This window comes from Anoxybacteroides tepidamans, from assembly GCF_014201465.1.
In the GTDB taxonomy this organism is placed as follows: domain Bacteria; phylum Bacillota; class Bacilli; order Bacillales; family Anoxybacillaceae; genus Anoxybacteroides; species Anoxybacteroides tepidamans.
The window spans coordinates 1-57,484 of the sequence record NZ_JACHEP010000019.1; the positions used below are offsets into that span (position 1 = coordinate 1).

Consider the following 57,484-nt stretch of genomic DNA (forward strand, 5'->3'; position numbering starts at 1 on the left):
TTTCGCCATCTTCTTTTCCGATCCGAATGTTTTTAAATGTCGTCACAATCCCAACAATAAGCCCGATGATCGCAAAAAAATTATACGGCAAGCTCGCTACAAAAAGATGGTACGCGGATATATCGATTCCGTTCTGACGCAATGCCCCTTCCACAACGGACGTCATAAAGCCGACAAAAGCTGTTGCAATCGGTAACAATACAATAATTGGCTCCGTTGAAACATCAATAATATAAGCCATTTTTCGCTTATCAATGTGAAATTTTCCGATTAGCGATTTCATGACTGGACCAATCAGCATAATTCGGAACATTGGGGTAAAAAACGTAAATGGAATCGTAAACCATATAAACAAAAGCATGCGCCGTTTCGAATGAATTTTCCTGCTAATCCATTGGACAAATCCTTTCATTCCACCTGTAATTTGCATCATGCCAATGAGCGCGCCGAACAGATAAAGAAAAGCGATCACTTTCATATGTTCGATTTCCGTAGCTGTCTGCAATAACGCATCTACCGCTCGCTCGATCGAACGAAGCCAATGACCTTCTAAGCAAAATGCTCCGACAAGCAGTCCAACAACAAGCCCCGGTAGTATTTCCCGAAGCCAAATCGCAAGTGGAATGACAATAAGAAATGGCAATAATGAAACCCATGTTCCTTCCAATATGTCCAACTCCTTTCGTTAGAAGGATGGCCATAAACATGAAAAACTATTACTTAAGTTATTGATCATTTAGAACATAGTTTCAATAAAATTTAATAAACAATAAAAACCCGCACTTGCCTGTATGGCTAATGCGGGTTAATGCGTTCTGCGTGCAAAATCGACAAAGCGAAATTTATCAAGCCGATGCCTTGATTCAGTAAACTGGAATAAACTCGCATCTTCCAAGTATACAAAATTTTTCACAACAACGACATGCTCGTATCCGTTTAAATCCAAGTATTTTCGATCTTCATCTGTGACTTGATCGACAAACATTTCTTTTTTGGCAAAACTGATTTTTAATTTCAATTCCTTTTCGATATATTCGTAAATCGAGTCCTCACAAATATCGCGCGTTAACAAAGGAACAAATTTCCGATGAAAAAAATCTTTATCTAAAATAATTTTTTCACCTTCGATTTCCCGAGAACGAATTACTTTCCATACTTCGTCTTTGTTTGGCACACTTAAATGTTTTCGTATATATTCGTCCGGTTTTACGATTTCTAATTCGTGTACAATCGTTCGTGCCGGTTTTCTCATTTTTTGAGCTAATTCTTTAAAACTTACTAATCCAGATACAGGAAAATCATACTTCCCGACATCAAGAACGATCGAACCTTTTCCTTTGATTTTTTGAATATAGCCGTGCTCGGACAAAAGATTTAACGCTTTACGAATCGTTTCCCGCGATGTTTGATATTGCTGCGATAATTCATTTTCAGACGGCAGTTTATCATTCGGTTGAAACGTCCCTTTGCGAATTTGAAGCAAAAGATCATTATAAATCGCTAAAAATTTATTTTCTTTCATGCGCATCACCGACTTGTATTGTATCATTTTGTTAAGTGATACACAATCGATTCGTAAGGACGCAATACCATTTGTTGAAAATGTTCAGGTACGTCCTCGTAATTCGACAGCAAAACACGGCTCATATATCCGCTAATATCGGAATCATCAGGTAACATAAATATCGTTTCGTTGCTAAAAAAGTTGTTAACAACAAGAAGTTTCTCATTGTTCCCGTTTCGTACATATGCGAAAATCTGCGGGTGATCTTCTAGTAATAGTTGATAATCACCAGTTGTAATAATGTCATACTCTTTTCGCAATTGAATAAGGCGTTGGTAATGGTAAAAAATCGATGTCGAATCCTCTAGTGCTTTTTTTACATTAATTTCTTTAAAATTCGATGCGACGCGAATCCAAGGAGTGCCTGCCGTAAAGCCAGCATGTTCGCTGTCATCCCACTGCATCGGTGTGCGCGAATTGTCACGCGATTTACGCTTTAAAATTTCGAGTACTTCTTCCTCGGTTTTCCCCTGCTCCTGTAAAATTTTATACATATTTAACGTTTCAACATCGCGATAATCCTCAATCCGATCGAATTTCGGGTCCGTCATGCCAATTTCTTCACCTTGGTAAATATACGGCGTGCCTTGCATCATATGAATCACTGTCGCAAGCATTTTGGCTGATTCTTTACGATATTTTCCATCATCGCCATAGCGCGAAACGATTCGAGGCTGATCATGATTGCACCAGAACAAAGCGTTCCAGCCGCCGCCTTTGTTCATTTCTACTTGCCAAGTTGATAAAATTCTTTTTAATGCCAAGAAGTCAAAGTCGGCAACCGCCCACTTCTCTCCGTTTGGATAATCGACTTTTAAATGATGGAAATTAAACGTCATATTTAATTCTCTGCGTTCTGGATTTGTATATTGAACGCAATGGTCAATCGTTGTCGACGACATTTCGCCAACGGTCATCATGTCATATTTTGAAAACACTTCGCGATTCATTTCTTGCAAAAATTCGTGAATGCGCGGACCGTCTGTGTAAAATTTGCGGCCGTCCCCTGGTGGTACAGATCCGTCATCGTCTGGAAAACGTTGATCTTTCGAAATTAAATTAATGACATCTAAACGAAAACCATCGACCCCTTTTTTTAACCAAAAGTGCATCATATCATACAGTTTTCGCCGCAACTCCTCATTCTCCCAATTTAAATCCGCTTGTGTAACATCGAACAAATGCAAGTAATATTGGCCTGTATGCTCATCATATTCCCATGCCGAACCCCCAAATTTAGATTGCCAATTGTTAGGCTGTTTGCCATCGCGCCCGTCTTTCCAAATGTAGAAATGACGATATGGATGATCTTTGGACGATCTTGCTTTTTTAAACCATTCATGTTCAGTCGATGTATGATTGACGACAATATCCATCATGATTTTAATGTTACGTTTATGCGCTTCTTTTAGCAGCTGTTCAAAATCTTCCATCGTTCCGTATGGCTCATATATCGCAAAATAATCGCTAATATCATAACCGTTATCGCGCTGCGGCGATTGATAGATCGGAGTCAGCCAAATGACGTCAATACCTAATGTTTTTAAGTAGTCCAGTTTTTCAATAATTCCTTGCAAATCTCCGATCCCATCTCCATTCGTATCTTTAAAACTTTTCGGATAAATTTGATAGACAACTGCTTTTTTCCACCACGGTTGTTTGTCCACTTCAATACCACCTCTCACTTGCTGACAAAAACGATACCATTGGTGTCGCGATTCAAACACCAATGGTATCATCATCGTTATTTTGTTTCTTTCTTGAACTTGCCAAATACGTATGTTAATACGAACGGAATGACAATCGCGAGCGCCATTCCGATGAAAAACGGCATCCATTTTTGCGGAACGATGGATAAAAAGCCAGGAAGGCCTCCCACACCGATAGACGGCGCTAATACTTTATTGATCGTAATGAACATCCCCGCAATCGCGGCACCCGTCATCGCGAAAATAAACGGATAGCGGAAGCGTAAATTAACCCCGAACATCGCTGGTTCGGTAATCCCAAGATACGCGGATACGGAAGAGGTAAAGGCAAGACCTTTTAATTTCTCATCTTTCGCCAAAAACATCATCGCGAGCGCTGCTGAACCTTGGGCGATGTTCGACATGACCAGAATCGGCCATAAAAATGTACCGCCCGTGCTAGAAATGAGCTGCAAATCAACCGGTAAAAACGTATGATGCATTCCCGTAACAACTAACGGAGCGTATAAAGCACCATATAAAAATCCGCCAATCGCCGGAACGTTATCAAAAATCGTGACGAATACACCCGTAATCGCGTTACCGATCGCAAATGTAATAGGACCGATCGCAATAAACGCTGAAAATCCGGTAATCAATAACGAAAGCGGAGCAACGAGCAACAATTGAAACGCGTCTGGAATTCGTTTCCGTAGATATTGTTCAATTTTTGCCAAAACATATGATGCCACTAAAACCGGCAATACTTGACCTTGGTAACCTACCTTTTGCACATCGAGTCCAAATAAATGCCATACAGGGATGTCGCCTTTTTCTTTCGCTGCTCCCCATCCCCATGCGTTTAACAAATCAGGGTGTACGAGCATTAGTCCGAGGACAATTCCTAATAATGGGCTACCGCCAAACTTCGTGACCGCCGACCAACCAATCAATCCTGGCAAGAAGACGAACGCCGTATTGGCGATTAAGTTAATCATGCTGGCAAGGTCGGCCCATTCTTTATGCACTTCAACAAACGATTTCCCTTCATAAAAAATGCCTGGCCCTGTTAGTACATTGTTAATCCCCATCAACAAACCGGCAGTGACGATTGCAGGTAAAATCGGGATAAAAATATCGGCTAATGTTTTAATCGCCCGCTGGAGCGGATTCAACTTTGCTTCTGCTGCATCTTTAATCTCTTGTTTCGTGGCTCGGCCTAGCCCTGTCATTTCAATCATTTCGTTATATACTTTATCGACAAGCCCCTGTCCGATGACGACTTGAAACTGACCGTTTGCTGAAAATGAACCTTTTACAATATCGATTTGTTCGAGCGCTTCTTTATTGACTTTTCCTTCATCTTTCAAAGCAAACCGTAGCCGGGTCACACAATGGGTCGCTGCGATAATATTTTCTTTGCCTCCTACTGCTTGGACAATTTGTTCAACTGATTGTTTATTCATTTTCCAAACCTCCAATTACTTCATTCGAAACAAATAAGACTTTCTCATCGTCACTTGCAATAACGCACTTTGACCGGCAATGCATCTTTCATAAGTAATCGGTTCCATATTTTCTGTTATTTCACTATTCGTAATAATCACTGGGGTTACAATACTGGCTGCTTTCTTTTTAATGAAACCGAGATCAAAAGAAAGCAATAAATCCCCTTTTTTTACTCTTTCTCCTTTTTTTACATGAACCATAAACCCTTCGCCATTCAACAATACTGTTTCTAACCCGATGTGAATAAGAATCTCCAATCCTTTAGATGATAAAAGGCCGATCGCATGTTTCGATTGAAAAATGTTAATGACTCGGCCGTCCACTGGTGATACCACCTTCCCCTCACTTGGTACAATCGCCACCCCGTCACCTAACAGCTTATGAGAAAACGTAGGGCTTGGCACTTCTTCAATTGGGATCACATTTCCATTTAACGGTGCAAATATCGTTTCTTCCCCTTGCCAGACGATCATATATAAGCCCCCTCTGAAGCGCTTACACAAACATGTATATACATGTTTGTGTACGGTTTTTATTTTAACTTGTATATACAAGTTGGTCAACAAAAAATTTCTGTTCAAAATGTAAAAAGCAAGCAGTCGACATATTGACCGCTTGCTTTTTATTTAGAAGGGCGGTTTGGCTAGCTGTTATGAAGCACAGCATACCGCTTAATTTCACGAATTAATGTTTCTTCCTGCTGATAAGAAAGAAGCAGCTGCAACCCGTAATAATAATCGTTGGCTATTTTTCTTTGCCATACTAACGTGCCTAAAAAACTAAACTCCACATCATTTAACATAAATGTCACTTCAATATGAATTTCTCTTAGGTGAGGGGGAATATTGAGAGGTGTCTTCATTCTCATCCCTCGCGGACTAATATCATGAATTTCCGCCGCTCCTTTGTCGCTTTCAATCTCTTTATCATCAATGCGCACAATGCGGAACGTACAAGGGAGCGGTTGTCCGAATTGATAGCGGAATGCTTCTTGTCGTTTAAATCGCACAAAAATCCCCTCTTTCCCAAAATATGGCAACATATCCCCATCTCTTCATGCTTTAGTAAAAACTAACCCTTATTATATATTCATTTCCTTCAATTGTGAATATCCAGCCACATTTCTTTTATTTCTCCTGCTTCTTCGCTGTCTATGACAAATATCCCGTTGCTATACCGGTCGGAAAGTTTCAATTGCGATAAATCAACCGCTTCTATTTCCCCCTTTTCCGTTCGCAATATGATATTACCGTTGTCGCTTTCTATCATAAGTGAGGCGACGATTCGGTGCGGGTTTGTTTTTAATTCGCGAAGCATGACAAGCCCTCGTTTTGCTCGCGATGATTTTTCAAACTCGCTAAGTGGCATTTTTTTGACCGCTCCCCGCTGTGTCGCAATGACAATCATTGGAGAATCCGCCGCAACAATTGGATAAGCGGCGACGACAAAATCGTGTTCTTTCAATTGAATGCCTTTCACTCCAGCAGCGCGCACGCCGATGGCACTCACTTCTTCTTCGCTGAACCATAAACCGTAACCTTGGTTCGTCACAAGGAATAAATCACGGCTGCCATCTGTTATATAGACGTTAATTACTTCATCGTTTTCTTTTAAGTTAATCGCTACAAGTGGACGGCCGTAACGCTGCACTTTATATTGTTTCATTTCGGTCCGCTTCACCATTCCTTGTTTCGTGATAAACATAAGATCGAGCGGCTGTTCAAAGTCTTTGACCGAAACAGCCGAAACAAGGTCATCGTCCCTGTCTAACGGAACAAGATTGGAAATATGCTGCCCTAATTCTTTCCAACGAATATCAGGCAGTTCGTGAACAGGACAATAAATATAGTTGCCCCGCCGCGTAAACAGAAGCAATACGTCCGTTGTATTCATCTCTAATTGTGCTAATAAACGGTCGGATTCTTTCATGCCGAAATCTTGGCCGTTTGACGCTGTATAGGAACGGAGGCTCGTCCGTTTGACATACCCTTCTTTCGTTACCGTGACGATGACGTCTTCTGCCGGTACCATCACTTCAAGGTTGATTTTTATCTCTTCGATTTCCTCTTGAATGATCGTTCTTCGCTCGTCAGCGTATGTCTTTTTTAGTTTTTTCAGCTCCGATTTAATCACCGACAGCAATTTTTTTTCGCTTGCTAAAACGGCCGTCAATTCGCTAATTTTTTTCGAAAGTTCTTCCGCTTCCTGCTTTAAAGCCGTAATGTCCGTATTCGTTAAGCGATACAATTGAAGGGTCACGATCGCTTCGGCTTGTGCCTCGGTAAAGGCGTATTTTGCCATTAATTGATCTTTTGCATCTCTTTTATCTTTCGAAGCACGAATCATTGCGATTATTTCATCAAGAATGGACAAAGCTTTCATTAATCCTTCGACAATGTGCTGGCGGTCATAAGCTTTTTTCAGTTCATAGCGCGAACGGTTTGCGACGACTTCTTTTTGATGTTCAATATACGCATCGAGCAATTCAGGAAGGCTCAACAGTTTCGGACGCCGCTCGTGAATCGCCACCATGTTAAAATTATACGGCACTTGCAAATCGGTATTTTTATATAAATAGTTTAAAATCCCTTCAGCATCGGCTTCTTTCTTTAATTCAATGACGATGCGGAGGCCGGTTCGGTCCGTTTCATCACGGACGTCGGAAATGCCGTCGAGTTTCCGATCAAACCGCAGTTCGTCAATTTTTTTGACAAGATTGGCTTTGTTGATTTCATACGGAATTTCCGTAATGACAATTTGTTGTTTGCCGCCTTTCGCTGACTCAATCACCGCTTTTCCACGGATGATAATTTTTCCTTTTCCCGTTTCGTACGCCTTTTTAATTCCGTCTTTTCCTTGAATAATGCCGCCGGTTGGAAAATCTGGTCCGTGCAAAACGGTCATTAACTCATCGACGGTGCAGGTTGGCTTGTCAATCCGCATGATAACTGCATCAATGACTTCGCCTAAATGATGCGGCGGAATTTCTGTCGCATACCCTGCGGAAATGCCGGTCGAACCGTTCACTAACAAATTCGGAAACATGGCAGGGAGCACGACCGGCTCTTGGCTTGTGTCGTCAAAGTTTGGCACAAATTCGACCGTCTCTTTTTCAATATCCCGCAACAATTCCGCGGCAATTGCTGATAGGCGCGCCTCCGTATAACGCATCGCCGCTGGAGGATCGCCGTCGATGCTGCCGTTATTTCCGTGCATTTCGATTAAAATATTGCGCAACTTCCAGTCTTGGCTCATCCGCACCATCGCTTCGTACACGGATGAATCGCCGTGCGGATGGAAGTTTCCAATCACGTTTCCGACCGTTTTCGCCGCTTTGCGGAATCCTTTATCAGCCGTATTTCCGTCCACATACATCGCATATAAAATCCGGCGTTGAACAGGCTTCAGCCCGTCGCGCACGTCGGGAAGCGCCCGTTCTTGAATAATGTATTTACTGTAACGTCCAAAACGGTCGCCTAATACATCTTCCAATGGTAAGTCTAACAATCTTTCTGTCATACTGTTCCCTCCTCTGCGACCGATACGTGTTCATTGTCTAAAATATTCGGATCATCCGCTAAACCGAATTGGACATTTGCTTCAATCCATTTGCGCCGCGGTTCGACTTTATCTCCCATGAGCGTCGTCACACGCCGCTCCGCTCTTGCGGCATCATCAATCCGCACTCGAATGAGCGTGCGCGTTTCTGGATTCATCGTCGTTTCCCACAGCTGATCCGCGTTCATTTCGCCAAGACCTTTATACCGTTGAATCGTATAGCCTTTGCCTAGTTTTTTGATCGCTTCTTTTAGTTGCTCATCGGTCCATGCATATTCCACCATTTCTTTTTTTCCGGTGCCTTTGCTAATTTTGTAAAGCGGCGGAAGGGCAATGTATACTTTTCCTGCTTCAATTAAAGGGCGCATATATCGGTAGAAAAACGTTAAAAGCAGCACCTGAATATGAGCGCCGTCCGTATCGGCATCCGTCATAATAATCACTTTGTCATAGTTAATATCTTCTAACGAAAAATCAGCTCCGGCGCCGCCGCCGATGGCATGGATAATCGTGTTGATCTCTTCATTTTTAAAAATATCCGCAAGCTTTGCCTTTTCCGTATTGATGACTTTGCCGCGCAATGGAAGCACCGCCTGAAAACGCCGATCGCGCCCTTGTTTTGCTGAACCGCCTGCCGAGTCACCTTCTACTAAATAGAGCTCATTTTTCTTCGGATTGCGCGTTTGTGCAGGTGTCAATTTGCCGCTCAGCACCGTTTCTTTTCCTTTTTTCTTTTTCCCGCTTCTTGCTTCTTCGCGCGCTTTTCGCGCCGCTTCCCGCGCTTGGTAGGCTTTAATCGCTTTTTTGACGAGCATCGCGCCAATATCCGGATTTTCTTGGAGAAAGTACGTTAAATGTTCCGAAACAATCGAATCGACGACGGAGCGGGCTTCGCTTGTTCCAAGTTTTCCTTTTGTTTGCCCTTCAAACTGCAATAAATGTTCCGGAATTCTGACCGATACAATAGCTGATAATCCTTCGCGAATATCAGAACCTTCTAAGTTTTTATCTTTTTCTTTTAATAGGCCCGTTTTGCGCGCATATTCGTTAAAAACGCGGGTCATCGCTGTTTTGGCGCCCGCTTCATGCGTTCCGCCGTCTTTTGTGCGAACATTGTTCACGAATGAAAGTACATTTTCTGAGTAGCCGTCATTAAATTGAAAAGCAAATTCCACTTCAACTCCGTTTTGTTGCCCTTCAAAATAAACGACGGGATGGAGAACATCTTTTTCTTCATTCAAATAAGCGACAAACGCTTCAATCCCGTTTTCGTAATGAAACAATTCGCGCATTCCTGTCCGCTCATCGATCAATTCAATTTTAAGCCCTTTTAACAAAAACGCGGATTCCCTTAACCGCTCGCTCAACGTTTCATAGTTAAAAGTCGTCGTGCTGAAGATCGTTGGATCCGGTTTAAATTGAATGGTCGTCCCCGTTTTTTTCGTCGTTCCGATCTTTTCTAATGTCGTCACTGGAGTTCCGCCATGTTCAAACCGTTGTTGATAAATAAATCCGTCGCGATGAATCGTGACGACAAGCCATTCCGATAAAGCGTTGACGACCGACGCGCCCACTCCGTGCAAGCCGCCGCTCGTTTTATAGCCACCTTGCCCGAATTTTCCACCGGCATGAAGCACAGTTAAAATCACTTCCGGCGTCGGTTTTCCTAGCTTATGCATTCCCGTCGGCATGCCCCGTCCTTCATCTGACACGGTAATGCTGTTGTCTTTATGTATTTTGACGAGAATATAGTTTCCGTATCCCGCCAGCGCTTCATCGACGGAGTTGTCGACAATTTCATAGACGAGATGATGCAAGCCGCGGCTATCGGTGCTGCCGATATACATCCCCGGCCGCTTCCGTACCGCTTCAAGCCCCTCGAGCACTTGAATAGCATCATCGTTATATTCATATACTTGCTGTTTCGTCACGCACATACCCCTTTCAAAAATAAGAACATTTGTTTCTGTTTTATTGTAGCATACATTTCGCAAACGTCCATGTTTATTTTATCGTTTTAGACAAAATAAGCAAATTTTGCACCGAAAATGGAAATGACCATCTTTTAAAAAGATGGCCGAGTTTCGTTTAATTCCGTTTCGTTAAGGCATGTTCTACTTTAATACAGCGATCCATCACAACCGTATATCCTTTTTCTTTTAGAAATTCATATGCTTCCTCATTGACAACACCTAATTGCGCCCAAAAAACATCGGCGTCAATTTGGGCAAATTCGCGGGCAACTTCCGGCAAATGCTCGGAGCGGCGAAACACATTGACAATATCGACATGGCCTTCGATATCTTTTAACGTTTTGACAGCACGGATTCCTTCCCATTCATCAATCGTCGGGTTCACCGGAATAATTTCGTATCCGGCGTCTTTCATCGCTTTGGCGATCATATAGGAAGTGCGCTCCGGATTGTTCGACAGTCCGACAACCGCAATGCGTTTTGCATTTTGTAAAATTTCCGCAATTTCTTCACGGCTTGGGTTTGTAATCGGCATGTTTGTTTCCCCTTTCGTTCACTTTTATGTAGTATTTCTTCATATGCAAAAAAGAATCCTGCTAAATCCAATATTTTATTCAAACAACCGCTTGGTGACAGCTTCCATATCGGTAGTCGGGTTTTGGCAGGCAAAATTTGCGCATACATATATAGTACGCTCAACCAGACCTCCCACCCACTGCTTTTTATTGAATCCAACGAGGTATAGTAAATGGCTAAGGGAGATAACAATATCGTTCCGAAGCCTGTCGCATAGGTAGTTGCAGTTAATGGGCTGTACTTTTTCATGACAACCTTGCCAATCACTGAATAACTTGCTCCAAAAAAGCGGAAAAAGGCAACCGTAACTGGATGTAAGCTTTCAGTTGCAATTTTTCCCGCAATAAAAGCCCCACCCCAAATGGTTGTAGTTAAAAAAAGAAGAACATATGTTTTTGATAAAAGAAGGTAAGTATGATTTAGCCATCATACTGGATCAAAAACAAGAAGACCCTGACTTAAATTTCATCACAATAAAAGAAGAACAATTGGTTTTAGTTGCGAAACCAGACCACCATTTGGTTCGATTCGACCATGTAAGCATAAAGGATTTAAGTGGTGAAAAGTTAATTGTTACAGAGCAAAGATGTAGTTATCGTGAAATAATAGAAAATTTATATCGCAGTCATGCAATACGACTTGAATACTCTATTGAATTAGAAAGCATAGAAGCAATTAAACGTTGTGTATCATATGGTCTTGGAATCGCTTTTTTACCGCTAATGACTGTGGTGGAAGAAATAAAAAAAGGAGAATTGGCTTGCATTCCCCTTTCTCACCCAGAATTAAACATTTATTTGCAATTGGTTTACCATAAAAAGAAATGGATTCCACAATCAATGCAGCAATTGTTGAACCTACTATTTCTGACAGGTAAATCATAATCACATTCCAATTTCACACCTGTCAAACTGATATCCTTGATTTTCCCTTTCCCTTTTTTATGTTTTAGCCGTTTCAGCAATTGGTCACCACAAGCGATTAACTCGAATATGCATTCCGGTTCGAGAAGATTTATTCGAAAAGCCCTTCTTTTTTCCATTTTTTTTAATTTGTCATGCAGTTCCGTTAGTTTTTGTTGTAATGAATCGATGTATTCATCTTTTTCTCTTAATTGCTTTTGTTTAGAGATGTAAATAAGCAAAAGAATGAGTACTAATAAAATCGCAAGTATACTTCCCCATACCATGATGCTCATATAACAACTCTTTCTTGGAGTAGAGTTACTCTGTTATTGGAATTGGTTTTCCTAATAAGTATCCTTGTCCAAAATGGACGCCCAATGCTTTTGCAACTGCTAAATCCGCTGGCTCTTCAATTCCCTCCAAAATCAATTTCATATTTTTATCCTGACAAATGTCCAAAAGCATTTTAATCACTTCTTGTTTGTTTTTTGAAACAGCTAAATCAATCGCAAAATATCGATCCATCTTCACAAAATCTGGCTCAAGTTCGATGACGGTTCGCAATGATGACTCTTCTTTTCCAAAATCATCAAGTGCAACAGTATACCCCTTTTCCTTCAAAAAAATTATCGCCCTTTTCAGTGACCCCATATCCGAAATTTTTTCTGCTTCGTTAATTTCAAATACAATGTTTCGTCCAAAAGTGTTTATGCTATTCAGAAAATTAGGAAAAAATGAGTGAAGCACAGTAGAAGGATATACATTCACAAATCTTCTGTGCCTTGCATTTATAGAAGACAAAGCAAGCTGAACAGAACAAGTATCCAAGTCATACAGCCTATTTTTTTTCATTGCAAATTGAAAAAGACTTTCGGGATTTTGAAAGAACTTACAACGTAACAAAGCTTCATAACCGAACACTTTCCAATCTTCCAAAGCATATATCGGTTGGTACACATGATGGAACATTTTCTTTCGTATGATATCATCTAAAATCATTTCATTTTCGACTGGCATAGTGTAAACTCCTTATCTAAATCATTTAAGATAGTTAAAATAAACAGCATAGGTTATATACGTGACTAACCATTTTGATTTGGTTTGATTATCATTCTTCGTTCTTGTCCATACTATAACTAGAACTCCAGAATGAAGGGACGATTAAAACAACGGCACATCTCACCATCACTCATGCCTAGTTTTCCCCCAACCGATTTACGGAAATTAGAAAAACAACAAAACAATGTTCGTTTACGTATGCGGCATCACAGCGGTTCGTTTCATGATGGAAGGATACATAAGAAAAGCAGTCGCTCATTGTGCAATCTTCATCATCAATCTGTTGCCACCTACGTCAAAAAATTAATGAAGGTAGGATGATGCCTTATTAGAACGAAACGGGCATCATGCGAGCATTACGTTGTCTCGTACTCTGAAACATAATGACAAGAAAAATGCTGCATCAAACCTCCTCCTCTTGCAAACAGGAGGATTTTTTGTCGTTTCTTCAGCTAGTGGCGAACCATTACAAAGATCAGCCGATTGCTATAGTGGTAGACAATGCCAAAATTCATCGTTCTCAACTCATTCAGGATTTTGTTACAAAAAATGGACGGATGCTTTTGATTGATTCCCTTCTATTCATCTGTAGAGATGGTTAGTTAAAAGAAACGGTCATTGACAATCAGTTTCATCCGACACGTTCTTCTATTGAAGAAACGATGAACTTATTTTTAACAGAAATTTCTGGAAATATAAGCGATGTATTGCGCCAGATGAACATCGTCTGCGTATAAGTACCATGTCGAAAAGCTAAACCAGTTTTATATAGTCAATCCTTATACAAAAAAGATATCTAATCATATTTATAGCATATAATTTTATTTTTTTAATATCAATAGTCTCTTCGATAATTTTAAAGATTGAGGCTACAGTTACCTATGAGGTGATATGATAATATGAGTAATTTACCAAAACTTATTGGAGAGCGGATTCGAAATTTCCGCAAAGAGAAAGGGTTGAGCCAAGAAGAATTAGCTCATAAAGCCAATCTCCACACTACGTACATAGGACAATTGGAGCGTGGAGAGAAAAACGCCACTTTGGAAAGTATAGAAAAGGTGGCTAACGCTCTGGAGATTTCATTGGAAGACCTTTTTCGATCGGTCAATCCTCATGCAAATTCTCACGAGTACACATTGTTTCAAATCGTCACACGTTTGCAAACAATGAATATCAAGGATCAAAAAATCATACTCAAGTTCCTGGACCTATTGCAAGACTGGAAAGATCAGTAATGATCATTGAATTATCAAGCATTCTGGACAAAATAGTAAAAAAAGGAGGCTGTCTCAAAAGGTTGTTAAATCGACCTTTTGAGATCAGCTCCTTGTTTCTTTTTTTTACCATTTAGTTGTTTATTCCTTTTCCAAACGACGATTTTCTTATTTTTTGCGGAAAAAAGGAGGCCTGAAAAACGAACGGCTGAGATCAGCTAAACTACTTAACCGATGATTTTTAAAGCATATTGTTATGATGAAATTTGTGGAAATGCTATAATATATAATGTAAAATTTTTTTAGAAAAGGGGTATGAATGTATGTATGATGTAGCGATTATTGGGGCTGGTCCAGCGGGAGCAAGCGCCGCTATTTTTACAGCAAAAGCAGGAAAGAAAACGGTATTGATCGATAACGACAAAAGCATGACAAAGAGGGCTTGGGTGGAAAACCATTATGGCGTGATGGAAATAACAGGTCCGGATTTAGTGGAAACCGGAAAAAAACAAGCTGTGAAACTCGGAGCAGAACTTGTAAATGCGCAAGTAGTCAACATCACAAAAATAGAAGCAGGCTTCCTTATCCAAACAGACGACGCTGCGTTTGAAACAAAGCATGTTATTTTGGCAACAGGTATCGCGACAGAGCTCGCGGAAAAAGTTGGCGTCAAAACAAAAGCAGGTACAGAGCCGCGTATTAAAACCATTATCGATGTGGATGCTTCCGGACGTACGAATATTGATGGGATTTGGGCCGCCGGAACTGTCGCTGGCGTCAGCGTACATACCATTATTACTGCCGGCGATGGCGCAAAAGTCGCTATTAACATCATCAGTGAACTGAATGGCGAACGTTATGTAGACCATGACGTGTTGAAGGCGTAATCAAAAACCGTCCCATATAGGGGACGGTTTTTGATTGATTCCCTTGAGCGATACCGTTTTTACTTTTCCCTAACGAATCCCCTATCCTCTGCACACTTGTTTAATGTTACCATTTAATGAATCCATTAAACTATTACGAGGCGATTTCCGTATGACAAAGAAATTGGCGACAAGCTTGGCATAACAACAAAAGCCCCGCCATATTAAATCGATATTTTAAAAGCGTTTCACGAAACGGTATCCCGTTATTTCATAACCTAATTCTTTATAAAATTGATGGGCTTGTTCCTCTCTTCCAAAACCGCTAACCAACCAGGTTCCAATACACCCTTTTTCAAAAGCTAATTTTTCGGCATAGCTCATCAAAGACCGCCCAACACCTTTACGACGTGCATTCGAATCAACAACAATGACAGAGATTTCACCATATTTGCTTACTTCTTCTAAATTCTCACGAATACGAAACCCAAGTAATCCTAAAATAATGCCATTTTCTTCGCAAACATATAGAGAATCAAAAGGGCTATCCTCTATAAATTCTAATCTGTTATTCATTTCCTCTTGAGAGATTTCGTGACCACTCAATTCCTTCATTAGATGACACAAATGTTGAACATCTTCTTTTACAGCTTGACGAATGGTTAATGGCATATATATCTCCTCCCTTTCTCTCTGCTTTTATTCTTATAGTATTTCGAGAGAGTTCGGTTTCATTCCTTCCCAAATAGAGATCTAGGGATCGCCGAAAAAAACAATAATACAAAGATAATTTTCTTGTCATGTCATCCACTGTATGCGCATAATAAAGTTGAACAGCATAAAATAAAACAGGACATTGGCGGCAACCAATGTCCCATCGATACACAGCTTACTGCAAGAAGTGCAGTGGCCCAGAAAAACGGATCGTAACCCACCTTCATTTAGGCCGAGCAAGGTGGGTTACTTTTTGTCTTTGGATACAGCGATGACGGTCACAATCAGCGATGCAAACGCAATCATTAGATTCACTCTCTTCACTAATGATAATCAACCGTAACGCTTTTTCATTGAATCGAAAGTGTCAATTCCTGCAAAGCCCTCCACTTCAACGATTCGGGAAACGAAGAGCTCAGTCTTCATCTTTCTTTTTTTGTTGCTCTTCTTCTCGTTTCTCTTCTTTAAGAGCTTTTTCTTGTTTTTCTAACGGTTTAGGCTTTTCTTCCTCCCGCTCAGTTTTTGTCTGCTCTTCCGGCTGTTTATGATTTTCTTGCTCATTATTAGCTTTTTCTTGTTTGTCCAGCTGCTTGCGTTTTTCTTCCGGTTCCAAAATTTTCTTTTGCTCTTTTTCTAAATGTTTGCTGTCATTTTCTTGTTTTTTTGGCACTTTAGTTTTTTCATTTTCTATTTCTTTTCTTCCATATTCTTCTTGAGTTTTATTTCCGTTTTCTTCAACTTCTCTCTTATTACGATTAGTCTGTTGCTCTTTATGTTCCATTTGTTTATCCTTTTCGGTTAAATTTCCAAACAATTTTTTGATTTCTGCTACCGATTTTTCTTTTACTTTTTCAATTGGCACGCCTTTGTTTTCGGCAATCGCTAATTTATTGGGGGAAACGCCTAATTTTTTCGCTTCATCATGCGTCCGTTTACTTATTTCGATCAATGTAACCGCCAGTTTTCTTTTTTGTTCAATCATATGAATCGTTTTTTCAATTTGCTCGTCAATCGCTTTATCTTTCTTATTGATATGGGTGATGGAAATCATCACATCTCGTTCATTTTTTAAATAACCGTTCTGTTCACTTTGATCAACGATTTCCTCTGTAACATCGGTTAACGTTTTACCTTTCCAATCGGCAATCGAACGAACAATTTTCCTGCCGTCATCGTTATATGCTCGCATGGCTGTAACTGTTTGTTTGTCATCGATGGACATCTCAATGCTTGGATTCATATCAATCGTCACATATGCATAAGCTTTGCCCGTATTTAGGTTGGTTAATAATGGAATCACAGCTAACAGCAAGACTAGCGCCATGGAAACCTGAGGGATTTTTCTTGCAAATAGCTTTCGTCCTAAACTTGCTTTTTCTTCTTGGGACGTTGTAAATGAAATCTCCTCGCCAATTTGATATTCCTTTATTTTCTTTACTTTTAAAAACTCACCGTCACGGGTCATGACGATATAATAACGTTTATGTTCTTCCATAATAATTCCATTTCTCATTTTTCCACCCCCTTTAAATACTCTTTCAAATAAATATAGTCTTCCGAAAGAAGGATCACGAGCGCAATTAAATATTTTCGGTTTCTTTCAAGTGTTTTACGGCTCACCTCAACTAGATTGGCCACTTCCTTAATCGGCAACTTCTTTTTATCGAATAATTGTCTTTTTAAATTCTCATGTTTTAAAATCATTTTGGCTATGTGTAAAGATGTCTCTCTCGCGTCCTTGTGCTTGGGACAATGCTCCGTTAAATCAAGCATGGTAATCCCAAATTCTTTTAATTTCTCGGTATAGTGGCTAATCTCTTCTTTTCGCTGTTCCGTTTCGATTTGTTTTTGATATTGCTCACTCGTTGCTTTGATTTCGTATGGATTTTCCATATCTTCTTCTCTGTCATCGAGCGAATAGCCGTAATTCTTTTTTTCCTTTCGGATGTAATCAATGACCCGGCGTTTAATCACCAAGCTTGCAAAAGATAAAAAGTTACTCCCTTTATTGGGCGTATATTTTTCAATCGCCTCGTGAAAAGCAATTAGTCCTATGCTAAATTCATCATCATATTCTGGAGCAATTTTTCTTTTGCATACTTCGGAAACTTTTGTGGCGATAAACGGTTTGTATTGTTCGATAAAATCGTTTAATTTTTCTGTTTCCCTGTTTTGGAATTGTTCAATGAATTTTTCGATTTGATCGTCCTTTACCTTCCTAAAAAAACTGCGAAGCATCTCTTCACCTCTTGCCTTCCTTAACATATTCGCCACTCGCGCCATTTTTATGGGGGTGTCATCATTTATAAAAGTATACATCAAAAAAGCCCTCCGCTGAGAGAGGACTTTTTTGGTCATTATCCATTATCTTCATCTTTGTTTTCTTTATTGTTTCCATTCTCATTCTTTTTTTCTTTTTTCTTTTCTTCTGCTCGTTTTTGTGCCTCCTCATTCGCTTTTTCTTCGCGTTTTTGGGCTTCTTCGCTAGCTTTCTCTTCGTGTTTTTGTACTTCTTCACGAGCTTTTTCCTCACGTTTTGGCTCCTCTTCTTTTGCTTTCACTTCGCGTTTCTGAGCTTCTTCCGTTGCCTTTTCTGCATGCGTGTTTGTTTCTTTTTGCTGTTTCTCTGCTTTGGTGGCTGATGCTTGGCTTTCTTCTTTCATATCTTCTTCATCTTTTACTTGATTTGTAGCATCTCCCACAGCCGCTTTCTCATCATTTTCTACTGCTTCTGCTTCCTGAGCTTCGTCTTTCATTTTGTTTTTGCCTTTTTTATTAGCTTCATCTGCTTTTTTCGCTTCTAATTTCGCTAATTTTTGCTGAAGCCGTTCGACTTTTTTGTCATCGCCATTCGCTTTTGCTTCTTCTAATTCAGCTGTTAATCGTTTTTCTTTGATCATTGTCGAAATTTCTTTAGGATGAAGACCATTTTCTCGCAACAATTCCCCAAAACCTTTTCCTTCTTTAACGGAAGCGGAGATTTCTTCAACCGTTTTTCCCGTTGCCTCCGCTAATGCTGCAATTTTCGCAATTTCTCCATACCCGAATCCTTGATCACGAAGAGATTGAACCATTTTCGCATCGATGCCTTTTACAACATTTGCGACCGCTTTTGTTGTTTCCTGCGCTTCTTCTAACTCCTCTTTTGTGTTTTCGTCTAAGTTTTGTGAAATCGTTTCTTCTGATTTTTCATCAACATTTGCCACTTCTTCTAATTTATTCGCCAATTCTTCCTGTTTTTCGTCTGTTAATTCATCTTCGTTAATAGCCTCTGACACCTTTTCTTGTGATTGTACTAATAATTGCATATACTCTTCCACTGCTTTTTTCACAAACTCTTGTTTTTCAGCCTCTGTCATGACTTTTGCTTCAGCGAGTCTTTCTTTGGCGAATTGAAGCAGCAAATCGCTTTCTTTCGCTGAATCTGTCGTGATCGCTAATTGTAAATCTTCAAAAAGTTTATCAAATGTATACAAAAAGCTGTCAGGCGTTGTCCCTGCGTCAGATGCAGTTTGTTCGTCTACAACAGCGTTTTGCCCAGCTGTCGTATCGTTGCTGTCCGCAAAAGCATGCGTGCCTCCCAGTATCGATGTAAGCAACACGCTTGTGACTAAAACATTCTTAACCTTTAATATTTTGTCCATATGTATTCCCTCCTTTTTTGATTGCGAGATATATTTCGAGCGCACCTTATCGTTTTATGGGGGTCAAGCGGTGAAAAAATAATTTTTATTCTGAATGTTTTTGGCTTATGGGGATGAGATGGTGTCATTACTCTACATCAATCGTAACGTTTGCGCTATATCCACGTTTCATGCATTTTTAACATTAGAAGCGAGTGTTTGTTATCACATAGGCAAAAAGGAGGTCTTGTTCGTTGCGCGAAAGAAATATGCAACAAACCATTGTCGATGTATTACAGGCAAAATGGGCTCCGTTTTAATTTTATTTGTTTGGCTCAACAGTGAAAGGAAACATTCATTAAAATAAGTAAGGCTCAACACAATGAATATAGGAAATACGGGCTTAAATTTTGCCGCATATATAAATAAAGTGATCCCATTGTGAAATATCAGCGCTCTCAGTTACTTTGCTGTTGAACATTTTAAAAAAAATGCGGAATGCTTCCATTCCTATGTTCGATCTTTTAACTCGCTTCCTTCGTACCATGAAGCTAATGTAGCGAAAACTAAAATTACCGACGCTGATACGTATTGAAAAATCCATATAGTCTATTCATCCCATTCCTACCTCTCTTTTCCTGACTTTCGTGATTTACATCCTCTGTGTGACGTATTATCAGTATGTTTGCACAAACAGCCCGTCCCCTTCGAGCCATTCGGCGACTAATACTTCTTTATAACTTGTCACACCGAAAGTACGAAGTTCGCGCTGTAGCCATGCTTCGTCCTTTCCTAACTCCCGAAGTTCATCTGTAAGCACTTCGCCGTCGCGGATTACCGTTGTTGGGACGTAAACAGCATGGGGAGAAAGTTGAAAATCTTCCCTCTTCGTTTTTTGGTACCGTGACTTTTTCAATACACTGATCGAGCCGTTGGCTTCCAAATAACAAAAAGCGACTTCCCTTAACGAAAACGTTTCGCTTTGGCGAAGCAAGCTTTGTAACTGGTTGAGCGTCATGCGCGATTTTTTTAACGCTTCATAATCGATCATTCCGTTGCGAATGAGCGCTGTCGGTTTTCCTTCCGCAATGCCGCGAAACCGAAGCCACTTTTGGCTCATATATTCAACCAAAATCAGCAGCACTCCCCATACCGTGATCGAATAAACGATGTACCAAATATGAACATGGTCATCATATAGCGCATTCCCTAACAATTCCCCTAATACAATCGCCGAAATAAACGTAAATGGTGTAATTTGATGAATCATCTTTTTCCCGGCCACTTTTACGACGAGAAATAACATCACAAACCCGATCACAAGCTCCGCTGTTAACTCCACTATTTTCATCTTATGCACCGCCTCACGATCATCATCACTATTTTCATTATGGACAAAGCGGGCAAAAGATATGTCTCTTCTATCTTTCTACATTCCTTCTTTCATTCCTACCTCTTTCGTTGCATCTCTCACCTTCCCACTGTATCATGTTAGTAAAACATATAGAAAGGGTGCTTATAAGTGACGAAACAACTGCCTCCCGGCCAATTTGAAACAGACAAATGGCCGATTCTCCATGAAGGAGATGTGTACGAATTCGATGAAAAGACGTGGGAGTTCCGGTTATTGGGCGATGTAAAAGAAGAAGTGACCCTCTCCTACGAACAAGTGATGAAGCTGCCAAAAACAATCTCGACGATTGATATGCATTGCGTCACAACATGGTCGAAATTTGATACAACGTTTGAAGGAATCGCTTTTCGCGAGTTTTTACGCTTTGTCGAGTTGGAACCGGATGTGAAGTACGTAAAAATTTACGGTTATTTAAACGGCAATCCGCTCGGCTATTCGGCGAATTTGCCGCTTGAAGCGCTTATGGGCGATGATGCGCTCTTTGTTTACCGCTGGAAAGATGCCCAACACGACTGGCAAGACATTTCGCCAAAACACGGCTACCCGCTTCGCTTTATTCCGCCTGCTTCCTTTTATTTATGGAAAGGGGCAAAATGGGCATCAGGCATTCGCTTTATGAAAAAAGACGAGCCGGGATATTGGGAACAACGCGGCTATTCGATGACGGCCAATCCGTTTAAAGAAGAACGTTTTGCCCATCCGAACGAGTGGTTTCGATCATTTTTTTAAAAACGTTTGCGTTCTTTCTTCGCAAACGTTTTTTATCGGATCTATTTTATTTTTGTGCTAAAATATGTTTGAAAAATGCAAGAGGAGATGACGATGCATGAAACTAGAACTGATCGAACGATTGACAAGATATGCTAAAATTAACACGCAATCCAATCCAAACAGCGACACATGCCCTTCCACCCCTGGCCAATGGACGCTTGCGAACATGCTAGTCGAAGAGTTAAAGGCGATCGGCATGGAGGAAGTAACGGTTGACGAAAACGGCTATGTCATGGCAACATTGCCAGCGAATACAGACAAAGAAGTGCCAACGATCGGCTTTTTAGCGCATATGGACACGGCAACAGATTTCACAGGCGCTAACGTGAACCCACAAATTGTCGAATCGTACGATGGCGGTGATATCGTCTTAAATCAAGATTTACATATCGTCCTTTCTCCTGCTGATTTTCCCGAACTTGTTAATTACAAAGGACATACGCTTATGACAACAGACGGCACGACGTTACTAGGAGCCGATAATAAAGCAGGAATCGCCGAAATTATGACGGCAATGGCGTACCTCGTTCAACATCCGGAAATCAAGCACGGCAAAATTCGTGTCGCCTTCACCCCAGATGAAGAAATCGGTAGAGGACCGCACAAGTTTGATGTCGCAGCTTTTGGCGCCAAGTATGCTTACACAGTCGACGGCGGCCCGCTCGGAGAATTGGAATATGAAAGTTTTAATGCTGCGCAAGCAAAAATTACATTCAAGGGGAAAAACGTTCACCCTGGTTCAGCAAAAGGAAAAATGATTAACTCGCTGAAAATGGCGATGGAATTTCACGAACATCTTCCTGCGAACGAAGCGCCGGAATATACAGAAGGTTATGAAGGATTTTTCCATCTTCTTTCCTTCCAAGGCGATGTGGAACAAACAACGCTTCATTACATTATTCGCGACTTCGACCGAGGGGCGTTTGAGGCAAGAAAAGTGAAAATGGAAGAAATTGCGGCCAAGCTGCAAGAAAAATACGGGAAAGAACGAATCGAGATTGCAATCAGCGACCAGTATTACAACATGAGAGAAAAAATTGAACCGGTCAAAGAAGTTGTAGATATTGCGTACGAAGCGATGAAAAATTTAGGGATTGAGCCAACCATCAAACCGATCCGCGGCGGTACGGACGGTTCTCAGCTTTCGTATATGGGCTTGCCTACTCCCAACATCTTTACAGGCGGCGAAAACTTCCACGGCCGCTATGAATATATTTCCGTCGATAACATGGTCAAAGCAGTGAATGTTATTATCGAAATCGTTAAATTGTTTGAACAAAAAGCAACGACCAAGTAATGTAATTCCGTTAACCCTCCCTTCTTTGGAAGCGGAGGTTTTTTGTATGAAAATCTCTTTTTTTTCAATACTAAACGTAAACTGTTGATAGGGAGTGCGTTATGTGAGAAAACGTGTATATTCCAAAACTCATCTCTTTTTATTTCTAACCGTTATCGCCGTTTTGATTTGGTCGGCGATCAAGCCAGCGAGCTATTTAACGTGGGTGCTCGAAGTCAGCCCTGCGGTTGTGGGATTGATAATTGTCATTGCCACATATCATCGCTTTCGTTTGACGACTCTTTCCTATGTCATTATCGCCATTTTAGCGATCATCATGTTCATCGGCGGGCATTACGTTTATTCTAAAGTCCCTCTTTTCAACTGGATGAAAGAAACGTTTCATTTCCAGCGAAACCATTACGATCGGTTTGGGCATTTGTTGAAAGGATTGTTTGCGATTGTGCTGAGAGAAATTTTATTGCGAAAAACTCCGCTCACAAAAGGTGGGTGGCTATTTACGATCATCATCAGCATGTCGCTTGCCATCGCTGCTTTGTATGAAATCATCGAATGGCTCGTTGGCGCAGCAGCTAAACAAGTAAAAGCCGTCAAAGATTTTTTAGGCACGCAAGGCGACCGTTGGGATACACAATGGGATATGTTATTTTGTTTGATCGGATCCATTCTAGCACTGCTTGTTTTCTCGAAACTGCATGACAAATCGCTAAAAAAACTTCGATAAACACACATTCTTCATACAAATCCCGGTTTCTTATCTAGCGTTTTTCGCGATGCATGGTAAAATAAAGTCATGCACGAATTTGATCAGTAAAGGGTGTATGAAGATTGGTGACAAAAGTATTGATCTTGGTGGCTGCTTACCTTCTTGGTTCGATTCCGTTCGCGCTTATTGTCGGAAAAGTCGGGTATGGAATTGATATTCGTGAACACGGAAGCGGAAACTTAGGAGGGACGAATACATTTCGTGTATTAGGAGTCAAAGCGGGAATAGTTGTAACGATCGGTGACATTTTAAAAGGAACGTTAGCAGCCAGCCTACCGGTATTGTTTGCGGTGGACATTCATCCGCTATTAGCCGGAATCTTCGCTGTGATTGGGCATATGTATCCGGTATTTGCTAGGTTTCGCGGCGGAAAAGCCGTTGCTACATCAGGAGGAGTCATGTTGTTTTATTCGCCATTTTTATTTTTTACACTTATAGCGGTTTTCTTTCTCGTTCTTTATTTTTCGAAATATGTATCTCTTTCCTCGATGCTTGCAGGAGTGTACGCGATCATTTATACGATTTTCGTTACCGATGATATCCCATTAATGATCGTCGTTTCTGTGTTAACGGCGTTTATTTTCTACCGCCACCGCGCCAACATTAAACGAATCATCAATAAAACCGAACCAAAAATTAAATGGTTATAAAAAGCCAAAAGGCTGTCCTCTTCTTTTCGGACAGCCTCTTTTACCGAACAATGATCGAAGAAAGGGGTTCATTCGTTGAAATTACCGCACGAATTCGTCAAAAAAATGAACGCACTTTTACAAGAAGAAGCGCCGCGCTTTTTCGCTACATATGAAGAAGAAAAAGCAAACGGATTGCGCTTTAATCCGCTCAAAATAGACCGGGACGCATTTTTGTCACTCGCTCCGTTTACGCTTTCTCCTGTTCCGTTTTGCCCGACTGGCTTTTACTATGATGCGGCGGAGCAACCGGGAAAACATCCGTACCATGCGGCAGGGCTTTATTATATTCAAGAACCGAGTGCGATGTTTGTCGCTGAAACGCTGCAGCCGAAGCCAGGTGAAAAAGTGCTCGACCTTTGTGCCGCTCCTGGCGGAAAAACGACACAGCTAGCGGCAATGATGGAGAACAGTGGATTTCTGCTTGCAAACGAAATTCATCCGAAACGCGTCAAAGCCTTATCTGAAAATATTGAGCGGTTTGGCATTACAAATGCGCTTGTGACGAACGAAACGCCGGAAAAACTAGCGACTCGCTTCGCTGGCTATTTTGATAAAATTTTAGTGGACGCACCTTGTTCGGGAGAAGGAATGTTCCGGAAAGATGAAGAAGCGATTCAGTATTGGAGCGAAGAACATGTGCACCAATGCGCCGTTAAGCAGCGCCACATTTTAGATTGCGCATACGAAATGTTAAAAGAGGGCGGCATCCTCGTCTATTCGACTTGTACATTTTCCCCGGAAGAAAATGAACAGACGATAGAAGCGTTTCTGCAAAAATATGATGATCTCGAATTAATTACGATCGAAAAAATCGCTCGTATTCAATCCGGAAAGCCGGAATGGACAAAAACAAAGATCGGTGAAATCGAAAAAACCGCCCGGCTTTGGCCTCATTATTTGAAAGGTGAAGGACATTTTGTCGCAAAAGTGAAAAAAACAAGCACCTCTCCAACATGGAAAGGAAAAAGCGCTATGGCCAACGTTTCGAAACAATCGTTGCGCGATTATCGAACCTTTGAGAAAGCAGTATTAAAAACAGAAATCACAAAAACCATTTATGCATTTCAGCAGCATCTCTTCGCTCTTCCTGACGACTGCCCAAATTTCGACGGGTTAAAAGTGGTGCGCGCCGGCTTGCATTTAGGCGAACTGAAAAAACAGCGATTTGAACCGAATCACGCTCTTGCGTTGGCGCTTCAAACAAAAGACGTGCTGCATTCCATCGATTTACAGAGCAACAGCGCCGAATGTAGCAAATATTTGCGCGGCGAAACGCTCGCAACTAACCATGACCGCGGCTGGGTCATGATCACGGTTGACGGCTACCCAATCGGATGGGGAAAAGAAGTAAAAGGAACGGTGAAAAACTTTTATCCAAAGGGGCTAAGAATCTAGCCTCTTTTTATTTGATCGGCACAGTTAATGTAAACACAATGTTGTCACGCTGCAAGTCAAATTCTTTCGCGGAAATGCGATAGCCATTTTTAAAATGAATGTTTGTCAGCGCCACATAAATGCGGGTATTTTCCGGGTCGATGATCACTTCTTCCGGCAAGTTCGCATACTTTTGCAAATATTTTAATGCATACTCAACAGGAATCCGCAACTCTCCTAATGATAAATCCGGATCGCCTAATTCCAAATCTCCGTTAACTACTTTCGGAACAAACGAAACCGTTACATCTACTTCTCTTCCAAAAATAAGGAATTTACTCGCTAAATGCACGCGATCGCTAATCCATACACGATACGGAAGCGACTGTTTCTTCATTTTTTTCTGGATATAATCATTAATTATCACACTCATGTCTTCTTTTGATGAATAGACGAGAAACGTTGCCCCTTTTGCCGTTTCCGGTGCCGGAACCGTTTGTTTGGACGGTTGAAAAATAAGAAAAAACAAGGCAGAAACGGCAACAATATTTACTGTTAATAAAGCGAAAAAAGCTATTTTCCATTTCATGGCTCCATACTCCTTAACAATTGTTGATACACGCGTTCTGCGATTAATTCATATCCGCGTTCATTCGGATGAAATTGGTCACTATAGAGCAGATCATCACGGTCATCAAACACATCCTTTACATCAACAAAAATCGTATGATCGTAAAGACTTAATACTTCTCTGCTTCCTTCATTCCACATATCAATCACTTCGTCAATTTCTGGAATTGCCTGTAGCGGGCTTGAAAACGGATTATATAAACCGACAAGAACAATTGTCGCCTTTTCATTCATGGAACGAAGCGTTTCGATTAACCCGCTCAGGTTTTTCGCAAATGTTTTTTGCTTTTGTTCAAACAAAGAATAGGTCAAATCGAATAGATAAGAACGGACGATTTTCATCACATCGTTGCCGCCGATCGTAATCAAAACAATATCGGCTTTTTGCACGGACGATTGATTTTTTTCAACAACATTCTCTAATTGAGAAATTCGCAACCCTCTTTTTCCTAAATTGGTGACTGTCACCGAACGGACTCCTTTATGCTGCATTAATTTTTCTTTAACATCTGAAACATAGCCACCGTTTTCATCTCCTACTCCCTCTGTCAAAGAGTCGCCGATAGCCACTATATGCAAATCTTTCGGAACAAAATCAGCGGCGATTGTTAAACGGTTCGGAAGGCCGATTTGACGTAGCGGAATATCGGTCGACTTCATTGCCTCCGTTGATGAACAGCTCGTACAAACAAGCCAAACTAACAGCACAATCCCCCACTTTTTCATTCGTTTCACCTACCTGCTCAAAAGGGAAATGCGAAGAGGCAAAAATGCGCCAACATTTTTGCCTCTTTATGACGATTGTAAAATTTTAATGTGCTCTAAAATTTGTTCATATGGAACATCGTTGATTCCATTATAATATTGAACAATTTTTCCGGTTTGGTCAACAAGATAAAAATCGGTACCGTGAATGACTTGATCTTGGCCGGCTGGCTTTTGTACAACCGCTTTAAAGTTTTTTTGCGCAAATGTTTCGATCTCTTGTTGCGTATACCCTGTCAACAAATGCCAATGGTCAACATCAACATGAAACTTTTCGATATATGCCTTTAATTGTTCTGGATGGTCGTTTTCCGGATCGACGCTAAACGAAACGAACTCCACTTGCAATCCTTCTTTTTTCGCCATTCGCTGCAGTTTTGCCATATTGGCGGTCATCGGCGGGCATACATCAACACAGCGCGTAAAAATAAAATCCGCCACCCATACTTTTCCTTTTAAATTCTCTAAACTAAATGGCTGATTGTTTTGGTCAGTAAACGTAAACGAATCAATCGGCCAATTTTTCGCATCTGGAATTTCTTTTCCGCACGCAGCAACAAACAATAATAAGCTCATAAGCATGATGATTCCTGCTTTTCTCATCGTTCAACCATCCGTTTTTGATCTTCCCGCTTTATTTTATTAAAAAAGCTTATTGAACGTAATACATAAACCCAATTGCCCCTGGACCTGTATGAGTAGAAATAATCGGTGTCGTATAAACGATCTCAATCTTTTCGTAGCCTGTTGCATCGATAAGCGATTGTTTGAGACGATTCGCTAACGACAGAGCATCGGCATGGGCAATTCCTACCGCCTGAATCGTTTTTCCTGCTGTATCTTCAACAAACCGCTCTGTTAAATATTTGACGATTTGTGAATGGCTTCGCACTTTCGCAACTGGTGTATAAATTCCATCAATGAGAGCAGCGATCGGCTTAATGTTCAAAAGCGAACCAATTAACGCCTTACCACGCCCAATTCGTCCGCCCTTCACTAAATTTTCGAGCGTATCAACCGTTACATATAAATGTGTGCGATGTCGAATGTTTTTGAGATGCTGAACGATCTCCCCGACACATTTTCCCTCTGCCGCCCATTTGGCTGCTTCAATCACTTGAAACCCTAACGCGAGCGAAATAAATTGTGAATCAATGACCGTTACGTTCGCTTCAGACATCGCAGCTGCTTGCTCGGCAGAACGAACCGTGCCGCTTAACTCACCCGTCATATGAATCGAAATGACATCATATCCTTCTTGTCCTAATCGATTATACAGTTCCAAAAATTTTCCAGAAGAAGGTTGAGAACTTTTTGGCAGCTCGCTCGACAGGCGCATTTTTTCCATAAATTCATCTGGTGTAATATCGATGCGGTCGGTATATGTTTCATCCTCAATCGTAAATGTTAGCGGGACAACTTCAACTCCATACGCTTGCAATGTTTGATCTAGTAAATCTACTGTTGAATCTGTTACAATTTTGACTTTGCTCATGCCTTCACTTCCTAATTCAAACCTTAATGACCATTATACAACGAAACATCTAAAATGCCTATAAAAAACGCAAAAAAAGTTGCTTTGCCGAAGCAAAACAACTTTCAAACATTATGCATTGTTCTTTAAAATATCTGTCTTAAAGATTTGTTCATAGACAGGCCATTTTAACACTTTCTTTAAATAATCTCGAAACGAATAAACAGAACGAGCTTCACGAGACCGATATACTTTCGCAATAAACGTTTCTAAATGCAATTGAATCATAAATCGATACGTGTTATCTTCCTCCAATACAGGAATTTCGATAATCTTTACCTTCTGTCCGTAAGCGTTCTTGAACTCTAGGCTTTTGAATAACAAGGTATCAATCCTCTTTTTTGACCGATTTATTATTATTATACACGAAATTGGCGCGAAAGTATGTCGGATTGTGCGAAATATTTATAAATTTTTTGCCGAAAAAACGCGAGGGCAATGCTCGCGTTTTAAATGAGTAAATGGAACAAGTTTGGATCTTTATTCACTTCTTGGAATGGAAATCCTTTTTTCTTCATCCGTTCAATAAGCGGCGCGTAATCTTCACGCCGTTTCAACTCGATGCCGACTAACGCCGGTCCGTTTTCTTTATTGTTTTTCTTTGTATATTCAAACCGAGTAATATCGTCCGTCGGTCCGAGCACTTCGTCTAAAAATTCACGCAATGCTCCTGCGCGTTGCGGAAAGTTGACGATAAAGTAATGCTGCAGCCCTTCATAAATCATCGACCGCTCTTTAATTTCTTGCATGCGGTCAATATCATTATTGCCACCGCTAACGATGCAAACGACTGTTTTTCCGCGAATGTGATCTTTATAAAAATCTAAAGCCGCCACCGGGAGCGCTCCCGCTGGTTCAACGACGATCGCATTTTCGTTATAAAGCTCTAAAATCGTTGTACATACTTTCCCTTCAGGTACGACGACAATGTCGTCAATTATTTCTTTACATAACGCAAACGTCGTTTCGCCAACGGTTTTGACTGCTGCCCCGTCTACAAATTTATCAATTTCCTCTAACGTCACGACGCTGCCTTGTTCAAGCGCCGCTTTCATCGATGGGGCCCCGGCCGGCTCGACCCCGATCAGCTTCGTTGCCGGCGAAATGCTTTTGACATACGTGCCAAGTCCAGCCATCAATCCGCCGCCGCCGATGCTGGCAAATACGAAATCAATCGGCTCTTCACAATCGTTTAACACTTCTACGCCGATCGTCCCTTGCCCAGCAATGACATATTCATCATCAAACGGATGAATAAACGTCCTTCCTTCGCGCTTGGCACATTGAACCGCTTCGTTAAAGGAGTCATCAAACGTATCTCCGACTAAAATAATATCGACCATTTCTTTTCCAAATAATTTCACTTGTGAAACTTTTTGTCTTGGGGTCGTTGCCGGCATATAAATTTTTCCGTGCACCCCTAACGCCCGGCACGAATAAGCCACTCCTTGCGCATGGTTCCCTGCACTTGCACAAACAATGCCATTTTTCCGTTCTTCATTCGTTAAATGTTTCATGCGATTGTACGCGCCGCGAATTTTAAACGAACGAACGACTTGTAAGTCTTCGCGCTTCAAATAGACGTTACAGTCGTATCGCTCGGACAATAACGGATTTTTTTGCAACGGCGTGTGATAGACGACGTCTTTTAACGTATGATGCGCAATTAAAATGTCTTCCACATAGACGGTTCCTTGTTTTCGTTTAAGCTGTTGTTCCATATCCTCTTGTTCCTTTCCTTCACGTCTTTTTAATTTGAAAATTATATCACAATTTTCAAAAAAAGAAAGGCTGTTTTCAAAAAAAAATAAAGCGACGATTATTGTTAGCGATCGTCGCGTTTTCGTTTTTCTTCGTATTCTTCCGCAAATTCTACCGCCCATCTTCCTTCATCAAACCAATTCCTTGTTTGATGCATTCGTTTGTCGGTAAACACACGGTTTTCCATGAATAAGTGAAAAAAAGCTTCGATCGCTCCAAGCGCAAGCGTTGCAAAAAAAGAAGCGTACAGCATATTCGCAGTCGGCTCGATAAGCAAATAGCTAAAAAACCAAATCGTCGCAAACGCTAAAGGCAAATCAGCGATCACAGCAACGAAATTACCTGCTCTCGGCAGCACAAATAAATCGCCGAGCGCATAAGAAATGGTGACAGTGGCTAAAGCGATGAAAAAAATGAGCAGAAGCGGCGCGTTAAAAATCGTGAAAATTGAAAATAACACCGTACTCCATAAAACTAATTTGAGCGCTAGTGGAATCACATGCTTCATCGTATTCCTCCATTTCGTTAGTTGTTATTGTTATCGTTCCTTTTTGATACGCTCTCTATTCGAAAAAAAACACGTGCTTCACCCGAAGTGAAGCACGTTTAACGCTTGCGCTCATACAAAAGAAAAACGTAGTCATATGGATTTTTTTCATCTTTTGGACCTTTTTCGCTTGAAACTAAACACCAATCTTCTTCATGAAATGGCGGAAAAAACGTATCGCCGGGAAAGCTCGCATCAATTTTCGTTATGTAGAGACGGCCAGCAAACGGCAAGGACGCTTGAAATAACTCGGCGCCGCCGATGACGAAGACTTCCTCGTCCCGTTCCGCCGCTATTTTTTGAATGTCGTCAATCGAGTGAATGACGGTACATCCTTCCGGCTGAAACGAGCGATTGCGAGTAACGACGATATTTTCTCGTCCGGGCAACGGGCGGCCGATCGATTCAAACGTTTTTCTTCCCATAATGATCGGATGTCCCATCGTGACCCGTTTAAAGTAAGCAAGATCCGCTGGCAAATGCCACGGTAATTTGTTGTCTTTGCCGATGACGCGATTGCGATCCATCGCAACAATAAGCGATATCATCATATTTCCCCTTTATACCGCAACCGGCGCTTTAATGTGCGGATGCGGATCGTAATCCACGATTTCAAAATCGTCAAATTGATAGTCAAAAATTGATTCTGGCTTCCGCTTGATCACAAGCTTCGGAAGCGGGCGCGGTTCTCTTGTTAATTGCAGTTTGGCTTGCTCAATATGATTCACATACAAGTGAACATCTCCACCTGTAAAAATAAGCTCCCCCACTTCTAAGTCGCACTGTTGGGCAATCATATGTGTAAGTAGCGCATAGCTTGCAATGTTAAATGGCAAGCCTAAAAATGTATCAACCGAACGTTGTTGCCACATGCAAGATAATTTGCCATTGGCCACATAAAATTGAAACGCATAATGGCAAGGCGGTAATTTCATTTTGTCAATTTCCGCGACATTCCATGCGCTCACCAACAAACGGCGCGAGTTCGGATTCGTTTTAATTTGTTCAATCACTTCGCTAATTTGATCGACCGTCTTGCCGTCGGCACCTTTCCATGAACGCCATTGCGCTCCGTAAACAGGACCGAGTTCCCCATTTTCATCGGCCCACTCGTCCCAAATCGTCACACCGTTTTCCTGCAAATAACGGACGTTCGTATCTCCTTTTAAAAACCATAGTAACTCATAAATAATCGAACGAATATGCAGCTTTTTCGTTGTTAACAGCGGAAAACCTTTTTGTAAATCAAAGCGCAGTTGGCGTCCAAAAACAGATAGCGTTCCGACTCCGGTGCGGTCGTCCTTTTGAACCCCATTTTCTAAAATATCTTCAAGTAATTGTAAATATTGTTGCAACGTTCTCACCTCATCCTCTATCATAAACGAAAAAGAACTCATTGGCGAGTTCTTTCGATCAATTGCTTGATAAATTCGTATGTTTTCGGAGCAGTTTCTTTTAGATGCGCACGCGTTTCGTTGTTATAATAGTAATAGGCAAACGATTCAGCGAAATATTCTTCCGGATAATCGAGCAAATAGTAGTTGTGAGGAAACAACTGCTTCGCTTCTTCGCGCCAGACCGCTAAAAAAGGCGATGTTGCATGAATATGATCAAAAACAATATAGTCAACCGAATGAGCTAACTCGTGCAATTCTAAATTTACCGAACCGTGCCCTTTTCCTTTTTCGCTATGGCCGATTTTCACTAACACGAGATGCGAACCGCCCAGTCCCGGAACGTCATCCCATGTGGCTGGCGATATATACCCCCGCGGCGTTTGTCCGCGTAAATAACGCGCAGACGGTTCATCGGTCAGCTTGCCAGTAAATAATTTCAAATAAATATGTTGATCCGCTATTTTTTTTAATAAAGCAGGGTCAATATGGGCAAGCGTTTCAATCATTTTTTTAGCTTCTGAATGATCGAAAGGTGCATCCGGTAAAATAACGATTTTCTGTAATGTTTGATGCGATGGAACGCGATCTATCGAAAGAGAACTTGCCTGCAAAAGAATGCCGTGTGTGTTCGGATACGGCGAAAAGGAAAGAAGCGGAATAACAGCGACGACAACCCCCATTAAAACGAGCAACCGTTTCACGGCCACTTCCCCACCTTTATTCGTACTCTATGCTAGAAAACTATGAATCTTTATTTTACTATAGCATATGAAAAAAGGCAGAGAAATGCATAAATTTAGGAAGTCGAGATCAAAATATCCCGCTGTTCTTTATATTCGAAATCGCCTGTTTTAGTTTTGTTTCATCTTGAACAAGAGCAATGCGCACAAATCTTTCTCCGTTAGGTCCGAATGCGCGTCCTGGCGTCACGACGACGTGTGCTTTGTCGATGAGCGCATAGGCAAACTCAAGCGATGTCCATCCTTTCGGAATTTCCGCCCATACGAACATGCTCGCTTTCGGGCGCTCTATGTTCCAACCGATCGAAGCAAGACCGTCGATGAGAAGATCGCGGCGCGCTTGATAGATGCTCCGGCTTTCTTCGCAAAATGACGCTCCTTTTGTCAATGCAGCAATTGCTGCTTTTTGAACCGGTAAAAATACACCATAGTCTAAGTTTGATTTAAACTGAGCGAGCACTTCGATGATTTGGGCGTTTCCACACGCATATCCGACCCGGCAGCCAGCCATGTTATAGCTTTTTGAAAGCGAATTGATTTCAATGCCTACTTTTTTCGCTTCCGGTATCGACAGAAAACTGATCGGCTTATGGCCGTCATAATAAAGCTCGCTATACGCAAAGTCCGAAACAACAATGATTTCATATCGTTTCGCAAAATCGACCACTTCTTGGAAAAAAGATTCCGTTGCCAGCGCCGGAACGGGATTGCCTGGAAAGTTGACGATCATCATCGCCGCCCGTTTCGCCACTTCTTCTGGAATCGCCCGAAGATCCGGAAGAAACCCGTTTTCTTTCCGGAGCGGCATAAAATACGGCTCGGCTTGTGCCATCGCAATTCCGGTCGCATACGCTGTATAGCCGGGATCCGGAACTAAAATGAAATCGCCCGGATTGGCAAACGCCATCGGCAAATGAACAAGCCCGTCTTGTGACCCCATTAAACAAACGACTTCTTCGTTCGGGTTCAGCGATACACCATGTTGCACCCGATAATAGTACGCTACTGCTTCATGAAATTCGCTTATCCCGGCCAACGGATAGCCGTATGTATCAGGTTGGCTGGCATAAAAAGCAAGTGTTTCTCTTACGAACGATGGCGGCGGCAAATCCGGGCTGCCGATGCTCAAATCGATCATTTCGCACCCTTCCGAAAGTTTCGATTTTTTATAAGCCGCTAATTCGCTAAACACCGATGTTCCGAACGCTTTCATACGTTCTGACGTTTTCATGTCCATCTCCCCGTAAAACCTCTTTCTTTTTCTCGTTTTTTTGATATATATTTATTATGGATATAGGAAATATTCGCGTGCAAAACTATAATATTAGTGTACCACATTTTCATCACTCGACAACATAATGGAAAGGCAGGGAGAAAAGATGAATGCGATTTTTTTCGCTGCAAGTCTATTGACGATCGCTTATTTTATATATAGCTGCTTTGCTGAATCATAAAAACTCGCAGGCTGGCTGCGAGTTTTTATTGTTTCGTTTTTTTGCGGGCGGAATCGAGCGCATCCCCCCCTGTTTCCATTTCGGTCGTTCCTTGCCCTTTTACGTTTGGCGCGCTTAAACCGGTTTTCGACGGGTCTTTTTTTCGGTTTGACATGTTTGTCACCTCCGCCTTTAACGTTCCCGTCCTTTTGCGTTTCTATTCCTGCGAAAGTTCAATCGTCGCAAAATGAAATTTCGCCGTTTTTCGCACATATACAAAAAAGCCGAACTGCGCAAATCGTGAACTTTGCCAATGATCTTTCAAGACGACACGCTTGCGGGCGACTCGTTTCGCTTCGCGAATTACGTCTTCTGTTAACTCTGTATAAAGCGCGAACGATTTAATGCCTTGGATGCCGTCAGACTCCACAATCGACTGCTCAAACATCGGGTCAAAATAAACGACATCAAACGAGCGGTCTGGAAGAGAAGACAAAAACGAACGATAATCGGCGTGAACAACTTGAATGCGCCGCATCGCCTCATTCATTTGCGCAATACTAGAGTCCCATTGTTGCAATCCTTGTTGCACTAAATAAGCGATATAGCGGTTTCCTTCCGTTCCGATTACGATTCCACTTCCCCCTGTGACAACGCTTGCGACGATGCTGTCAGCACCGATTCCTAACGTACAATCTAAAAAAGACATCCCTTTTTGCAATTTCGTCGCTTCTAAAAACGGTTCCGACTCTCCGCGCAATATCCTTTTCACGCGAAACATCGCTGAATTAGGGTGAAAAAAGAATGACGGAGACCGGTTCATTGGATACATTTCCAAACGGTTTTTGCCCACAACAAGAACGTCATCGCCGCGTTGTTCTTGCAGCGCTTCGACCGACATTTTTCGCCGTGGCACATAAGGAATGTTAAGCTCCAAAGCGATTTGTTGCGCTTTTTTGATCATACATTGATTCGTTCTTCCTGCAGTTGTGACAATCATACTGCTCCCTCGAGAAAAAAGGATGCCTACACAGACATCCTATTTAACAATATTTTTCTAGTGCTGTCATAATATTTTCCATAACGGCTTCCAGCGAATTTCCTTCAATTTCATGGCGCGGAATGAAATGAACGACTTCTTTTCCTTTTAATAAGGCCATCGACGGGGAAGAAGGCTCGATGCCAACAAAATATTCGCGCATTTTCGCCGTCGCTTCCCGATCTTGTCCGGCAAACACCGTCACTAAATGATTCGGCTTTTTCTCGCTGCGCAAAATCGCTTGCGTCGCCGCCGGACGGGCCAATCCGGCCGCGCACCCGCAAACGGAATTGACGACCACAAACGTCGTTCCTTGAACGTTTTCCATAAAATTCTCTACTTCCTCGCTCGTTGTTAACTCTTGAAATCCTGCACGAACAAGCTCATCGCGCATCGGTTGAACGAGCTGGCGCATATATTCTTCATAAGCCATTGACATGCTGATCCCTCCTAAGCAATATTTTCAATGAAAACAGAATACTATTTCGCTGCAAAAAAATCAATACAAGCAAAATAAATCCTTTCTAGGCGCATCTCTGCCTATCATTCAAAAGCCTAATTTTATTGTAATAAATTGAAGGGTGATAGGTACTCCTTTTATTGGAACGTCAATTGATTTTAAAATCAGCATGCCTTCTTGAACTTCATATAGTTCTTTAGGTTGTAACATTCCATTGATAAATAGGTTAATAAATGATACCTTATTCGGGTCTAATATTCCCCGATTTCCGTATTCCTTTAATTCATCCTCATTCGTATAAATTGTTTTGACTCCATCTGATATCGCATTATATTCGTAAGTATCGACTTGTAAAATTTGAGGGGGAATTTGAAAAGTTACACGAAACTGAATAGCAGACGTCGTGTTGATCCAATCATACACTTTTGGAACAGCAATGATATGCTTCTCATATTGGTGTTTTTTTCTTTTCATTTATATCACCTAAACCCCCAATTCCGCCAATTTTTGAACAGGTAAATGCGAAATCTTTAACGAATTATATGCAAAATCGCTAAATAACGTGAAAAGAGCCACCTAGGTAAATTGTTCATTTTTCCCCATCCATAGATAGCTGTCTATGTCGATTAATATAAAAAAATCGTATGATAAATTGAAGTTACCGGTAATAAACGTTCGTTACTTATTGTGCTTCTATATGTAACGTGTTGTTTATTACCTTACACATTTAACAAACTTTTTCAAAGAAAGGTGATGTATTTATGCCTCTTAAACTCATGAAACTTTTTGTTTCTGCTTCCACTTCAACAGACGCAGTGCCAACAGACACAAGATTTTTCTACACCACAACAACGCAAACAGCGGCAGGTTCGACATTAACGATTGATGCAGCAGATTTTCTACAAGATGATGGAACAGCAGTTACAACCCTACCAACTTTAGCGACAAATAATAGTTATTACAATGTTTATATTAACGGTGTTTTACAAATGAGTGGCATCTCAACATATACACCAGGCAGCACAGGTGTCGGTTCGCTTGCTATTAATGTGCCTGCTGGTGGAGATCCAATCCCTGCTGCTACTCCGATCGTATTAGAAATTGTTCAATTCGCTCCATCGTCTACAACAACTGTTACAACATGATACCGCAAAATTCTAAAATTTCAATATTTAAACATCAGTTAAAAATGATGTTTTCCACAATTTAAACGCTATAGCACCAATTCAAAAATAAAAGGCGCGATGAATTTTCGTCGCACCTTTTATTTTTTCATCCTTTCCGTCATTTGTTTCCACACCGCTTCTTTTGTTTCCTCGTCAGCCATCTTTACAACCACTCTTTAACCATGCACATTCCGACTTCTTCGCTTTTAACGATTTTTTCATCCGCCACATTGTGAAGGAGTGCCGCCATTCCACGATCAGCAAATTCGCTCCTTCCTGTTTCGCAAGCTAGCGCCCTAAACAGCGGAAGCATTCAATAAGCCACCAATCATCGCCACTTGTACATATTTCCTCAGTTTTTTATGATCTGTTCGTTCCCGATCATACATCTTTTGCTATAATAATTTTTCAATTTCTTTCTTTAACTCGCTTGGCTTTGTCTGCGGCGCAAACCGTTCGACAACATTTCCGTTTCGGTCTACGAGAAACTTCGTAAAATTCCACTTAATCGCCTTCGTTCCAAACACACCCGGCGCTTTTTCTGTTAGATAAATAAACAGCGGATGCGCATGCTCTCCATTGACATCAATTTTCGCAAACATCGGGAATGTCACGCCGTAGTTGAGCTGACAAAACTCATAAATTTCTTCTTCCGTCCCCGGCTCTTGGTGACCAAATTGATTGCACGGAAATCCGAGCACGACCAATCCTTTGTCCCGATATTGTTCATACAGCTCTTGAAGCTCTTCATATTGCGGGGTAAATCCGCATTTACTTGCTGTATTGACAATGAGCAACACATTTCCTTTGTAGTCAGCAAGCGTTTTTTCTTCCCCATGAATCGTTTTCACTGTAAAGTCGTAAATACTCATCATCATCACTCCTCTTTTCTTCATCATAAAGAAGAACGGAGCATTTTTCCACTTTTACGTTCTACATTTGCTTAATAAGCGATAGCTTTTGCAGTGATTGAAGCATGTACGGCACCATTTCCAATAAATCATCCACGTTTTCTTCTCGAATCAGCCGTCCAAATTGGACACTAATTTCATTGTGATAGTTGTTACTTTTATAATCACGCCGCAACGTTTGCCGGATGATTCGATTTTCTCCCCAAATGCTGAGCATCGTTTCTTCAATAAGCGGACAAACAGACTCGCTTGATCCAATCGGCATGAAAAACATAATCGTCAGCACACAGCCCACATCGGTCGCTTTTTGCAGCAACTCTTGGGCGATTTGTTCCAAACTCATTTCGAGCGTCACCGTGCATGACGCGCTTGTTTCTTCGCGCTCCCGCATCCGAAACGTAATATGATACGTTCGTGAAAAATAAGCCAAATCGATCCAATCGCGACGGTCAGTAACAACGATCGTACCGTTTAAATCAAGATCATAAAGCGCTCCTTCGATCACTGTTTTTAAATTATCAAAGGCAGTTGGATCAAACATACAATCGCTCCCTTTTAAAATAAACCAACGGCGTTTCCATGTTCATCGATATCCATGTTTAGCGCGGCCGGGTGCTTCGGCAAGCCTGGCATCGTCATAACATCACCGGTTAAGGCAACAAGGAATCCTGCGCCAATGGACGGTTTCAATTCGCGCACCGTAATCGTAAAATCGGTTGGACGTCCTAATTTTGCCGGATCGTCAGAAAGCGAATATTGTGTTTTGGCCATGCAAATCGGCAAACGATCCCACCCTAATTCCGTAAACTGGTCGATTTGTTTTTGTGCTTTAGAAGTAAACTGCACGTCTTTTGCTCCATAGACAATGCGGGCAATTTTGCGAATTTTATCAGGAATCGGCTCATTTACATCGTATAAAGGAGCAAATCGGTTCGTGCCGTTTTCGATGATATCAAGCACTTTTTCCGCTAAATCAATCCCGCCTTGGCCACCTTTTTCCCATACTTCGGTTAATGCCACCGGATAATGATGCTGTTCGCAAAACTGTATCAGCGTTGCGATTTCTTTTTCCGTATCCGTTACAAAACGATTTACCGCCACCACAAACGGCAACCCAAATGCTTGAATCGTTTCAATGTGCTTTTGTAAATTGCTCAAACCAGCTTGCAACGCCGTAACGTTTTCGTTCTGTAATTCTTGTTTCGAGACGCCGCCGTGCATTTTTAACGCGCGGATGGTTGCCACGATCACCACGGCTGCCGGCTGAATGCCAGCCAAACGGGCTTTAATATTGAAAAACTTTTCTGCTCCTAAATCAGCGCCAAATCCTGCCTCCGTAACCACATAGTCCCCTAATTTTTGCGCCATTTTTGTTGCGATGACACTATTGCAGCCGTGGGCAATATTGGCAAACGGACCGCCATGCACAAGCGCCGGCGTATGTTCGACCGTCTGAACTAAATTCGGTTTGAATGCGTCTTTTAATAAAAGCGTTAATGCGCCTTCAACGCCTAAATCGCCGACCGTCACCGGCTTATTGTCTACGTTGTACGCAACAACGATGCAGGAAAGGCGCTTCTTTAAATCTTGTAAGTCGTGCGCTAAACAAAACACCGCCATCATTTCAGATGCAACGGTAATATCGAATCCATCTTCGCGCGGTACTCCTTGTGTCGAACCGCCGAGACCTACTACCACATGGCGTAGCGCCCGATCGTTTAAATCAACGGCGCGCTTCCAAACGATGCGGCGCACATCGATGCGCAGTTCGTTCCCATGATGAATATGATTGTCGATGAAAGCCGCTAATGCATTCGTTGCAGTCGTAATCGCATGCAAGTCCCCGGTAAAATGCAGGTTAATTTCGTCCATTGGCAATACTTGCGAATAGCCGCCTCCCGTGGCGCCTCCTTTCACTCCCATCGTCGGCCCAAGCGAAGGTTCGCGCATCGCTATGATCACCTTTTTTCCGAGTTGATGCAATGCCTGGCCTAATCCTACTGTAACCGTTGATTTTCCTTCCCCGGCAGGCGTTGGGTTAATCGCTGTTACTAAAATGACGTTCCCATCTTGCTTTGTCGCCAAACGTTGCATCACATCAAGCGAAATTTTCGCTTTATAATGACCGTACGGTTCGAGCTCTTCTTCTAAAAGGTCGAGATCATTTGCTACTTCTTGAATTCGCTTTAGTTTTGTTTCTTGTGCAATTTCAAGGTCTGTTTTCCACTTCGTTGTTACTGTCATCGTTTTTCCTCCATCAATCAAAACATCTTTAATAATTAGTATTTATTTTATCATTCAGATAAAAAAGAAAAAATTCATTGAATAAAATTTGTAATGTTTTTATAATTAAGTTATTTAACAAATAAGGAAATGGAGGATGAGACCGTTGCCAATTAACATTCCAAAAAACTTACCCGCAAAAGAAATATTAGAACAAGAAAACATTTTCGTCATGGATGAAGAACGGGCGTATTCACAAGATATTCGTCCGTTAAATATAGTGATTTTAAATTTAATGCCGCAAAAGGAAAAAGCAGAAACACAGCTTTTACGCTTGCTCGGCAACTCCCCTCTTCAAGTAAATATTACGTTTTTGCGCCCGGAAACACATGAAGCAAAGACAACAAGCAAACATCATCTCGATCAATTTTATACGACATTCCCGCTTATTCGTCATCGTAAATTTGATGGCATGATTATTACGGGCGCACCTGTCGAGCATTTGCCGTTCGAAGAAGTAAATTATTGGAACGAGCTCACAGAAATTATGGAATGGACAAAAACGAACGTAACATCTACATTACATATTTGCTGGGGAGCGCAAGCAGGACTTTATTATCATTACGAAATCCCGAAATATATGTTGCCGCAAAAATGTTTCGGCATTTTTGAACACACATTAGAAGTAAAAAACGTGAAATTGTTGCGCGGGTTTGATGACATATTCCGCATTCCGCATTCCCGCCATACAGATGTATTGCGAGAAGATATCGAAAAAGTGCCCGAGTTAACGATTTTATCCGTTTCAGAGAAAGCAGGCGTTTGCTTAGTTGCTTCTAACGATGGAAAACAAATCTTTTTAACCGGCCATCCAGAATACGATGCCACGACGTTAAAAGAAGAATACGAACGCGATGTCGCAAAAGGATTGCCGATCCATATTCCAGAGTCATATTTTCCGAATGACGATCCAACAAAAGAGCCGCTGAACACATGGCGGTCGCATGCGAATTTATTATTCGTAAACTGGCTGAACTACTACGTCTATCAAGAAACACCGTACATTTGGGAATAAATAGGAAAAAGCATGTGATATTCAACCGATCACATGCTTTTTTCCATTTCAATCGATCATTCGCGAAAACTTGTTGTATCTCGACAAAAGAAGTCAAAAGGTTCGACAGCCAAGGTTTTTTCATCATTTTTTCGCTTTCACACTGTTGTCCATGACATTTCTACGACAAAAATAATAGGATGTAATAACTGCATATGGGAGGTGAAATGCTTATGGGTACTAACTTTGCATTGATTGTTGTATTGTTTATCTTGTTAATTATCGTCGGTACTGCGTTTATGGGCTACTAATGAAAAGGGGGCTTGTTCATCCATTTGAGCAAGCCCTTTTTTACACCAATTCAAAATCCGGCGATTTTCTCACAAGAAGCAATTAGCGATGACAACAGCAAAGGAAATAAACGAAAAAAATCACAAAAATGAACTTCTCCCACCTACACTTTCGCTTAAAGGTGGGAGATTCCTCGATGAACATGTTAAAACTCAATCCCTTTCACAGCGGACACACCTTCGTGATAGTCGTGTTTCACCGCTTGCATATCGGTGACGATATCAGCGATGTCGATCAATTCTTTTTTAGCTGAACGGCCTGTAATCACAAGGTGAAGAGAAGAAGGGCGCGTTTGAACAAATTGAATGACATCGTCAACTGAAAGGATATCGTCAACCGAGAAGCGGTCAATGGCTAGCGCATTGTTCAGTTCATCTAACACCATCATATCATACATTCCAGACATCGCTTTTTCTTTTGTGAATTGCCATGCTTTTTTTAATGCTTCGCGATGCTCTTCCGGCGTTTTCGTCCATGTAAACCCAGCGCCCATCTGATGCATGTCAATTCCTAATTTGGCAAACATAATGTGCTCACCATATGTCCGCTGCGGCGACTTGATAAACTGAATGATAATGACTTTTTTTCCTCTTCCAGCCGCTCGCAGCGCTAACCCGAGAGCGGCTGTCGTTTTTCCTTTTCCATCTCCCGTATATACAATCACCCGTCCTTTATGTTGATTCAATCCACTCACCCTCTAACTCCGCAAACCATTGGATGCTCTCCCGCAACCGAACGACTTCCCCGACAAGAATAATCGCCGGGTGCGAAATACGAGCGGCCTTTACAATCTCTGCAATATTTTGCAACGTCCCGACCACTGTTCGCTGCTTCTCCGTCGTCCCCCATTCAATGACGGCGACTTTTGTATCGGAAGGTTTTCCGTTTGCGATCAATTGCTGGCAAATGTACGATAAGTTCCCGACACCCATATAAAAGGCGATCGTGTCACTACCATTTGCTAGTGCTTTCCAATCAATCCGGTCTTCCCCTTTCTCTTTTCGGCCATGCCCAGTTACGATCGTAAACGAAGTCGCCACGTTTCGATACGTAACCGGTATACCGGCATAAGCCGCAGCAGCAATTCCGGCAGTGACACCGGGAACAATTTCAAAAGGAATGCCTTGTTTCGCCAGTACTTCCGCCTCTTCTCCTCCCCGCCCAAATACGCACGGGTCCCCTCCTTTTAGCCGCACGACAGTTTTTCCTTGCAGCGCTTTTTCCACAAGCCATTCGTGAATTTGTTCTTGGATGTTCCCGTGTTTTCCCGGCTCTTTTCCGGCATAAATCAATTCTGCCTCTTTTTTTGCATACTGAAGCAATTCTTTGCTCACGAGCCGGTCGTAAATGATGACATCTGCTTTTTGGATACATTCCATTCCGTAAACGGTAATCAGTTTCGGATTTCCAGGTCCCGCTCCGACTAAATAGACAGTTCCTTTACTCACGCTTATTCACCACCTTGTGACACTTGGGCAGATGTAAAAGTCGCCATCTTTAACATGTTCGTAGCGAACTGCAAGAGCGGAAACGCGACAGCCGCTCCGCTGCCTTCTCCTAAACGCATTCCTAAATCAACAAGCGGTTCTTTTCCTAACAGCTCTAACGCCACTCGATGTCCCGGCTCTTGTGAGCGGTGACCGGCGATCATATAGTCGCCAACATGCGGATGAAACAAGTTCGCGACAAGGGCGGCCGTTGTGCAAATAAATCCGTCAAGCAAAATTGGAATACGCTCTTCAGCTGCTGCTAACATGGCGCCTGCCATCGCGGCGATTTCTAAACCGCCAATTTTCGATAAAAGCTCAAGCGGAGCGGAAGGGTCAGGCTGATGAAGCGCTAATGCCCGTTCAATTACTTTTCTTTTATGTTCAACCATTTCATCAGAAATTCCTGTTCCTTTTCCGACAAGCACATCGACTGGCTTTCGACTAATCGCAGCTAAAAGAGCGCTTGCCGTCGTCGTATTGCCAATGCCCATTTCACCGACAATTAAGCAGCGAATGCCGTTTTCGATCATTTTTTTCGCTTGACGATGGCCGACAAATAATGCTTGCTTCGCTTCCTCGTTCGTCATCGCTTCTTGTTCGCAAAAATTGTTCGTTCCATATTTAACTTTTTCATTGACAAAGTCTTCTCCCGGAATATCCGTTGCCACTCCGACATCGATGACAGCAAACGAAGCGCCGATTTGCTTACTGAAAACGTTAATCGCCGCCCCGCCGCGCACAAAATTGAGCACCATTTGTGCCGTTACTTCTTGCGGAAATGCTGAAATCCCTTCTTTTGTCACGCCATGATCCGCGGCAAACACGAGCACACCAGGCGGAGTAACCGTTGGAAAGTGCGCTTCCGTCATTTCTGCCAGTTCAATGACGAGTTGTTCTAAACGTCCAAGGCTTCCGGCAGGTTTTGTTAACTGGTCCACATATGCGCTCACTTCATTTCCGATTTGTTTGTTTAATGATGGGACGTTAAACATTTGTTTTCCTCCTTTGAAACTCCATCATTTTCCTTTCGATCATTTCGACTTGTACATGTTGTTTGACACAATCAGCAAGTCGGTCGAATGCTTGCTCGCGCAGCGTTCGATACGAAGGACGATCGTATAAAGGTTCAAGCCCTTTTTTCCGTCGAATTTCATTTAGTAGATGTCTACGGAATGTGTCATTATGAAAAAGATCGTGAAAATATGTACCAAAGATGCGTTCATCTTCTGTTTTACATCCATCAGTTCGTCCGTTGATCTGAATGAGCGGAACATGACCTTCACAACGAGCGGATCGTCCCATATGAATTTCATACCCTGTTACTTGGAATCGTTCGCCCGCAAATGTCAGCATTCCTTCCGAAAGAACGGTTGTTTTTTCTTGTTCTAGCGTCGTGTCAATGGGAAGGAGCTGTAGGCCTTCGATATATCCGATTGTTGTTTCTACACAAAAAGGATCACGGACACGCTCGCCAAGCATTTGATAGCCGCCGCAAATGCCGATGATCGTTGTCTCTGTCTGCTCATACAGACGCTTGATTTCAACAGCGATTCCGCTTTCTTTCACATAAAGCAAATCTTCAATCGTATTTTTGCTTCCCGGCAAAATCAACACATCTGGCTGTCCGATTTCATCAGCCTTCGTAACAAAGCGAACGCTGCAATCCGGTTCGGCAAAAAATGGATCGATATCCGTAAAATTGGAAATGCGTGGATATTGAATCACGGCGATATCAATGGCTTTTTCTTGATCTTTTTTCGCTGAAAATTGGGCAAGAGCAACAGAATCTTCCGCATCAATATATAAATCTCTCATGTATGGAACAACGCCGAGCACCGGCACGCCGGTATACTGCTCAAACCAATCCAATCCAGGCTGTAAAAGCGAGCGGTCGCCGCGAAACTTATTAATAATCACACCGATGACGCGCTTTCGGTCCTCTTCGTCTAAAAGCTGTAACGTCCCTACTAAACTCGCAAACACGCCGCCGCGTTCGATGTCGCCAATTAAAACAACCGGCGCATTCGCCATGCGGGCAACACGCATATTGACAAGTTCCCGATCGTTGAGATTAATTTCCGCTGGGCTTCCGGCTCCTTCGATGACAAGCCGTTCATATTGGCTCATGAGCGCCTTTAGCGAGTGCTCAATCACTTGCAGGCCGATATGAAAAAACTCCGTCCGATACGCACTTGCTTTCATATTCGCATACGGACGTCCGTGCACAACGATTTGCGATTCGTTTTCGCGGCTCGGTTTAATTAAAATTGGATTCATATCGGTCGTCGCAACAATCCCGGCTGCTTCCGCTTGAATCCCTTGGGCGCGGCCGATCTCTTTGCCATCGATCGTCACATATGAATTGAGCGACATGTTTTGCGATTTAAACGGTGCAGTTTTCCAGCCGGATTGGGCAAAAATGCGGCAAAATGCGGTCGTAATCACGCTTTTTCCCGCGTCAGAATGCGTTCCTTGAAACATAATCGGCAGCGCTTTACCCATCATTCTTCACCTGCTCGCATCGTGCAAGCCACCGTTCAACCATTGGCGGACATGACGGAAAATAAAAATGAACATATCCAGCGATCAAATTTTTTTTCATATAGCCATCCTTTTTTGTGCCGCGCAATCCTTTCGTTTCATAGGCAAAATTAGCTGGCTCCGCATGAGTAAACGTCGAATAATGAAATTCGTGCCCTTTCGCCATTATACCATTTGGCAGCAAAAAATTCCCTTCCTCTCCTTTTACCTCGCGATAACCAAGCGCCGCTAACTTCGTATGCATGCGAACGCTTCCCGGAATAATGCCGACCATGTCGTAAAGGTGACCGTCTGTCGTTTCAATGCCTTCTGTTAAATACATAAACCCGCCGCATTCAGCAAGCGTTGGCAGTCCGCGGTCAATCGCTTGTTTGATCGATTGTTTCACATGTTCTTGCTTTGATAACTGTTCGGCGAATTCTTCTGGAAATCCCCCGCCGATATATAATCCGTGCACATCATCAGGAAGCGGCTCTCCAGCAAGCGGGGAAAAGAAAACAAGTTCGGCGCCGTACGCTTCCAACAGCTCTAAATTTTCCGGATAGTAAAAGTGAAATGCGGCATCTTTCGCCACTGCAATGCGCACATTGTACGTCCGGTCAACCGACAAAAATGAATGCTCAGCATCTAAATCGGGCGCTTCTGCCAATTGCCATAACGCCTCGAGATCGACAGTTTTGGTAATCCGTTCCCCTAACTGCATAAAAAAATCATCCAATTCGCCGCGCTCAATCGATGGAACAAGTCCTAAATGCCGTTCAGGAATCGATAGCTCCTCATCTTTTTGTAAAAAGCCGATGACTGGAATGCCGCATGCTTGTTCAACCGCTGCTTTAACTAAACGAAAATGCCCTTCGCTCCCGACACGGTTGGCAATCACTCCCGCGATCTTCACACGCTCGTCCAATAATTGAAATCCGCGTACGACTGCCGCTGCGCTTCTGGCCATTCCGGAACAGTCGACAATGAGCAACACAGGGCTTTTTGTGATGACGCTTATTTCCGCTGTCGTTCCTTCATTCGTCGTTGCCTGTTTGCCGTCAAAAAGCCCCATCACTCCTTCGATGATCGCAATGTCCGCTCCTTCGCTCCCTTTTTCGCATACCGCTTTCACAACATCCTCTCCGCCCATCCAGCTATCTAAATTGCGCGATGGGCGCCCTGTCACGGCAGTATGATATGTCGGATCGATATAATCCGGACCGCATTTAAATCCTTGCACGGTATATCCTTTTTTCTTTAATGCGGCCATAAGCGCGATCGTTATGGTCGTCTTGCCGACGCCGCTTCCTGTCCCTGCGATGACGATTCTTCGCATTCTACTCCCCCTCATGTTTGAACAAAGCAACGGAAATGGTGACGTTGCCTGACTTTTTCTTAACAAGCGCAAGTTGTTTGGCACCGCTATACAATTTCGCCGCAGGCTCGCTGACACCGTATGCCCCAGTATAGCGAAAAACGGTTTCGGAAGGTTGCTCGATTTCGATGCGGTTCAATTCCTCCGGTGTGTAATAAACAAATTCCCAGCCGTATTTTCGTGCAACTTCGAGCAATCCTTCTTCATCTTTTTTCAAATCGATCGTGCATACCGCTTTGACGCTTTTCAGCGAAAACTGAAGCTCTTCTAACGTTTCGATGATGACCGTTTCGATTTCTTCAGCGGACGTGCCGCGGTTGCAGCCAATACCAAGAACAATTACTTTCGGCCGGTACAAGACGCCATTTTGCAAAATCGCTTCTTCGTCTTTTGAAAGAAGGCGATGCGTCACGACGAGGGCGGCATCCGGTTTTGCCGCAAGCGCCGCGGCAATCGATGAATATAAACGAATATTCTCAGGCAGCGGCGTATTATAGTTCCACCAGTTCCGCTCGCCCGATTCTTGGACGATGGCCACATGTTGTTCGTTGACAACGGCGGCGCTTACCGGTGTCAATTTTTCATCGGATTCCCATACCCAGCCAAATGACCGTCCGAACAAATCAACGGCGATCGTCTTTTGCACATCGGACGCCGTTGTAATAACCGGATGCGCTTGTAATAGATGAGCGACTTGGCGCGTCAACTCGTTCGCTCCACCAAGATGGCCGGATAAGACGCTGATGACATGCTCGCCTTTATCATCAATGACAACAACCGCCGGGTCGGTTTTTTTATCCTTTAATAGTGGTGCAATCATGCGCACAACCGCTCCGAGCGAAATAATCAAAATCAGTCCACGATATGTAGCAAAAAGAGACGGCAACAAAAGCCGAACATTTCCTTCAAATAGACGAATGCCTTTTTCTTCTTCATCGCCTTTGGCAAACTTATTCGTATAGTATACGTGGGCGCCCGGAAGCTGCTCGCCAAGGCGGCGCGCAATATCGACCCCATGTTTCGTAATGGCAACGACAGCGTACATTCTTATCCCTCCCCTCGCCGATATCCGTGCGTAAACGTTTTATCATACAATTTCGAACGGTAGTTATGTTCTGTAATTGACCGATCAAGCGCCCATCCAGCAAGGATCAACGCATGTTGACGAATGCCGTTTGCGCGCATATCTTCATCAAGTGTTCCGACCGTTGAATGAACGATTTTTTGATCAGGCCATGTCGCTTTGTACACGACAACGACTGGCGTATCCTCACTCCACCCTGCTTCAAGCAGTGCTTTCGTTACTTTTTTTGTTAACGTGGCGCTTAAAAATAATGCCAACGTACAATGATGTTTCGCCAATTCCTCGAGTTTTTCTTTTTCTGGAACAGGCGTCCGGCCTTCTGCACGCGTTAAAATAACCGTTTGGGTTAAATCGGGAACGGTAAGCTCAGCCTGCGCAACAGCGGCAGCGGCAAAGACCGAGCTGACGCCAGGGACGATTTCCACTCCGATTCCTTCTTTTTTTAGTAGAGCGATTTGCTCGAGTGTCGCTCCATAAATCGATGGATCGCCGGTGTGAAGGCGCACTATTTTTTTTCCTCTTTTCACTCGTTCAACCATCATCGCAACAATTTGTTCTAAATGCATCCCCGCTGTTTGAAACACTTCTGCTTCCGGCTTGGCGTATTGCAATAAAGCGTCATTGACGAGCGAGTCGGTATAAAAAATCGCGTCAGCTTCTTGTAATAACGTCATTCCTTTTACTGTGATCAGTTGTGGATCGCCCGGACCGGCACCGACAATATACACCTTCATTTTCTCACCACCATGAGCGTTAAATATTCGAGCTCTGCTCCTTCAAGTTGTTCAACGTTCCAAATGATTTCTTCATTGGACGTTACTTTCGTCACAACAGCTGCGTTTTGTATTAAATCCAATTCACGCAGCAGCCGTAACATCATATCGATCACTTTCGCGACTTTCAAAAAGACAACGCAATCATGATCTTCCAAGGCTTTTTTCATTGCCTCATAATCATCCCGCGCCGGAATGATCGCCACATGTTCATCACCGTCAGCAAGCGGTAGCTGCAGACGAGCCGCTGCTCCGTTAATCGATGAAATCCCTGGCACAATTTCAATCGGAACGTTTGGGTAGTGTTGCAGCATCGTTCGCATAAAATGAATAAATGTGCTATATAAGAGCGGATCTCCTTCCGTCACAAACGCGACATTTTTTCCCGATGAAAGATGCATCCATACAGCATTCACCGTTTCGTTCCATTTTTCCTGTAAAACCGTTTTGTCTTTCGTCATCGGGAAAACGAGACCGAGCATTTCTTTTTCGTCTGGCGAAAAATACGCTTCAACAATTTGTTGGGCGTAGCTTTTGCTGCCGCGCTGCTTTTTTGGATAGGCAATCACATCTGCTTCTTTTAAGCGGCGAAACGCCTTCACCGTCAACAATTCCGGATCGCCCGGACCAACGCCGATACCATATAATGTCCCAATCATTCGCTTTCGTCCTTTCTGTACGCAGAAATAATATAAATCGGGTTTAATGCGTCAAAGCGCGTTAATTGCAAAATTGGCTTGCTTCTTGATAATTGGGCTAACGTTATATCAACATGAAATCCACGTTTTCGTAACCCATCCACCGCTTCATGCAATGTTTCGATCGTCACCGCATTGACAACGATGCGTCCGTTTGGCTTTAAGCGATGACAACAAACATCAAGAAGTCGATCCATTTCTCCAGACGTTCCGCCGATAAAAATGGCGTCAGGATCAGGAAATTCATGTAAATGGTCCGGCGCCCGACCGTGAACAAGCGTAAAATCGGTGCGAAATTTTTGCATATTTTTCCGGCAAATCTCGATATCATGTTCATTTTTTTCAATCGCAAATACTGCTCCCTCGCGCGCGATTTTCGCCGCTTCAATCGCCACCGAACCGGTGCATGTGCCGATATCCCAAACGATGCTCGTTTCCCGCAACTGAAGCGCGCTAATGCTTAAAATACGAATTTCTTTTTTCGTAATCAATCCTTTTTCCGGTTTGCGCTGAAAAAATTCATCATCGTCGATCCCGAGTGACCAAGTCGGACCAACTTTTACTTTTTGTAAAATGACTATATTTAATGGAAGAAACTCGGTCTCAGCCATCTCTTCCAATTCAAAAAAGCGGCAGCGTTCGTCTTTACTGCCAAGATTTTCTCCAACGAATGCGCGATATTCAGTTATCCCGTATGAAAGCAAATATTTCGCAATTTCATTCGGTGAATTCGTATCATCTGTTAAGATGGCTATTTTCTCCCGACCATCAATGCGCTGAGCAAGCCCCTTCATACTTCGGCCATGGACGCTAATAAATGTTGCATCTTGCCATTTTTCACCCATTTTCGCAAATGCCCACTGCACGGAGCTAACTGCCGGATACACTTCAATCGGGAGTTTGCGGGATAAATAGCTGCCGATGCCGTAAAACAACGGATCGCCGGAAGCTAAAATGACCGTTCGTTTCGCTTCATGACGCAATCGCTCGACAAGGGAAGAGAGACCGCCTTGAATGACGATTTTTTCTCCTTGATAATCTGGAAAAAATGATAAATGGCGCTCTCCCCCTATTAACAACTCACTTTCGTAAATCCAATGTTCATATAAAGACGGCAAACTTTGTTTTCCATCGGCCCCAATGCCAATCAATTTAATCGGTTGCATCTTTTCGCACCGCCTTTCCTAAAAATTGACCGCTTAACGTATATAACGTTGTTTCGATGACGAGTCCGCCGCCAACCTCTTTTAATGCTGCAAGGCAGCAGTAATCACATAGCTTTTCAAAAAATAGCGTATTTCCTGCTTCTTGCATAAGATCGCCGACTTGTGAGGCCGTATTGGCTTCGCGAAGCGAATGAATGAGCTCAGAGGAAGCACCCGCTTCTTCGGCAATCGCTGCTAAAAAGTGAAAATCAACAGGTGCGCTTTTGGAATGAACCATCATAATGCCTTGCGCCACTTTTGAAAATTTCCCCATCATCCCAACCATCGATACTGTTTTCATGCCGTGTTTTTTGCATTGTTTTAACGTAAAGCCGACAAAATCGCCCATTTCGATAAACGCTTCCTCTGGCAAATGAGCGTATTGTTTCATTGCATATTTTTCGCTTCTACCGCCCGTTGTAATGACCACATGTTCACAGCCGGTCGCTTTAGCCACTTGTATTGCCCGAACGATGCTTGCGCGGTAGGCGGACGTCGAAAACGGAACGACGATGCCGCGCGTTCCTAAAATCGAGATGCCGCCGATAATACCAAGCCGGGCATTTAACGTTTTTTTCGCAATTTCGGCCCCGCCTGGAACGGAAATGACGATGCGCACACCGCGTTCAATTCCATATTGCTCCAGTATTTGATGCGCTACTTCCATCATCATTTTGCGTGGCACTGGATTGATTGCTGCTTCGCCAATCGGAACGGGAAGGCCTGGCTTTGTCACCCGTCCAACGCCTTCCCCGCCATCTAGTTCAACGCCCGTTCCATCGGTCCATGACACCGTCGCAACAATGGATGCTCCATGCGTTGCATCTGGATCATCGCCGCCATCTTTCATTACGACAGCTGTTGCGGAATCAGCTTGAATATCGCATCGTTCTACTGAGAATGTCACCCATCGTCCAATCGGCAAATAGATCTTTGCTTCCGCTTGCGGAATGCCGGTAATGAGAGCCGTTAATGCCGCTTTCGTCGCGGCGGTTGCGCAAGCCCCTGTCGTATATCCTTCACGCAACTGTTTTTCTCCCATTGTCTACCCTCGCTCTGCTAAAATCGAAAGCGCATTAAGCGCCGCCACCGTAACGGTGCTTCCCCCTTTGCGGCCGACGTTCGTAATAAACGGAACATCTAGTTTCGCCAGCTCTTCTTTCGATTCTGCCGCGGACACAAAGCCGACCGGCAGGCCGATCACTAAACCGGGACGCGCTTCTCCTTCTTTAATTAAACGAATGAGTTCAAGCAGTGCCGTCGGCGCATTGCCGATCGCAAAAATGCCGCCTTCTGCTTCTTTGACAGCTTTTCTCATCGCCACGATGGCGCGTGTCGTGTTTAGCCTTTTTGCTTCTTCGATCACATCTGAATCGGAAATGTATACATGAACGCTTCCGCCAAATTTTTCGATACGTGTTTTATTCACACCGACTTGCACCATTTGCACATCGGCAACGACTTTTTTTCCAGAGCGAATCGCGCGAATGCCCGCTTCGATGGCGTTTGGATGAAACAGTAAGCTTTTGCCTAACTCAAAATCAGCCGATGCATGAATGACGCGCTGGACGATCGGATATTGTTCTTTCGTAAAATGGTGCTCCCCGATTTCTTCATCGATGATTTGAAAACTTTTTTCTTCAATTTGTTGCGGTTGAACAGTTATAGGACGAAACTCTGTACGAAAATCCACTAATAAAACCCCTTTCATTGATTAATCGATAATGGTACATGCCGATGCAATGCAGCAATGACATCAGAAAATTCCGAATACACGGTTTGGTACTGAATCGTTGGACGACGAATGATCACCGTTTCAATTCCTAACTCTTCGGCAGCGGCAATTTTTTCATCGACAAACCCGACTTTGCCGCTTTCTTTCGTAATTAATAGCGTGACGCCAAAATGTTTGAAAAGCGCGATATCCAATTCTTTTGTAAACGGTCCTTGCATCGCGACAATATTTTCTTGCGGAAATTGCAGTTGTTCGCATTTTTCCATATTGTCTTTGCGCGGAAGCATGCGAGCAATGACGCGCAAATCCGGTAAACCGAGCAATTTTTTTGCAAAAATATGCAACGTTTTGCTTCCCGTCGTCAGCATCACAACCCCTTTTTTCTGCGCTGCGTATTCCGCTGCTTCTTCATAGCTGTCGACAAACGTTACATGTTCGGAAGCGACTGGCGTTGCTTTTCGCTCATAACGAATGTACGGAACGTTCGCATCAGCGGCGGCCTGCATCGCGTTTTTCGATGCTTCTTCCGCAAACGGATGGCTTGCGTCTACGACCGCTTTCGCTTTCTTTTGCTGAATGAGCTCTGTCAATTGCGCGGCTGTTAGCCTCCCGAGGTGTACCGATAAACCAGCATGCTGCAATTGCTCCGCTGCATGTTCGGTCACGACAGTCGCCATGACATGATATCCGGCCTTTTGAATTTCAAGTGCCAATTGGCGCGCATCGCTCGTTCCTGCTAAAACGATAATCATAACATCCTCCTTAATGATGATGGTGATGGTGGTGATGATGGTGTTCCGTCATATGAAGGCGATATTGACATAAATCGCAGTTCATCGAGACGGTTTGGCCGAGCGCTTCTTCTAAACGGTCAAGCACGATCGTTTTCAGCTTCGGATGAAAGCCGAAATATCCGGCTAACGAAAACTGCACGTCCGGGTAGAGGCTATAAAACTCGTCCACTTTTCTTTCAAGCCTTTTAATCAACACACCAGTAAATAAAAAGTACGGCAAAATGACGACTTTTTTTGCTCCTAGCTTGATGCAGCGTTCTACTCCCTCATCTAAAAGCGGATTTGTCACTCCCATAAACGCGGGCTCAACAAGCGAATAGTTTGTCCGCTCCCAAAAGAGGCGGGAAATTTTATACAAATCGCTGTTCGCATCCGGATCGCTTCCACCACGCCCAAGTAAAAGAACCGCTGTATTTGGATCAGGCGTTTCCACATGTTCGCCGATTTCTCGCAATCTTTCTTGTAAAATCGCAAATGTTTGTTCATGAATGCCGATCGGGCGGCCGTACGTAAATTTCACGTGCGGATAATGCCGCTTCGCCTCGTCAATCGCCGCTGGAATATGAAGCTTTGAATGGCCAGCCGGTAACAAAATAAGCGGAATAACAACGACTTCATCGGCTCCTGCATCGACGCAGCGCTTCATTCCTTCAAGCATTGTCGGCAAACCAAACTCTAAAAAGCATGTTTCCACATGAAAACGAGCATCGATACTCGGACGGAGCTGTTCGACAAATTGAAATACTTGCTCGTTTCCTTCCGGATCACGGCTCCCGTGTCCGACAAATAAAATAGCTTTCACGTTATCTCTTCCCCCTCATTCCCCGCATGCGGGCACTTCAATCTTTGCTGTTGAATGTTCTTCTTGATAAACAAATCCTCCTACTTGTTTTTTACGTTGGAAAAACTTATGGAATCTCTCATTCGGATGTCCGTGTTCCTTATATTCTTGAATAATGCGAGTCACAACTGGTACGATTTCATGAGGCGGAATTCCTTCCGCCACGAGCTGTCCTGGATGGGCGTTCCGTCCGACCGTTTTCCCGCCTAAAAACAAGTCAAATGCTCCTTTTCGATAGACGATGCCGATATCTTCTCGCACTGCTCCATAACATGCCATGCCGCAGCCGTTAAAGCCGAGTTTTAATTCTTTTGGCAGCGCGAGCCCGCTAAGCTGCTCATGCAGCTGCTCAGCGTACGGAATCGAATCTTTTTTCTCACCATCGCAAAAATCGCACGCTTTTACCGTCAATACATCGCCAATCGGAGCGATCATAAGATCGGCTTCCTTCAATCTAGCGATGATGCGATCAGGGTCGGAAGTTGGTATTGCAAGCTTCAAGTAATGGTCTGGCGTGTACATCATCGTTCCTTGTTCCCCGACGATTTCAGCAAGCACCATCATTTGCTTCGGTGTAAACGTTTTGTTCGCTATTCCCGAACTGACGGCTATTTCTAAAATCGCTGGCGCCATCGTTAGCTGTTTGCGTTGCTGAATGGCGACTTTCTGCAATGCTTCCTCTGCCGTATCGCGAACATTCGCTTTCACTTGATCGAGCGCCCACGGCTCTGCTTCTTTGCGCAGGCGTTCATGCGGCTTTAGCGGTTGTTCAAGAGCGTTTAACGTATATTTTCGCTGATAGCCGCGCGGGGTAATCATCAAGCCGTCGTGAACAAATGTCGACGAGTTGCCGATAATGACCGTTGTTAACATGCCGATGTCGTGCTCGAGCATATGCTCTAAATCGGTCAAAACAATTTGTTGCCGTTCGCGATAGGCGCTTTTCACTAGGCCAACAGGTGTTTTCGGTGAGCGGTAGCGCAAAAGAATACGTTGCGCTTCGACGATTTGCCGCGTTCGTCTGCCGCTTTTCGGATTGTAAAGAGCGATCACGAAATCAGCTGCTGCCGCTGCTTCGATGCGCTTTTCGATGAGCGCCCATGGCGTTAAATGGTCGCTTAAACTAATGGTACATGCATCATGCATAATCGGTGCGCCTAATAGCGCTGCACATGAGTGAATCGCAGAAATGCCAGGAATGACTTCCACTTCGATTCCGCTCTCTTTCGTCCATCCTTTTTCAATTAATACTTCATAAATAAGACCTGCCATTCCGTATAAGCCCGCATCCCCGCTTGAAATGACCGCTACTTTTTTTCCTCGTTCCGCCCACTTCACTGCTTCTTGCGCCCGGCTTACTTCTTCCGTCATGCCAGTGCTAATGATTGGTTTATCTCCGATCAAATCGGAAACAAGTTCCACATATGTCTTATAACCGATGACTATATCGCTTTCTTCAATGGCTTCCCGCGCCCGCTTTGTCATGTGATCGACACTCCCTGGCCCGAATCCGATAACGAGCAATTTTCCGCTCATCTTACATGCCCCCTTTCCACGTTTCAATAATGATGGATACCCCTAACCATAAACTGTAAAAACTCGTTGCCGTCCCAAGAATAAAAAACAATGTTTCTCTCATTCTCGCTTTCATAAATCCCCATGATAAACAAAATGTCATCCCAATCGTCGCAATCAATAGCCCGATGACAAATAAGGACAATTGCAACGCTGCCGCGCTCATGTCCGCTTTCCCCGCTGCATGCGTTAAAATAGCGAGCTGTGTCGGGCTTTCGACACCAATTCCATGAATAATGCCAATGATAAAGGCGCTGATCCAACCGAAGCGAAGCAATGAAACAGAGCGATTAGAACCGTTGTTTCTTTGCAAACGCCGAAGTATGGCATCGATTAATTCATGAAGCACTTTGATTCGGCTTTTTACTTCATTTTTGTAAAAGAGCGAAAAGAGCATCATCCCTCCGAGAACGACCAAAGTGCCCCCTACTACTGCCTCTACCAAACGGACAGCTTGGGCAGGAAGATGAAACCCGATAAAAATCGCGATCAGCCCCATGAAAAATACGATCAGCCCGTGACCAAATGCATACATAATCCCTAACGACACTTGTTTTTTGCGATGCGACTCACTCCCTACCATATCAGCAATCGCCGCCACGTGATCGCTGTCCATTCCATGCCTCATTCCAAGAAAAATCGCTAACATGGCATACGTCATAAATTCCATTATTCCTCACCTCATTTTGAAATTCCAAGGGAAGCATCTGTCATTTCTGAACGAACAAATCCTTTCATTTGTTCGTATTGATACGTGATCGCTTCCACTAGCGGCTGACCGTTCAGAAGATGTTGCTGGACAAGTTTTTTTCCGACTTCCGGGGTAATCCCCTTGTACCAAATGCCTTCTGGATACACGATGACAACGCACGCATCTTCGCAGCGGCCGTTGCAGCGCGTCCGTGTTGTATGGACGTCGCTATGTAGTTCAAGCCGTGCAATTTCTTCGCGAATGGCGCTCGTGACTTCCTCTCCTCCTTTTCGCATGCAGCTTCCGCCATTGCAAATCAATACATGATGTTTCGTCCCTGCTAAATTCCATGTCGCCATACAAACCCTCTCCTTTTTCCAAAATAAAAAGCACCTCTATATGTAGAGGTGCAGAAAAATGCATACAAATGATCCAAAAAAGTATACGATTCCCCCGCACGTCTACCTATAATCCCGTAGGTATCCGTCCGAGCAAATAAGGCAGGTCTCCTGACTTAGGATCATCGCTTCATTGCGCCTTCCCGAAGTGTTCTTCAGTGACATGATTGCAATGAAACTCCCCATCACAGTGGCGGGTACCGTGACGGCTTTTCACCGTACTTCCCTTTTAAGCCTCTTCTCACATGAGAAAGGCACCTTACTCGCTATTGACGATTTATTCAGTTTTTACGAAACAAGTTGTTCATTCACAATAGTAAGATAAGTTTTGGAAAAGAGTCAACTATTTTTTATTTTTCAGAAAGTTTTGTTTGCGAAACAACGATGCCATCGCTGTCAGCATATACATAAGTGCCCGGCTCCCAGCGCACGCCGCCAAATTCAAGTACGGCATCGCGCGATCCTTTTCCTTCTTTTTTGCTTTTGACTGGACATGTACCAATGGCCATGACTCCAAGCGGCATCGCGGCGATTTCCGCCGAATCGCGAATGCAGCCGTTGATAATGACACCGGCAAGACCGCGCTCGCAAGCAATTTGTGCCAGACGGTCGCCAAGAAGCGCACAATTTCGCGATCCTTTTCCGTCGACGACTAAAACCGTCCCTGCTGGAACCGTTTCAAGCGCCTCGCGGACGAGCACATTATCTTCAAATACATCGACCGT

64 protein-coding genes, 1 pseudogene and 1 riboswitch are annotated in these 57,484 nt (G+C 43.0%); of the genes and pseudogenes, 12 read left to right on the forward strand and 53 right to left on the reverse strand.

Going from position 1 to position 57,484, the window contains the following annotated elements; all coding sequences use genetic code 11:
• The 10 genes and pseudogenes from HNQ34_RS13230 to HNQ34_RS17860 all read right to left on the reverse strand — a co-directional run.
• Positions 1–667, reverse strand: a pseudogene (locus HNQ34_RS13230) (Na+/H+ antiporter NhaC family protein); the annotation flags it as partial.
• Positions 668–805: 138 nt separating this feature from the next.
• The gene (gene treR / locus HNQ34_RS13235; RefSeq protein WP_183255379.1) at positions 806–1,522 is read right to left on the reverse strand and encodes a trehalose operon repressor; all 717 of its coding nucleotides are present in this window, start codon (positions 1,520–1,522) and stop codon (positions 806–808) included.
• Positions 1,523–1,545: 23 nt separating this feature from the next.
• Entirely contained in the window at positions 1,546–3,231 is a 1,686-nt protein-coding gene (gene treC / locus HNQ34_RS13240; RefSeq protein ID WP_183255381.1) for an alpha,alpha-phosphotrehalase, read from the reverse strand.
• A gap of 77 nt (positions 3,232–3,308) precedes the next feature.
• Entirely contained in the window at positions 3,309–4,718 is a 1,410-nt protein-coding gene (gene treP / locus HNQ34_RS13245; RefSeq protein WP_246364192.1) for a PTS system trehalose-specific EIIBC component, read from the reverse strand.
• Positions 4,719–4,733: 15 nt separating this feature from the next.
• On the reverse strand, positions 4,734–5,234 hold the full coding sequence (locus HNQ34_RS17580) for a PTS sugar transporter subunit IIA (protein ID WP_246364195.1): 501 nt from the start codon (positions 5,232–5,234) through the stop codon (positions 4,734–4,736).
• A 170-nt stretch (positions 5,235–5,404) separates the two neighbouring features.
• Positions 5,405–5,770 carry a PilZ domain-containing protein gene (locus HNQ34_RS13250; RefSeq protein ID WP_183255384.1) on the reverse strand — a complete coding sequence of 122 codons (366 nt, stop codon included), beginning with the start codon at positions 5,768–5,770 and terminating at the stop codon, positions 5,405–5,407.
• Positions 5,771–5,859: 89 nt separating this feature from the next.
• Positions 5,860–8,280, reverse strand: coding sequence for a DNA topoisomerase IV subunit A (parC, locus tag HNQ34_RS13255; protein ID WP_183255387.1), 2,421 nt, complete (start codon positions 8,278–8,280; stop codon positions 5,860–5,862).
• Positions 8,277–10,250, reverse strand: a complete 1,974-nt coding sequence (parE, locus tag HNQ34_RS13260; RefSeq protein ID WP_183255389.1) for a DNA topoisomerase IV subunit B — start codon at positions 10,248–10,250, stop codon at positions 8,277–8,279. The genes parC and parE overlap by 4 nt, the downstream gene beginning before the upstream one ends.
• A 157-nt stretch (positions 10,251–10,407) precedes the next feature.
• Positions 10,408–10,827, reverse strand: a complete 420-nt coding sequence (locus HNQ34_RS13265; RefSeq protein WP_183255391.1) for a CoA-binding protein — start codon at positions 10,825–10,827, stop codon at positions 10,408–10,410.
• On the reverse strand, positions 10,719–11,231 hold the full coding sequence (locus HNQ34_RS17860; RefSeq protein WP_337959706.1) for an EamA family transporter: 513 nt from the start codon (positions 11,229–11,231) through the stop codon (positions 10,719–10,721). The genes HNQ34_RS13265 and HNQ34_RS17860 overlap by 109 nt, the downstream gene beginning before the upstream one ends.
• A gap of 32 nt (positions 11,232–11,263) precedes the next feature.
• Between HNQ34_RS17860 and HNQ34_RS13270 the strand changes: the two genes are divergently transcribed.
• On the forward strand, positions 11,264–11,752 hold the full coding sequence (locus tag HNQ34_RS13270; RefSeq protein WP_246364198.1) for a LysR family transcriptional regulator substrate-binding protein: 489 nt from the start codon (positions 11,264–11,266) through the stop codon (positions 11,750–11,752).
• Between the two features lie 339 nt (positions 11,753–12,091).
• Here HNQ34_RS13270 and HNQ34_RS13275 read toward each other — a convergent pair whose 3' ends face one another.
• Positions 12,092–12,790: an EAL domain-containing protein gene (locus tag HNQ34_RS13275; protein ID WP_183255392.1), complete on the reverse strand. Its 699-nt coding sequence runs from the start codon at positions 12,788–12,790 to the stop codon at positions 12,092–12,094.
• A 437-nt stretch (positions 12,791–13,227) separates the two neighbouring features.
• Here HNQ34_RS13275 and HNQ34_RS17955 point away from each other — a divergent pair, with 437 nt between their 5' ends.
• From HNQ34_RS17955 to HNQ34_RS13290, 3 genes are all read left to right on the forward strand, one after another.
• Positions 13,228–13,434, forward strand: a complete 207-nt coding sequence (locus HNQ34_RS17955; protein WP_183255394.1) for a transposase — start codon at positions 13,228–13,230, stop codon at positions 13,432–13,434.
• A 297-nt stretch (positions 13,435–13,731) separates the two neighbouring features.
• Positions 13,732–14,070 carry a helix-turn-helix domain-containing protein gene (locus HNQ34_RS13285; protein WP_183255396.1) on the forward strand — a complete coding sequence of 113 codons (339 nt, stop codon included), beginning with the start codon at positions 13,732–13,734 and terminating at the stop codon, positions 14,068–14,070.
• A 302-nt stretch (positions 14,071–14,372) separates the two neighbouring features.
• Positions 14,373–14,936: an FAD-dependent oxidoreductase gene (locus HNQ34_RS13290; protein ID WP_183255398.1), complete on the forward strand. Its 564-nt coding sequence runs from the start codon at positions 14,373–14,375 to the stop codon at positions 14,934–14,936.
• A gap of 216 nt (positions 14,937–15,152) precedes the next feature.
• Here HNQ34_RS13290 and HNQ34_RS13295 read toward each other — a convergent pair whose 3' ends face one another.
• The 6 genes from HNQ34_RS13295 to HNQ34_RS13315 form a co-directional block, all read right to left on the reverse strand.
• Positions 15,153–15,587 (reverse strand): GNAT family N-acetyltransferase, encoded by a 435-nt coding sequence (locus tag HNQ34_RS13295; protein ID WP_183255401.1) that lies wholly within the window; start codon positions 15,585–15,587, stop codon positions 15,153–15,155.
• A 288-nt stretch (positions 15,588–15,875) separates the two neighbouring features.
• Positions 15,876–15,953, reverse strand: coding sequence for a putative holin-like toxin (locus HNQ34_RS17865; RefSeq protein WP_337959707.1), 78 nt, complete (start codon positions 15,951–15,953; stop codon positions 15,876–15,878).
• A 91-nt stretch (positions 15,954–16,044) separates the two neighbouring features.
• Positions 16,045–17,142, reverse strand: coding sequence for an anti-sigma factor domain-containing protein (locus HNQ34_RS13300; RefSeq protein WP_183255404.1), 1,098 nt, complete (start codon positions 17,140–17,142; stop codon positions 16,045–16,047).
• Complete coding sequence (gene sigI / locus HNQ34_RS13305) at positions 17,139–17,867, reverse strand: RNA polymerase sigma-I factor (RefSeq protein ID WP_183255406.1); 729 nt, start codon at positions 17,865–17,867, stop codon at positions 17,139–17,141. Before sigI ends, HNQ34_RS13300 begins: the two co-directional genes overlap by 4 nt.
• A gap of 119 nt (positions 17,868–17,986) precedes the next feature.
• Complete coding sequence (locus HNQ34_RS13310) at positions 17,987–19,273, reverse strand: DUF5667 domain-containing protein (RefSeq protein ID WP_183255408.1); 1,287 nt, start codon at positions 19,271–19,273, stop codon at positions 17,987–17,989.
• A 655-nt stretch (positions 19,274–19,928) separates the two neighbouring features.
• Positions 19,929–20,603, reverse strand: coding sequence for a DUF421 domain-containing protein (locus tag HNQ34_RS13315; protein WP_183255410.1), 675 nt, complete (start codon positions 20,601–20,603; stop codon positions 19,929–19,931).
• Positions 20,604–20,774: 171 nt separating this feature from the next.
• Between HNQ34_RS13315 and HNQ34_RS13320 the strand changes: the two genes are divergently transcribed.
• The 5 genes from HNQ34_RS13320 (at position 20,775) to HNQ34_RS13340 (ending at position 25,587) form a co-directional block, all read left to right on the forward strand.
• Positions 20,775–21,395 (forward strand): molybdopterin-dependent oxidoreductase, encoded by a 621-nt coding sequence (locus HNQ34_RS13320; protein WP_183255414.1) that lies wholly within the window; start codon positions 20,775–20,777, stop codon positions 21,393–21,395.
• 97 nt (positions 21,396–21,492) lie between these two features.
• Positions 21,493–22,734, forward strand: coding sequence for a peptidase T (gene pepT / locus HNQ34_RS13325; protein WP_183255415.1), 1,242 nt, complete (start codon positions 21,493–21,495; stop codon positions 22,732–22,734).
• 103 nt (positions 22,735–22,837) lie between these two features.
• Positions 22,838–23,458, forward strand: a complete 621-nt coding sequence (locus tag HNQ34_RS13330; RefSeq protein WP_183255416.1) for a DUF2238 domain-containing protein — start codon at positions 22,838–22,840, stop codon at positions 23,456–23,458.
• 107 nt (positions 23,459–23,565) lie between these two features.
• Positions 23,566–24,150, forward strand: a complete 585-nt coding sequence (gene plsY, locus HNQ34_RS13335) for a glycerol-3-phosphate 1-O-acyltransferase PlsY (RefSeq protein ID WP_183255506.1) — start codon at positions 23,566–23,568, stop codon at positions 24,148–24,150.
• Between the two features lie 75 nt (positions 24,151–24,225).
• The gene (locus tag HNQ34_RS13340) at positions 24,226–25,587 is read left to right on the forward strand and encodes an RsmF rRNA methyltransferase first C-terminal domain-containing protein (protein WP_183255418.1); all 1,362 of its coding nucleotides are present in this window, start codon (positions 24,226–24,228) and stop codon (positions 25,585–25,587) included.
• Positions 25,588–25,594: 7 nt separating this feature from the next.
• On the opposite strand, the gene HNQ34_RS13345 is transcribed toward HNQ34_RS13340, so the two are convergent.
• The 15 genes from HNQ34_RS13345 to HNQ34_RS13415 all read right to left on the reverse strand — a co-directional run bounded on the left by HNQ34_RS13345 (position 25,595) and on the right by HNQ34_RS13415 (position 36,346).
• Entirely contained in the window at positions 25,595–26,155 is a 561-nt protein-coding gene (locus HNQ34_RS13345) for a YpmS family protein (protein WP_183255419.1), read from the reverse strand.
• Positions 26,152–26,922, reverse strand: a complete 771-nt coding sequence (locus tag HNQ34_RS13350; protein WP_183255421.1) for an SGNH/GDSL hydrolase family protein — start codon at positions 26,920–26,922, stop codon at positions 26,152–26,154. The genes HNQ34_RS13345 and HNQ34_RS13350 overlap by 4 nt, the downstream gene beginning before the upstream one ends.
• 66 nt (positions 26,923–26,988) lie before the next feature.
• Complete coding sequence (locus HNQ34_RS13355; RefSeq protein ID WP_183255422.1) at positions 26,989–27,564, reverse strand: SCO family protein; 576 nt, start codon at positions 27,562–27,564, stop codon at positions 26,989–26,991.
• Positions 27,565–27,613: 49 nt separating this feature from the next.
• Positions 27,614–28,456, reverse strand: coding sequence for a DegV family protein (locus tag HNQ34_RS13360; RefSeq protein WP_183255424.1), 843 nt, complete (start codon positions 28,454–28,456; stop codon positions 27,614–27,616).
• A gap of 111 nt (positions 28,457–28,567) precedes the next feature.
• Positions 28,568–28,819 (reverse strand): YpmP family protein, encoded by a 252-nt coding sequence (locus tag HNQ34_RS13365; protein WP_183255427.1) that lies wholly within the window; start codon positions 28,817–28,819, stop codon positions 28,568–28,570.
• 125 nt (positions 28,820–28,944) lie between these two features.
• Positions 28,945–30,216 (reverse strand): threonine ammonia-lyase IlvA, encoded by a 1,272-nt coding sequence (ilvA, locus tag HNQ34_RS13370; protein ID WP_183255429.1) that lies wholly within the window; start codon positions 30,214–30,216, stop codon positions 28,945–28,947.
• A gap of 104 nt (positions 30,217–30,320) precedes the next feature.
• Positions 30,321–30,764, reverse strand: coding sequence for a YndM family protein (locus HNQ34_RS13375; protein ID WP_183255433.1), 444 nt, complete (start codon positions 30,762–30,764; stop codon positions 30,321–30,323).
• Between the two features lie 98 nt (positions 30,765–30,862).
• Positions 30,863–31,354 (reverse strand): type 3 dihydrofolate reductase, encoded by a 492-nt coding sequence (folA, locus tag HNQ34_RS13380; protein WP_183255434.1) that lies wholly within the window; start codon positions 31,352–31,354, stop codon positions 30,863–30,865.
• 9 nt (positions 31,355–31,363) lie between these two features.
• Complete coding sequence (gene thyA, locus HNQ34_RS13385) at positions 31,364–32,158, reverse strand: thymidylate synthase (protein WP_183255436.1); 795 nt, start codon at positions 32,156–32,158, stop codon at positions 31,364–31,366.
• 38 nt (positions 32,159–32,196) lie between these two features.
• Positions 32,197–32,901 carry an anthrax toxin lethal factor-related metalloendopeptidase gene (locus tag HNQ34_RS13390; protein WP_312856133.1) on the reverse strand — a complete coding sequence of 235 codons (705 nt, stop codon included), beginning with the start codon at positions 32,899–32,901 and terminating at the stop codon, positions 32,197–32,199.
• 109 nt (positions 32,902–33,010) lie between these two features.
• The gene (locus HNQ34_RS13395; protein WP_183255438.1) at positions 33,011–34,171 is read right to left on the reverse strand and encodes an LL-diaminopimelate aminotransferase; all 1,161 of its coding nucleotides are present in this window, start codon (positions 34,169–34,171) and stop codon (positions 33,011–33,013) included.
• 248 nt (positions 34,172–34,419) lie between these two features.
• Positions 34,420–34,548 carry a YuzL family protein gene (locus tag HNQ34_RS13400; protein WP_183255441.1) on the reverse strand — a complete coding sequence of 43 codons (129 nt, stop codon included), beginning with the start codon at positions 34,546–34,548 and terminating at the stop codon, positions 34,420–34,422.
• A gap of 42 nt (positions 34,549–34,590) precedes the next feature.
• Complete coding sequence (locus HNQ34_RS13405; RefSeq protein WP_183255444.1) at positions 34,591–35,373, reverse strand: class I SAM-dependent methyltransferase; 783 nt, start codon at positions 35,371–35,373, stop codon at positions 34,591–34,593.
• 43 nt (positions 35,374–35,416) lie between these two features.
• Positions 35,417–35,851, reverse strand: a complete 435-nt coding sequence (locus tag HNQ34_RS13410) for a BrxA/BrxB family bacilliredoxin (RefSeq protein WP_183255448.1) — start codon at positions 35,849–35,851, stop codon at positions 35,417–35,419.
• Positions 35,852–35,959: 108 nt separating this feature from the next.
• Entirely contained in the window at positions 35,960–36,346 is a 387-nt protein-coding gene (locus HNQ34_RS13415) for a DUF4183 domain-containing protein (protein WP_183255451.1), read from the reverse strand.
• Between the two features lie 287 nt (positions 36,347–36,633).
• Here HNQ34_RS13415 and HNQ34_RS13420 point away from each other — a divergent pair, with 287 nt between their 5' ends.
• Complete coding sequence (locus HNQ34_RS13420) at positions 36,634–37,017, forward strand: DUF4183 domain-containing protein (protein ID WP_183255453.1); 384 nt, start codon at positions 36,634–36,636, stop codon at positions 37,015–37,017.
• Positions 37,018–37,201: 184 nt separating this feature from the next.
• On the opposite strand, the gene HNQ34_RS13425 is transcribed toward HNQ34_RS13420, so the two are convergent.
• The 4 genes from HNQ34_RS13425 to HNQ34_RS13440 all read right to left on the reverse strand — a co-directional run bounded on the left by HNQ34_RS13425 (position 37,202) and on the right by HNQ34_RS13440 (position 40,193).
• On the reverse strand, positions 37,202–37,351 hold the full coding sequence (locus tag HNQ34_RS13425; protein ID WP_183255455.1) for a hypothetical protein: 150 nt from the start codon (positions 37,349–37,351) through the stop codon (positions 37,202–37,204).
• 82 nt (positions 37,352–37,433) lie between these two features.
• A complete protein-coding gene (locus HNQ34_RS13430; RefSeq protein WP_183255457.1) occupies positions 37,434–37,910 on the reverse strand; it encodes a glutathione peroxidase in 477 nt (158 codons plus the stop codon).
• Positions 37,911–37,971: 61 nt separating this feature from the next.
• The gene (locus HNQ34_RS13435; protein ID WP_183255459.1) at positions 37,972–38,490 is read right to left on the reverse strand and encodes a hypothetical protein; all 519 of its coding nucleotides are present in this window, start codon (positions 38,488–38,490) and stop codon (positions 37,972–37,974) included.
• Between the two features lie 14 nt (positions 38,491–38,504).
• Positions 38,505–40,193: a formate--tetrahydrofolate ligase gene (locus HNQ34_RS13440; RefSeq protein WP_183255461.1), complete on the reverse strand. Its 1,689-nt coding sequence runs from the start codon at positions 40,191–40,193 to the stop codon at positions 38,505–38,507.
• Positions 40,194–40,338: 145 nt separating this feature from the next.
• On the opposite strand from HNQ34_RS13440, the gene metA reads away from it, so the two are divergent.
• Together metA and HNQ34_RS13450 are read left to right on the forward strand one after the other, a co-directional pair.
• Positions 40,339–41,247 carry a homoserine O-acetyltransferase MetA gene (gene metA / locus HNQ34_RS13445; protein WP_183255511.1) on the forward strand — a complete coding sequence of 303 codons (909 nt, stop codon included), beginning with the start codon at positions 40,339–40,341 and terminating at the stop codon, positions 41,245–41,247.
• Between the two features lie 212 nt (positions 41,248–41,459).
• Complete coding sequence (locus HNQ34_RS13450; protein WP_409978378.1) at positions 41,460–41,537, forward strand: YjcZ family sporulation protein; 78 nt, start codon at positions 41,460–41,462, stop codon at positions 41,535–41,537.
• Positions 41,538–41,722: 185 nt separating this feature from the next.
• Here the strand turns inward: HNQ34_RS13450 and cobO are convergent, their stop codons facing one another.
• The 17 genes from cobO to rraA all read right to left on the reverse strand — a co-directional run.
• Positions 41,723–42,262, reverse strand: a complete 540-nt coding sequence (cobO, locus tag HNQ34_RS13455) for a cob(I)yrinic acid a,c-diamide adenosyltransferase (RefSeq protein ID WP_221277431.1) — start codon at positions 42,260–42,262, stop codon at positions 41,723–41,725.
• Positions 42,249–43,025 (reverse strand): uroporphyrinogen-III C-methyltransferase, encoded by a 777-nt coding sequence (cobA, locus tag HNQ34_RS13460; RefSeq protein WP_183255469.1) that lies wholly within the window; start codon positions 43,023–43,025, stop codon positions 42,249–42,251. Before cobA ends, cobO begins: the two co-directional genes overlap by 14 nt.
• 2 nt (positions 43,026–43,027) lie before the next feature.
• Positions 43,028–44,059, reverse strand: a complete 1,032-nt coding sequence (gene cobT, locus HNQ34_RS13465; protein ID WP_183255471.1) for a nicotinate-nucleotide--dimethylbenzimidazole phosphoribosyltransferase — start codon at positions 44,057–44,059, stop codon at positions 43,028–43,030.
• Complete coding sequence (locus tag HNQ34_RS13470) at positions 44,052–45,569, reverse strand: cobyric acid synthase (protein ID WP_183255514.1); 1,518 nt, start codon at positions 45,567–45,569, stop codon at positions 44,052–44,054. Before HNQ34_RS13470 ends, cobT begins: the two co-directional genes overlap by 8 nt.
• Positions 45,562–46,926: a cobyrinate a,c-diamide synthase gene (locus tag HNQ34_RS13475; RefSeq protein WP_183255473.1), complete on the reverse strand. Its 1,365-nt coding sequence runs from the start codon at positions 46,924–46,926 to the stop codon at positions 45,562–45,564. Before HNQ34_RS13475 ends, HNQ34_RS13470 begins: the two co-directional genes overlap by 8 nt.
• Before the next feature lies 1 nt (position 46,927).
• Positions 46,928–48,010 carry a cobalt-precorrin 5A hydrolase gene (locus HNQ34_RS13480; RefSeq protein ID WP_183255476.1) on the reverse strand — a complete coding sequence of 361 codons (1,083 nt, stop codon included), beginning with the start codon at positions 48,008–48,010 and terminating at the stop codon, positions 46,928–46,930.
• A gap of 2 nt (positions 48,011–48,012) precedes the next feature.
• Entirely contained in the window at positions 48,013–48,783 is a 771-nt protein-coding gene (cobM, locus tag HNQ34_RS13485; RefSeq protein WP_183255479.1) for a precorrin-4 C(11)-methyltransferase, read from the reverse strand.
• Positions 48,780–49,481, reverse strand: coding sequence for a precorrin-2 C(20)-methyltransferase (gene cobI / locus HNQ34_RS13490; protein WP_183255481.1), 702 nt, complete (start codon positions 49,479–49,481; stop codon positions 48,780–48,782). Before cobI ends, cobM begins: the two co-directional genes overlap by 4 nt.
• Complete coding sequence (gene cbiE, locus HNQ34_RS13495) at positions 49,478–50,686, reverse strand: precorrin-6y C5,15-methyltransferase (decarboxylating) subunit CbiE (protein WP_183255483.1); 1,209 nt, start codon at positions 50,684–50,686, stop codon at positions 49,478–49,480. Before cbiE ends, cobI begins: the two co-directional genes overlap by 4 nt.
• Complete coding sequence (locus tag HNQ34_RS13500) at positions 50,673–51,767, reverse strand: cobalt-precorrin-5B (C(1))-methyltransferase (RefSeq protein ID WP_183255486.1); 1,095 nt, start codon at positions 51,765–51,767, stop codon at positions 50,673–50,675. Before HNQ34_RS13500 ends, cbiE begins: the two co-directional genes overlap by 14 nt.
• Before the next feature lie 3 nt (positions 51,768–51,770).
• Positions 51,771–52,418 (reverse strand): precorrin-8X methylmutase, encoded by a 648-nt coding sequence (locus HNQ34_RS13505; RefSeq protein ID WP_183255489.1) that lies wholly within the window; start codon positions 52,416–52,418, stop codon positions 51,771–51,773.
• A 14-nt stretch (positions 52,419–52,432) separates the two neighbouring features.
• Entirely contained in the window at positions 52,433–53,212 is a 780-nt protein-coding gene (gene cobK, locus HNQ34_RS13510) for a precorrin-6A reductase (protein WP_183255492.1), read from the reverse strand.
• A gap of 10 nt (positions 53,213–53,222) precedes the next feature.
• Complete coding sequence (locus tag HNQ34_RS13515; RefSeq protein ID WP_183255494.1) at positions 53,223–54,056, reverse strand: sirohydrochlorin chelatase; 834 nt, start codon at positions 54,054–54,056, stop codon at positions 53,223–53,225.
• 15 nt (positions 54,057–54,071) lie between these two features.
• Positions 54,072–55,631: a precorrin-3B C(17)-methyltransferase gene (gene cobJ, locus HNQ34_RS13520; protein WP_183255498.1), complete on the reverse strand. Its 1,560-nt coding sequence runs from the start codon at positions 55,629–55,631 to the stop codon at positions 54,072–54,074.
• Position 55,632: 1 nt separating this feature from the next.
• Positions 55,633–56,340 carry a HoxN/HupN/NixA family nickel/cobalt transporter gene (locus HNQ34_RS13525; RefSeq protein WP_183255500.1) on the reverse strand — a complete coding sequence of 236 codons (708 nt, stop codon included), beginning with the start codon at positions 56,338–56,340 and terminating at the stop codon, positions 55,633–55,635.
• An 11-nt stretch (positions 56,341–56,351) separates the two neighbouring features.
• Positions 56,352–56,720 carry a (2Fe-2S) ferredoxin domain-containing protein gene (locus tag HNQ34_RS13530; RefSeq protein ID WP_183255502.1) on the reverse strand — a complete coding sequence of 123 codons (369 nt, stop codon included), beginning with the start codon at positions 56,718–56,720 and terminating at the stop codon, positions 56,352–56,354.
• Between the two features lie 123 nt (positions 56,721–56,843).
• A riboswitch (cobalamin riboswitch) is annotated at positions 56,844–57,036 on the reverse strand.
• A 73-nt stretch (positions 57,037–57,109) separates the two neighbouring features.
• Positions 57,110–57,484, reverse strand: a 375-nt coding sequence (gene rraA, locus HNQ34_RS13535) for a ribonuclease E activity regulator RraA (RefSeq protein ID WP_183255504.1), incomplete at its 5' end; no start/stop codon positions are given.

Excerpts from the sequence above, each read along its gene's own strand:
- treR (WP_183255379.1), bottom strand. The coding sequence starts at position 1,522 with ATGAAAGAAAATAAATTTTTAGCGATTTATAATGATCTTTTGCTTCAA.
- treP (WP_246364192.1), bottom strand. The coding sequence starts at position 4,718 with ATGAATAAACAATCAGTTGAACAAATTGTCCAAGCAGTAGGAGGCAAA.
- HNQ34_RS17580 (WP_246364195.1), bottom strand. The coding sequence starts at position 5,234 with ATGATCGTCTGGCAAGGGGAAGAAACGATATTTGCACCGTTAAATGGA.
- parC (WP_183255387.1), bottom strand. The coding sequence starts at position 8,280 with ATGACAGAAAGATTGTTAGACTTACCATTGGAAGATGTATTAGGCGAC.
- HNQ34_RS13265 (WP_183255391.1), bottom strand. The coding sequence starts at position 10,827 with ATGCCGATTACAAACCCAAGCCGTGAAGAAATTGCGGAAATTTTACAA.
- HNQ34_RS13275 (WP_183255392.1), bottom strand. The coding sequence starts at position 12,790 with ATGCCAGTCGAAAATGAAATGATTTTAGATGATATCATACGAAAGAAA.
- HNQ34_RS17955 (WP_183255394.1), top strand. The coding sequence starts at position 13,228 with ATGCTGCATCAAACCTCCTCCTCTTGCAAACAGGAGGATTTTTTGTCG.
- HNQ34_RS13285 (WP_183255396.1), top strand. The coding sequence starts at position 13,732 with ATGAGTAATTTACCAAAACTTATTGGAGAGCGGATTCGAAATTTCCGC.
- HNQ34_RS13290 (WP_183255398.1), top strand. The coding sequence starts at position 14,373 with ATGTATGATGTAGCGATTATTGGGGCTGGTCCAGCGGGAGCAAGCGCC.
- HNQ34_RS13295 (WP_183255401.1), bottom strand. The coding sequence starts at position 15,587 with ATGCCATTAACCATTCGTCAAGCTGTAAAAGAAGATGTTCAACATTTG.
- HNQ34_RS13300 (WP_183255404.1), bottom strand. The coding sequence starts at position 17,142 with ATGAGAAATGGAATTATTATGGAAGAACATAAACGTTATTATATCGTC.
- sigI (WP_183255406.1), bottom strand. The coding sequence starts at position 17,867 with ATGCTTCGCAGTTTTTTTAGGAAGGTAAAGGACGATCAAATCGAAAAA.
- HNQ34_RS13310 (WP_183255408.1), bottom strand. The coding sequence starts at position 19,273 with ATGGACAAAATATTAAAGGTTAAGAATGTTTTAGTCACAAGCGTGTTG.
- HNQ34_RS13315 (WP_183255410.1), bottom strand. The coding sequence starts at position 20,603 with ATGAAAATAGTGGAGTTAACAGCGGAGCTTGTGATCGGGTTTGTGATG.
- pepT (WP_183255415.1), top strand. The coding sequence starts at position 21,493 with ATGAAACTAGAACTGATCGAACGATTGACAAGATATGCTAAAATTAAC.
- HNQ34_RS13345 (WP_183255419.1), bottom strand. The coding sequence starts at position 26,155 with ATGAAATGGAAAATAGCTTTTTTCGCTTTATTAACAGTAAATATTGTT.
- HNQ34_RS13350 (WP_183255421.1), bottom strand. The coding sequence starts at position 26,922 with ATGAAAAAGTGGGGGATTGTGCTGTTAGTTTGGCTTGTTTGTACGAGC.
- HNQ34_RS13355 (WP_183255422.1), bottom strand. The coding sequence starts at position 27,564 with ATGAGAAAAGCAGGAATCATCATGCTTATGAGCTTATTATTGTTTGTT.
- HNQ34_RS13360 (WP_183255424.1), bottom strand. The coding sequence starts at position 28,456 with ATGAGCAAAGTCAAAATTGTAACAGATTCAACAGTAGATTTACTAGAT.
- ilvA (WP_183255429.1), bottom strand. The coding sequence starts at position 30,216 with ATGGAACAACAGCTTAAACGAAAACAAGGAACCGTCTATGTGGAAGAC.
- HNQ34_RS13375 (WP_183255433.1), bottom strand. The coding sequence starts at position 30,764 with ATGAAGCATGTGATTCCACTAGCGCTCAAATTAGTTTTATGGAGTACG.
- folA (WP_183255434.1), bottom strand. The coding sequence starts at position 31,354 with ATGATGATATCGCTTATTGTTGCGATGGATCGCAATCGCGTCATCGGC.
- HNQ34_RS13395 (WP_183255438.1), bottom strand. The coding sequence starts at position 34,171 with ATGAAAACGTCAGAACGTATGAAAGCGTTCGGAACATCGGTGTTTAGC.
- HNQ34_RS13400 (WP_183255441.1), bottom strand. The coding sequence starts at position 34,548 with ATGTCAAACCGAAAAAAAGACCCGTCGAAAACCGGTTTAAGCGCGCCA.
- HNQ34_RS13405 (WP_183255444.1), bottom strand. The coding sequence starts at position 35,373 with ATGATTGTCACAACTGCAGGAAGAACGAATCAATGTATGATCAAAAAA.
- HNQ34_RS13410 (WP_183255448.1), bottom strand. The coding sequence starts at position 35,851 with ATGTCAATGGCTTATGAAGAATATATGCGCCAGCTCGTTCAACCGATG.
- HNQ34_RS13415 (WP_183255451.1), bottom strand. The coding sequence starts at position 36,346 with ATGAAAAGAAAAAAACACCAATATGAGAAGCATATCATTGCTGTTCCA.
- HNQ34_RS13420 (WP_183255453.1), top strand. The coding sequence starts at position 36,634 with ATGCCTCTTAAACTCATGAAACTTTTTGTTTCTGCTTCCACTTCAACA.
- HNQ34_RS13425 (WP_183255455.1), bottom strand. The coding sequence starts at position 37,351 with ATGCTTCCGCTGTTTAGGGCGCTAGCTTGCGAAACAGGAAGGAGCGAA.
- HNQ34_RS13430 (WP_183255457.1), bottom strand. The coding sequence starts at position 37,910 with ATGAGTATTTACGACTTTACAGTGAAAACGATTCATGGGGAAGAAAAA.
- HNQ34_RS13435 (WP_183255459.1), bottom strand. The coding sequence starts at position 38,490 with ATGTTTGATCCAACTGCCTTTGATAATTTAAAAACAGTGATCGAAGGA.
- HNQ34_RS13440 (WP_183255461.1), bottom strand. The coding sequence starts at position 40,193 with ATGACAGTAACAACGAAGTGGAAAACAGACCTTGAAATTGCACAAGAA.
- HNQ34_RS13450 (WP_409978378.1), top strand. The coding sequence starts at position 41,460 with ATGGGTACTAACTTTGCATTGATTGTTGTATTGTTTATCTTGTTAATT.
- cobT (WP_183255471.1), bottom strand. The coding sequence starts at position 44,059 with ATGTTTAACGTCCCATCATTAAACAAACAAATCGGAAATGAAGTGAGC.
- HNQ34_RS13470 (WP_183255514.1), bottom strand. The coding sequence starts at position 45,569 with ATGGGTAAAGCGCTGCCGATTATGTTTCAAGGAACGCATTCTGACGCG.
- HNQ34_RS13475 (WP_183255473.1), bottom strand. The coding sequence starts at position 46,926 with ATGCGAAGAATCGTCATCGCAGGGACAGGAAGCGGCGTCGGCAAGACG.
- HNQ34_RS13480 (WP_183255476.1), bottom strand. The coding sequence starts at position 48,010 with ATGTACGCTGTCGTTGCCATTACGAAACATGGGGTCGATATTGCGCGC.
- cobM (WP_183255479.1), bottom strand. The coding sequence starts at position 48,783 with ATGAAGGTGTATATTGTCGGTGCCGGTCCGGGCGATCCACAACTGATC.
- cobI (WP_183255481.1), bottom strand. The coding sequence starts at position 49,481 with ATGATTGGGACATTATATGGTATCGGCGTTGGTCCGGGCGATCCGGAA.
- cbiE (WP_183255483.1), bottom strand. The coding sequence starts at position 50,686 with ATGCAACCGATTAAATTGATTGGCATTGGGGCCGATGGAAAACAAAGT.
- HNQ34_RS13500 (WP_183255486.1), bottom strand. The coding sequence starts at position 51,767 with ATGGGAGAAAAACAGTTGCGTGAAGGATATACGACAGGGGCTTGCGCA.
- cobK (WP_183255492.1), bottom strand. The coding sequence starts at position 53,212 with ATGATTATCGTTTTAGCAGGAACGAGCGATGCGCGCCAATTGGCACTT.
- cobJ (WP_183255498.1), bottom strand. The coding sequence starts at position 55,631 with ATGAGCGGAAAATTGCTCGTTATCGGATTCGGGCCAGGGAGTGTCGAT.
- HNQ34_RS13525 (WP_183255500.1), bottom strand. The coding sequence starts at position 56,340 with ATGGAATTTATGACGTATGCCATGTTAGCGATTTTTCTTGGAATGAGG.
- HNQ34_RS13530 (WP_183255502.1), bottom strand. The coding sequence starts at position 56,720 with ATGGCGACATGGAATTTAGCAGGGACGAAACATCATGTATTGATTTGC.